At 38.1% G+C, this 57,671-nt stretch carries 48 protein-coding genes and 2 pseudogenes; 37 read left to right on the top strand and 13 right to left on the bottom strand.

Annotation, left to right across the window (positions count from 1 at the left end):
* Positions 1-667 precede the first annotated feature (667 nt).
* From WFN33_RS03670 to WFN33_RS03635, 8 genes are all read left to right on the top strand, one after another.
* Complete coding sequence (locus WFN33_RS03670) at positions 668-1,204, top strand: Csu type fimbrial protein (RefSeq protein WP_336951576.1); 537 nt, start codon at positions 668-670, stop codon at positions 1,202-1,204.
* Between the two features lie 60 nt (positions 1,205-1,264).
* Positions 1,265-1,819: a spore coat protein U domain-containing protein gene (locus WFN33_RS03665; RefSeq protein WP_336951574.1), complete on the top strand. Its 555-nt coding sequence runs from the start codon at positions 1,265-1,267 to the stop codon at positions 1,817-1,819.
* Positions 1,820-1,830: 11 nt separating this feature from the next.
* Entirely contained in the window at positions 1,831-2,337 is a 507-nt protein-coding gene (locus tag WFN33_RS03660; protein WP_336951572.1) for a Csu type fimbrial protein, read from the top strand.
* Positions 2,338-2,356: 19 nt separating this feature from the next.
* Positions 2,357-3,157 carry a fimbrial biogenesis chaperone gene (locus WFN33_RS03655; RefSeq protein WP_336952127.1) on the top strand — a complete coding sequence of 267 codons (801 nt, stop codon included), beginning with the start codon at positions 2,357-2,359 and terminating at the stop codon, positions 3,155-3,157.
* On the top strand, positions 3,158-5,668 hold the full coding sequence (locus tag WFN33_RS03650) for a fimbria/pilus outer membrane usher protein (protein WP_336951570.1): 2,511 nt from the start codon (positions 3,158-3,160) through the stop codon (positions 5,666-5,668).
* Positions 5,665-6,699 carry a Csu type fimbrial protein gene (locus WFN33_RS03645; RefSeq protein ID WP_336951568.1) on the top strand — a complete coding sequence of 345 codons (1,035 nt, stop codon included), beginning with the start codon at positions 5,665-5,667 and terminating at the stop codon, positions 6,697-6,699. Before WFN33_RS03650 ends, WFN33_RS03645 begins: the two co-directional genes overlap by 4 nt.
* A 399-nt stretch (positions 6,700-7,098) precedes the next feature.
* Positions 7,099-7,689 carry a recombinase family protein gene (locus tag WFN33_RS03640; RefSeq protein WP_336951566.1) on the top strand — a complete coding sequence of 197 codons (591 nt, stop codon included), beginning with the start codon at positions 7,099-7,101 and terminating at the stop codon, positions 7,687-7,689.
* Complete coding sequence (locus WFN33_RS03635; protein ID WP_336951564.1) at positions 7,690-7,974, top strand: hypothetical protein; 285 nt, start codon at positions 7,690-7,692, stop codon at positions 7,972-7,974.
* A 527-nt stretch (positions 7,975-8,501) separates the two neighbouring features.
* On the opposite strand, the gene WFN33_RS03630 is transcribed toward WFN33_RS03635, so the two are convergent.
* Together WFN33_RS03630 and WFN33_RS03625 are read right to left on the bottom strand one after the other, a co-directional pair.
* Positions 8,502-9,998, bottom strand: coding sequence for a CoA-acylating methylmalonate-semialdehyde dehydrogenase (locus tag WFN33_RS03630; protein WP_336951563.1), 1,497 nt, complete (start codon positions 9,996-9,998; stop codon positions 8,502-8,504).
* Between the two features lie 31 nt (positions 9,999-10,029).
* Positions 10,030-11,190, bottom strand: a complete 1,161-nt coding sequence (locus WFN33_RS03625) for an iron-containing alcohol dehydrogenase (RefSeq protein ID WP_336951561.1) — start codon at positions 11,188-11,190, stop codon at positions 10,030-10,032.
* A 304-nt stretch (positions 11,191-11,494) separates the two neighbouring features.
* On the opposite strand from WFN33_RS03625, the gene WFN33_RS03620 reads away from it, so the two are divergent.
* A complete protein-coding gene (locus WFN33_RS03620) occupies positions 11,495-12,883 on the top strand; it encodes a GntP family permease (RefSeq protein WP_336951558.1) in 1,389 nt (462 codons plus the stop codon).
* Positions 12,884-13,284: 401 nt separating this feature from the next.
* Here the strand turns inward: WFN33_RS03620 and WFN33_RS03615 are convergent, their stop codons facing one another.
* Both WFN33_RS03615 and WFN33_RS03610 read right to left on the bottom strand, forming a co-directional pair.
* Entirely contained in the window at positions 13,285-14,061 is a 777-nt protein-coding gene (locus tag WFN33_RS03615) for an IclR family transcriptional regulator (RefSeq protein ID WP_336951556.1), read from the bottom strand.
* A 258-nt stretch (positions 14,062-14,319) separates the two neighbouring features.
* Positions 14,320-15,678: an amino acid permease gene (locus WFN33_RS03610; RefSeq protein WP_336951554.1), complete on the bottom strand. Its 1,359-nt coding sequence runs from the start codon at positions 15,676-15,678 to the stop codon at positions 14,320-14,322.
* Between the two features lie 631 nt (positions 15,679-16,309).
* Between WFN33_RS03610 and WFN33_RS03605 the strand changes: the two genes are divergently transcribed.
* The 3 genes from WFN33_RS03605 (at position 16,310) to WFN33_RS03595 (ending at position 20,281) form a co-directional block, all read left to right on the top strand.
* Positions 16,310-17,734 (top strand): APC family permease, encoded by a 1,425-nt coding sequence (locus WFN33_RS03605; RefSeq protein ID WP_336951552.1) that lies wholly within the window; start codon positions 16,310-16,312, stop codon positions 17,732-17,734.
* 27 nt (positions 17,735-17,761) lie between these two features.
* The gene (locus tag WFN33_RS03600) at positions 17,762-19,117 is read left to right on the top strand and encodes an aminotransferase class III-fold pyridoxal phosphate-dependent enzyme (protein ID WP_336951550.1); all 1,356 of its coding nucleotides are present in this window, start codon (positions 17,762-17,764) and stop codon (positions 19,115-19,117) included.
* Between the two features lie 219 nt (positions 19,118-19,336).
* Positions 19,337-20,281, top strand: a complete 945-nt coding sequence (locus WFN33_RS03595; RefSeq protein ID WP_336951548.1) for a helix-turn-helix domain-containing protein — start codon at positions 19,337-19,339, stop codon at positions 20,279-20,281.
* 163 nt (positions 20,282-20,444) lie between these two features.
* Here WFN33_RS03595 and WFN33_RS03590 read toward each other — a convergent pair whose 3' ends face one another.
* Genes WFN33_RS03590 through WFN33_RS03580 form a run of 3 tightly spaced genes read right to left on the bottom strand, consistent with a single transcriptional unit; the run spans position 20,445 to position 22,952 of the window.
* Positions 20,445-21,635 carry an MFS transporter gene (locus tag WFN33_RS03590; protein ID WP_336951546.1) on the bottom strand — a complete coding sequence of 397 codons (1,191 nt, stop codon included), beginning with the start codon at positions 21,633-21,635 and terminating at the stop codon, positions 20,445-20,447.
* Entirely contained in the window at positions 21,632-21,784 is a 153-nt protein-coding gene (locus WFN33_RS03585; RefSeq protein ID WP_336951544.1) for a hypothetical protein, read from the bottom strand. Before WFN33_RS03585 ends, WFN33_RS03590 begins: the two co-directional genes overlap by 4 nt.
* Before the next feature lie 46 nt (positions 21,785-21,830).
* Positions 21,831-22,952: a class II histone deacetylase gene (locus WFN33_RS03580; RefSeq protein ID WP_336951542.1), complete on the bottom strand. Its 1,122-nt coding sequence runs from the start codon at positions 22,950-22,952 to the stop codon at positions 21,831-21,833.
* A 358-nt stretch (positions 22,953-23,310) separates the two neighbouring features.
* On the opposite strand from WFN33_RS03580, the gene WFN33_RS03575 reads away from it, so the two are divergent.
* Positions 23,311-24,078, top strand: a complete 768-nt coding sequence (locus WFN33_RS03575; protein ID WP_336951540.1) for a TorF family putative porin — start codon at positions 23,311-23,313, stop codon at positions 24,076-24,078.
* A gap of 103 nt (positions 24,079-24,181) precedes the next feature.
* Positions 24,182-25,783 (top strand): GMC family oxidoreductase, encoded by a 1,602-nt coding sequence (locus WFN33_RS03570; protein WP_336951538.1) that lies wholly within the window; start codon positions 24,182-24,184, stop codon positions 25,781-25,783.
* 104 nt (positions 25,784-25,887) lie between these two features.
* Here the strand turns inward: WFN33_RS03570 and WFN33_RS03565 are convergent, their stop codons facing one another.
* Positions 25,888-26,706, bottom strand: a complete 819-nt coding sequence (locus tag WFN33_RS03565; protein WP_336951536.1) for an IclR family transcriptional regulator — start codon at positions 26,704-26,706, stop codon at positions 25,888-25,890.
* Between the two features lie 179 nt (positions 26,707-26,885).
* Here WFN33_RS03565 and WFN33_RS03560 point away from each other — a divergent pair, with 179 nt between their 5' ends.
* From WFN33_RS03560 to WFN33_RS03510, 11 genes are all read left to right on the top strand, one after another.
* A complete protein-coding gene (locus tag WFN33_RS03560; RefSeq protein WP_336951534.1) occupies positions 26,886-28,430 on the top strand; it encodes an acetolactate synthase large subunit in 1,545 nt (514 codons plus the stop codon).
* A 10-nt stretch (positions 28,431-28,440) separates the two neighbouring features.
* The gene (locus WFN33_RS03555; RefSeq protein WP_336951532.1) at positions 28,441-29,928 is read left to right on the top strand and encodes an aldehyde dehydrogenase family protein; all 1,488 of its coding nucleotides are present in this window, start codon (positions 28,441-28,443) and stop codon (positions 29,926-29,928) included.
* A 92-nt stretch (positions 29,929-30,020) separates the two neighbouring features.
* Positions 30,021-30,815 carry an SDR family NAD(P)-dependent oxidoreductase gene (locus tag WFN33_RS03550; RefSeq protein ID WP_336951530.1) on the top strand — a complete coding sequence of 265 codons (795 nt, stop codon included), beginning with the start codon at positions 30,021-30,023 and terminating at the stop codon, positions 30,813-30,815.
* Between the two features lie 12 nt (positions 30,816-30,827).
* Positions 30,828-31,865: a WD40/YVTN/BNR-like repeat-containing protein gene (locus tag WFN33_RS03545; RefSeq protein ID WP_336951528.1), complete on the top strand. Its 1,038-nt coding sequence runs from the start codon at positions 30,828-30,830 to the stop codon at positions 31,863-31,865.
* A 13-nt stretch (positions 31,866-31,878) separates the two neighbouring features.
* Positions 31,879-32,331, top strand: coding sequence for a VOC family protein (locus tag WFN33_RS03540; protein WP_336951526.1), 453 nt, complete (start codon positions 31,879-31,881; stop codon positions 32,329-32,331).
* A gap of 11 nt (positions 32,332-32,342) precedes the next feature.
* Positions 32,343-32,945 carry an amino acid synthesis family protein gene (locus WFN33_RS03535; protein ID WP_336951524.1) on the top strand — a complete coding sequence of 201 codons (603 nt, stop codon included), beginning with the start codon at positions 32,343-32,345 and terminating at the stop codon, positions 32,943-32,945.
* Positions 32,946-33,002: 57 nt separating this feature from the next.
* Entirely contained in the window at positions 33,003-33,842 is an 840-nt protein-coding gene (locus WFN33_RS03530) for an alpha/beta fold hydrolase (protein ID WP_336951522.1), read from the top strand.
* A gap of 33 nt (positions 33,843-33,875) precedes the next feature.
* Positions 33,876-35,489: a bifunctional 3-(3-hydroxy-phenyl)propionate/3-hydroxycinnamic acid hydroxylase gene (locus WFN33_RS03525; protein ID WP_336951520.1), complete on the top strand. Its 1,614-nt coding sequence runs from the start codon at positions 33,876-33,878 to the stop codon at positions 35,487-35,489.
* Positions 35,471-36,232, top strand: coding sequence for a 2-keto-4-pentenoate hydratase (locus tag WFN33_RS03520; RefSeq protein WP_336951518.1), 762 nt, complete (start codon positions 35,471-35,473; stop codon positions 36,230-36,232). Before WFN33_RS03525 ends, WFN33_RS03520 begins: the two co-directional genes overlap by 19 nt.
* Before the next feature lie 75 nt (positions 36,233-36,307).
* On the top strand, positions 36,308-37,768 hold the full coding sequence (locus WFN33_RS03515) for an NAD-dependent succinate-semialdehyde dehydrogenase (protein ID WP_336951516.1): 1,461 nt from the start codon (positions 36,308-36,310) through the stop codon (positions 37,766-37,768).
* A 21-nt stretch (positions 37,769-37,789) separates the two neighbouring features.
* Entirely contained in the window at positions 37,790-38,176 is a 387-nt protein-coding gene (locus tag WFN33_RS03510) for a carboxymuconolactone decarboxylase family protein (RefSeq protein ID WP_336951515.1), read from the top strand.
* A gap of 73 nt (positions 38,177-38,249) precedes the next feature.
* Here WFN33_RS03510 and WFN33_RS03505 read toward each other — a convergent pair.
* Positions 38,250-39,161 (bottom strand): annotated as a pseudogene (locus tag WFN33_RS03505) (IS5 family transposase).
* Positions 39,162-39,342: 181 nt separating this feature from the next.
* Between WFN33_RS03505 and WFN33_RS03500 the strand changes: the two are divergent.
* Positions 39,343-39,738, top strand: a complete 396-nt coding sequence (locus WFN33_RS03500) for a hypothetical protein (protein ID WP_336951513.1) — start codon at positions 39,343-39,345, stop codon at positions 39,736-39,738.
* A gap of 92 nt (positions 39,739-39,830) precedes the next feature.
* Here the strand turns inward: WFN33_RS03500 and WFN33_RS03495 are convergent.
* Positions 39,831-40,747, bottom strand: a pseudogene (locus tag WFN33_RS03495) (IS5 family transposase); the annotation flags it as partial.
* Between the two features lie 127 nt (positions 40,748-40,874).
* Here WFN33_RS03495 and WFN33_RS03490 point away from each other — a divergent pair.
* The 4 genes from WFN33_RS03490 (at position 40,875) to WFN33_RS03475 (ending at position 46,038) form a co-directional block, all read left to right on the top strand.
* Positions 40,875-41,327: a hypothetical protein gene (locus WFN33_RS03490; protein WP_336951511.1), complete on the top strand. Its 453-nt coding sequence runs from the start codon at positions 40,875-40,877 to the stop codon at positions 41,325-41,327.
* Positions 41,328-41,841: 514 nt separating this feature from the next.
* The gene (locus tag WFN33_RS03485) at positions 41,842-43,215 is read left to right on the top strand and encodes a hypothetical protein (RefSeq protein ID WP_336951509.1); all 1,374 of its coding nucleotides are present in this window, start codon (positions 41,842-41,844) and stop codon (positions 43,213-43,215) included.
* Between the two features lie 98 nt (positions 43,216-43,313).
* Complete coding sequence (locus WFN33_RS03480) at positions 43,314-43,931, top strand: TetR/AcrR family transcriptional regulator (RefSeq protein WP_336951507.1); 618 nt, start codon at positions 43,314-43,316, stop codon at positions 43,929-43,931.
* Positions 43,932-44,082: 151 nt separating this feature from the next.
* The gene (locus WFN33_RS03475) at positions 44,083-46,038 is read left to right on the top strand and encodes an alkyl/aryl-sulfatase (protein ID WP_336951505.1); all 1,956 of its coding nucleotides are present in this window, start codon (positions 44,083-44,085) and stop codon (positions 46,036-46,038) included.
* Between the two features lie 698 nt (positions 46,039-46,736).
* Here WFN33_RS03475 and WFN33_RS03470 read toward each other — a convergent pair.
* Positions 46,737-46,976 carry a DUF2171 domain-containing protein gene (locus tag WFN33_RS03470; RefSeq protein ID WP_336951503.1) on the bottom strand — a complete coding sequence of 80 codons (240 nt, stop codon included), beginning with the start codon at positions 46,974-46,976 and terminating at the stop codon, positions 46,737-46,739.
* Positions 46,977-47,251: 275 nt separating this feature from the next.
* Here WFN33_RS03470 and WFN33_RS03465 point away from each other — a divergent pair, with 275 nt between their 5' ends.
* The 5 genes from WFN33_RS03465 to WFN33_RS03445 all read left to right on the top strand — a co-directional run bounded on the left by WFN33_RS03465 (position 47,252) and on the right by WFN33_RS03445 (position 51,878).
* On the top strand, positions 47,252-48,268 hold the full coding sequence (locus tag WFN33_RS03465; protein ID WP_336951501.1) for an acyl-CoA dehydrogenase: 1,017 nt from the start codon (positions 47,252-47,254) through the stop codon (positions 48,266-48,268).
* The gene (locus WFN33_RS03460) at positions 48,256-49,032 is read left to right on the top strand and encodes a PIG-L deacetylase family protein (protein ID WP_336951499.1); all 777 of its coding nucleotides are present in this window, start codon (positions 48,256-48,258) and stop codon (positions 49,030-49,032) included. Before WFN33_RS03465 ends, WFN33_RS03460 begins: the two co-directional genes overlap by 13 nt.
* Positions 49,025-49,624, top strand: a complete 600-nt coding sequence (locus WFN33_RS03455; protein WP_336951497.1) for a class I SAM-dependent methyltransferase — start codon at positions 49,025-49,027, stop codon at positions 49,622-49,624. Before WFN33_RS03460 ends, WFN33_RS03455 begins: the two co-directional genes overlap by 8 nt.
* The gene (locus WFN33_RS03450; RefSeq protein WP_336951495.1) at positions 49,621-50,280 is read left to right on the top strand and encodes a glycosyltransferase; all 660 of its coding nucleotides are present in this window, start codon (positions 49,621-49,623) and stop codon (positions 50,278-50,280) included. Before WFN33_RS03455 ends, WFN33_RS03450 begins: the two co-directional genes overlap by 4 nt.
* 398 nt (positions 50,281-50,678) lie before the next feature.
* Complete coding sequence (locus WFN33_RS03445) at positions 50,679-51,878, top strand: MFS transporter (protein WP_336951493.1); 1,200 nt, start codon at positions 50,679-50,681, stop codon at positions 51,876-51,878.
* 86 nt (positions 51,879-51,964) lie between these two features.
* On the opposite strand, the gene WFN33_RS03440 is transcribed toward WFN33_RS03445, so the two are convergent.
* Both WFN33_RS03440 and otsB read right to left on the bottom strand, forming a co-directional pair.
* Positions 51,965-53,401: an alpha,alpha-trehalose-phosphate synthase (UDP-forming) gene (locus tag WFN33_RS03440; RefSeq protein WP_336951491.1), complete on the bottom strand. Its 1,437-nt coding sequence runs from the start codon at positions 53,399-53,401 to the stop codon at positions 51,965-51,967.
* On the bottom strand, positions 53,394-54,254 hold the full coding sequence (gene otsB, locus WFN33_RS03435; RefSeq protein ID WP_336951489.1) for a trehalose-phosphatase: 861 nt from the start codon (positions 54,252-54,254) through the stop codon (positions 53,394-53,396). Before otsB ends, WFN33_RS03440 begins: the two co-directional genes overlap by 8 nt.
* A 767-nt stretch (positions 54,255-55,021) precedes the next feature.
* Between otsB and WFN33_RS03430 the strand changes: the two genes are divergently transcribed.
* Together WFN33_RS03430 and WFN33_RS03425 are read left to right on the top strand one after the other, a co-directional pair.
* Positions 55,022-55,639, top strand: a complete 618-nt coding sequence (locus WFN33_RS03430; RefSeq protein ID WP_336951487.1) for a TetR/AcrR family transcriptional regulator — start codon at positions 55,022-55,024, stop codon at positions 55,637-55,639.
* Positions 55,640-55,852: 213 nt separating this feature from the next.
* Positions 55,853-57,238: an MFS transporter gene (locus tag WFN33_RS03425; protein ID WP_336951485.1), complete on the top strand. Its 1,386-nt coding sequence runs from the start codon at positions 55,853-55,855 to the stop codon at positions 57,236-57,238.
* The last annotated feature ends 433 nt before the right edge of the window (positions 57,239-57,671 follow it).

Below are 57,671 nucleotides of genomic sequence, written 5' to 3'. Positions count from 1 at the left end.
AGCAACGATTGGAAAAGGTTAATATTAGTTGCTTTTCTTTGGATAATATCAGGGTTACTCTGTCCTCATATTTTTAATACATAAAATCAGATGAAAGAATATTTATTTTTTGTAAATGTAAGTGTTGAAAATAAAAGATATTCTAAAATTTTTTAGGTGTAAAACTTAAAAGAAAGATGGGAGTAATAAAGTATCCTAAAAAAGAATATTTAATATTATAGAAAATAAAGAGATGTTTAAGCTTGTAGTTATTGTGCTAAATTAGATTTAATGTATAGATTTTTACTTATTAATATTTTAAGTATATAATTTAATTATGTTTTTTGAAATGTGAACCACATATAATCCGATATGCATAAGCGGAATTTGAGCTCTGAGATCGGCATATTAATCTTTATGTTATTTGAACAATAATTAAATTAATTTTAACTTTTAACTTTTAACTTTATTAATCTATCAAATGAAATGTATTTATTTATGTTTTAAATGTAATAATAATTTAATTCCAATGTCTAAACATAATCTAAAGTAAAAACAATTTGATAGTGTGGTTTTGTGCTGTTAATTAGGGTCATTATTGAACACTTATTCGTCACATGTGATTATGTAAATGCTTTCACACTTCTTGTGTAAAAGTTAATAAATAATGCATATCACTGGACATAATATGAATATTTTAACAAAACTAACGCTAACTGTATTGTTAGGTACAGGATATATCGCGACTGCACAAGCTGCTGTTACTGGTCAAGTTGATGTCAAGCTGAATGTTTCAACAGGTTGTTCTGTTGAAGGTTCTGAAGTTGCTGGAGCTATGAACCAATTTGGTAGTTTGGATTTTGGTAAAACTTCTGGTACTTGGACCAACGTTCTAACTGCTCAGGTTGCTTCAGCAGGTACAGGTAGTCACCTCGCTGTAAAATGTGACAGTACAGATCCTGTTGCGTTTACTGTTGCAATTGATGGTGGTCAGCGTGCTGATCGTAGTCTTAAACATACCACTGCTGCAGACGTGGTTAGCTATAACGTCTATCGTGATGCAGCACGTACCAATCTCTACGCAATCAATACACCTCAAGCTTTCACAGCTGCGAGTGGTGAATCTCAAGAAGTCCCAATCTTTGGTGCAATTGCTGCAAACAGTGGAACTGCAAAAGCACAGGGTGACTATAAAGACACTTTGTTGGTAACAGTTAATTTCTAATCAGTATACGTAACAGTAAACAGGTTTGTTGTTGAACAAGCCTGTTTTAAGGAGGAACGTATGCACCTGTTACTTAAACAAAGCGTTGGATTGCTACTTTGTAGCCTTTTTTCGTCACTCTGTAGTGCTGGGCAGTTAGCCGCTAAGTTAAATATCCAACTTGAATTAGAGCCATCCTGCAAGATTAACAATCAGTCTGTAAATAACGAAACAACTGGCTTGAATTTTGGTCAGTTAGATTTCGGGGAAACTACTGCTGCATTTAATCGTGTGATTGAGACGAGTTTAAGTAATGCTTCTGCATCGGGTTTGACCATTCAATGTCCTGGCAATTCTCCGATAAAAGTTACTTTTGGTGCAGGACAGAATGACAGCAAGGTTCCAGCCCCTTTTAGTGCAAATTATTTCCGTGCTATCAGTAATGGTACCGATTTCCTTGCCTACAACATCTTATATGGCACTGCTCGGGAAGCATTAAAACCGAATCAAACCATCACTTTGACCAACAATGGTCAGCCACAGACGCTTAATATCATAGGTCAAACTGTTAATAATGGTCGGTCAGTCTCGCTTGGACAATATACCGACACTATTCCAATTACCATTGAATTTTAAAGAACAAAATCATGAAAAAAATAGGTTTAAGTGTTCTGCTTATGTTGGCTGGGCCGTGCGTATTTGCTGGAACAACAGCGAATTTTAAAGTGCAGGCAACCATTGAAAATGGCTGCAAACTCAGCAATGTTGAGCAGCGACTTAATTTTGGTCGTCATCCTGTTGTGGGACAGGGAAAGTTAACTGGGTCAGTCGTCAATACTGCACAAAGCTGGAATATCCAGTGCACTGCACGGTTACCAGTAAAGGTCATGTTGAATGGTGGAGATCACTTCTCAAATAATTCTCGACGGATGAAACATGCGCAACAGAATGAATTTGTGTCCTATCAGCTTTATCAGAACAGTAATTTGCAGAATGAATATACCAGTGGGAATAGTTACTCACTGACGTCAACCACTACATCGAATACTCTACTGGGTTTTTCAGTTTATGGTGTTGCAGATTTGAATAATAACAATCAACCACGATCAGCAGGCCTTTATAAAGATACGGTCGCAATTACGATTACATGGTGATTCTATGAGCTTAAATAAAATGAACATATGGTCGGGCAGGACTTTCTTTGCAGCCGCAATATTGATGATGACCTCACCTGTATTCGCACAGGCTACTTTTTTAATCTGGCCAATTTACCCTAAAATTGAAGAAAACGAAAAAGCCACTGCGGTATGGCTACAAAATACTGGTAACTCTGATGCCATGGTACAGATTCGGGTATTTAAATGGGATCAGAATCATCAGCAAGATGCTTTTGAGGAGCAAACTGAGATTATCCCAAGTCCGCCGGTGGCAAAGATCAAAGCCGGTGAAAAGCATATGTTGCGTTTAACTCGGGCAACCTCAGTACCAGATACAAAAGAACTTGCCTATCGAATTATTGTTGATGAACTGCCGATCAAGCTCAATCCAGAAAACGATAAAGAAGCCTCGACAGTCAGTTTTCAGATGCGTTATTCAATTCCCTTGTTTAGCTATGGCAAAGGACTTGGCAGTGGCTTGACTGAGCTTTCACAAAAAACCAATGCGAAAAATCCTTTGGCTAAACCGATATTAAGCTGGTGGGTCAAAAATAATGAACAGGGTAAACCTGAACTTTATATTCAAAATACCGGTTCAAAATTTTCACGACTTTCAGGAATTAAATTGACTCCAACTTCAGAACAAATGGCTTTTGGCAAAACTGCCTTTGGTTATGTGTTGGCAAACAGCACCATGAAGTTTGATCTGGACAGCAAGATACTCAACAGCCTAAGTGGTCAAACAAGCTTGTATGGAATCGACAGTTCAGGGGTACAACAGGAGTTGATTGAGATTAAAAAACAAGGAGGGAGATAAATGGGTTATTTATCTGGTTTAAATTCACCTTCTTTTTTATGCAAAAGCCTGACCTTTATATTGATCTCGAATATCCCAATGTTGAGCTGCAATGTGTATGCAAATGGCTTACCTCCACCACCGAGAGATGTTTCAGAAGTGAATAGCTTATTTAAGCTCTATCTGGACTTGGTGATCAATCAATACTCGACACAACGGGTTGTTCCCATCATAGTCAAAGGAGATCATTATTTTATCCAGCAGTCAAAACTGGATGAATTACAGATCAAGCTGCCTGTGGATGCCCTACAGCAACAGACCGAAAAAAACCTGACTGATCTGGATGTATTTACTCTAGGCTTTTCGGGCAAGGCCTTGGATTGGGTCAGCCTCAATCAGATTCCCGAATTGAAGTATGAATATAATTCAGCACAACAGTATTTTAGTCTAGATCTTCCAGCCAGCTGGATGCCGGTGCAAATACGTGGATTAGACTCCTGGTATCAACCTGAAACAGCACAGTCGGGTATTGGTTTATTAAATAACTATGACTTTTATACCTACCGCCCAGAGAATGGTGGCTATAGCAGTACGCTATTTACAGAACAACGCTTTTTCTCACCTTATGGGGTACTGAGAAACTCTGGGGTCTATAGCAAAACAGATTTTAATTCTGTTGGAAAAGACTCAAATCAAAATAATGATGGCTACCGTCGCTATGACACCACTTGGCAATATGATGACCCAGTCAGGGTATTTTCATTTTTAGCGGGTGATGTAATTACCGGAAGTAAAAACGCATGGGGAAGTTCAGTGCGTTTAGGTGGATTACAACTCCAGCGTAATTTTGGTACTCGCCCAGATTTGATTACTTATCCTTTACCGCAGTTTAAAGGACAAGCGACCTTACCAAGCACCGTAGATTTATTGATCAATGGACAGAAAGCCAATTCAACCGATGTACAGTCAGGCCCCTTTATTCTTAATAATGTTCCGTTTATCAATGGTAAAGGCGAGGCGGTGATTGTCACCACGGACAGCGTGGGTCGTCAGGTGGCCACCTCAGTGCCATTTTATATTTCGAATACTTTGCTTAAACCTGGATTATTGGATTATTCGGTGTCGATGGGGCAAATCCGCGAAGATTATGGAATCAAAAACTTTTCATACGGCAAGTTTGCTGGTTCAGCGGATGCACGTTATGGGATCAATGATTGGCTCACCGCTGAAGGGCGGGTTGAACTTTCAGATTCAATTCAGTTGGCTGGACTGGGTTCAGTACTCAAGCTGAATCAGTTTGGTGTGTTAAGTGGTTCGGCAACTCAAAGCTGGGCAGACCGTGAATTTAATCGGATCAATAGTCAAAACATGAAGGGAAATCAATATACTTTAGGCTATAGCTATAACCAGCAACGCTTTGGATTTAGTCTCAATCATACCCAACGCGATCAGGACTATTATGATCTTTCGCGTTTACAATATAGCAATTTGATTTCAGCCAACAGTCATAAAAGTTCGGTTGCCAATACTTATTTTGCGACGGATAAGTCAGGTACTTTTGGGGTGGCCTATATCCAAACCAAGAACCGCGACATCAAAAATAAACTAATGAACCTGTCTTGGGCACCGGTATTACCCTCCTATCTGCGTGGTGCGACAGTGTCGTTAAGTGCCAATCGGGATTTTATAGAAAAAGACTGGAGTGCTGCATTTCAGTTGTCGGTTCCTTTTTCCAAAAGCAGATCCACAGCCAGTTTAGGCTATAGTCAGCAATCTAACGGCGATTATGGTTATATCAACTATAACCGTAGTGCACCGTTGGACGGAGGGGTTGGTGTAGATTTAACTCGACGCTTTAATGAAAAAAGTGATGATTTTAATCAAGCACGAATAAGCTACCGTAACCAATATTTTAATACCGATATCGGCATGTCGGGTAGCAATGACTATAACTACTGGTTTGGACTTTCTGGTTCAGTAGTGTTGATGTCAGGCAATGTCTTTGCTGCCAATCGATTGGGTGAGTCTTTTGCCTTGATTGATACTAACAAAGTTGCAGATGTTCCTGTGCATTATGAAAACAGCCTTGTGGGGCGGAGTAATGCCAAGGGTTATGTTTTTGTACCGTCAGTGACCCCGTATTACGCAGCCAAATACAGCATCAACCCGATAGATTTACCTTCTAACTTTAATGCAACTCAAGTTGAAAATCGGATTGCGGCAAAACGCGGTTCAGGTGTAGTGATTGGTTTCCCAATTAAACAATCTTATGCGGCAAATGTGTCTTTGGTACAGAGTAATGGGCAAGCGGTTCCAGTGGGTGCGGTGGTACATCGTACAGATCAAGAATCGAGTTATGTAGGGATGGATGGAATTGCTTATCTTGAAGATCTGGCGGCAGAAAATACAATTCGAGTGCAACTGCCAGATCAGCACCTATGTGAAGCAAATTTTTCGTTAGATTTAAAAAAAGCGCAACAACAGATCGCAGTGATTAAATCGGTTGTTTGTCATGAGGTGGTTAAACCATGATTACTTTGAAAAAAATAATACCCACAGGCCTTTTATTCTCTGGGTTGATATTGATTACTGCTCAGAGTTATGCAGATTGTGAAGTTAGCACCAGTGGCAATACTTCGATTGGGAAGATTCCTTCAATTACATTAGCCGAAACGGGGATACAATCTACAAAGTTTAATTCAGGGATGAGTTGTCAGGCATTTTTGACTGTATTAACAACGAATTATTTATATTATCGAATAGATCAAATGCCAGTCAACTATATAAATAATGCGACAGGTGAGCGCATTACAGTAAATTATTTAGATACGAATAACAATGTAATTAAAGTCGGATCTGAAAGAGATTTAGGTGGATTTTCACTTGTGAACTTATTTAGTGGACCCGGTGGTTCCTTACAATTTATTGCAAATGTTAATCCAGGCCAAGCCGTATCACCTGGGATATATCAAGCTGAACAGCCATTCAAACTAAAATGGTGGTATTCAGTAGCAGGTTTTGGGATTGGAGCATTTTCTACCAAATTTGAAAGCCCTGGTTTTAGTCGAGGATATTTAGGATTTGGTCCTGATACTTGGGGAGGTTCTTGGGGGAGTGGTAGAGATTCTGCTTTTGACTTAAGCCTTGAGGTTCTACCTGATTGTCGCATATCAACTAGAGATGTTAATTTTGGAACGGCTGCTTTTGCGACAGCCTTTGAGCCTGTTCAAACTTCAATGGGAGTACGCTGTTCTGTAAAAACGCCTTATAATGTGGGATTAAACAATGGGTTATATCCACAAAGTGGTAATCAACGTGCGATGAAGGCGGTCAATAGCAATAACTTTCTACGTTATGAAATATATAAAAATTCAACTACTGATCGTTGGGGCAGCAACGGAGCTGAGAAATGGTCAAGCAGTAATGCAACCACAAATGCTGGTATTTATGATGCAAAAACTCAACAGGGTTATACCTTCACAACAAAAATCCTTGAAAATAATCCTGACAATTTACCGGCTGATAAATACAGTGATACTGTGACTGTACAGGTTGAATTCTAGTAATACTGATAATGACATCATGATAAAAAATTATGATGTCATAAAAATAAACATATAAATAAATTATAAGACTTAATGTAAATCATAAATTTATCTTTAATATAAATTACCGTTCATCGTTTTTCTTAATTGAAAGTATTATTTTAAATTTTTTGTTTGTAAACATTTTGTTTTTTGAAGTGAGAATATAGAGTGTTTTATAAATTTAAAATTTAAAATGTAAAAGAAAAAATTCAAATTAAGATATTATTTTTTTATACGCTTGTATTTTTATTTATTTTTATGGGTGTGTTATTTGAAACGTTTGTAGTGTTTAAAACATAAATATAATTTTCAACAGGTGTTTTTTTTGTGAATTAAATATTATAATATTTTTTTTAAATGAAAAGGTTATCTGTTGTGCGTGTCTATGCATATTGTAGAGTTGACAATATATCTATAAATAAAAATATTTGTGTTGATTTTATTTCAAATGCGGGTTATGAAATACCAGTTAAGAGAATCATTGTGGAAGAAGTAGAAGTTGGTATATCATTAAAGCACAGAAATAAATTTATTAATTTAGTTAATTATTCTATGGAAAGTGGAGATATATTATTAGTCAATGGAATTGATTCATTAGGTGGGAATTTTAATGAAGTTTTTTCAAGTGCTAATTTAATATTTAAAAAAAAAATTAAATTAATTTGTTTAGAGTTTTCAAAGAACGAAATCTCAGGAGACCTTAAGAAATTTTTTATACACTTTTTGAAGCTATGTGCTGATTTTGAAGGAAAAGCTAATATTTCAAAAAAAAGTGTCCTCAATAAAGCAAAAAAGCGTGTTGGTCGTCCTGAAATTTTAAGCGATAAACAAAAAAAAGAAGCTTTGGAGAATTTTAAAAAAGGTCACAGCATTTATTCAATCGCTAAGCATTATTCAGTTACTCGAACTGTAATCCAACGCTTAATACTAAAATCCTCTGATGTCATTAATAGTGACGACCAATAGATGAGGAATAAAAAACTTGATAAGAATCATATAAGCAGGTTTGCAATTGCTCAAAAAAAAACTGATGTTAAGAAAACAATTATTGTGCAATTGGTTTATGTGTTACGACAAGCAAATCATAAAAAAGCAAAAAATTTGATCAGTCAGTATAGTATTGAAATTAAGTCGCTAAATGGTTTGGTCAACTATAGAGTTCAAGGAATTAAGCATGGAGGAAAAACCATTATATTTTTATATGGATCAAGTCTATATGTTGTGGATTTAACAAAATCATTATTTAAATAGATTTTATAATTTTTTAATGCAGGTATGGGTTTTTGCTATTAACTTTATAAGTTTAATAGTAAGTTAAATGATTGAGTTAAATCAAAAATATACATCTATTTATATTTTTAAGTTATGTTTTTAATTTTTTTAATGTTGGTTATTTGAAAGTATGGCGATGGTAATTAATATATTATGCAAATAAAAATTTTTATAAAAAATAGAATTTTATAGTATTATTTTATGCTAATTTACTCATGTAAATAATATGATTGATTTAAATAGTATAAATAACAAGTATTTAATTTTGTTTTTTAATTAATGTTTTGATCTAAGAGACTATTTTTTTGAATTATGTGATCTTAAAAAACATTCAATTAAAATTATTTATAAAGAGAGAATTTATATGTGATTTTATTAAGAGAAATTATAAATTTATTTTAAGGAAGCCGATATCGAAGAATTTGGGAAATATCAAAAAATGTTAGATACTTCCCAAATCGCAATAGTAAATCGATAAATAAATAAACTGTGTTAATTTAAAAATCTTAATTTAAAGTGGGCATTGAAAATTGTTTATTTTCACGGATGTTCGCAGAAGGCCAGCGTTGAGTAATCGTTTTTCTGCGTGTATAAAAACGGACACCATCTGGACCATATGCATATAAATCACCAAATAGTGAGCGCTTCCACCCCCCAAAACTATGATAAGCGACAGGTACAGGCAAAGGAACATTGATGCCAACCATCCCCACTTTAATATGATCAGAGAAATAACGTGCTGCTTCTCCATCACGAGTATAGATACATGTACCATTACCATATTCGTGATTATCAATCAGATCCATAGCTTCTTGCATAGTCTCTACCCGCATGATTTGTAAGACTGGACCAAAAATTTCCTGCTGATAACTATGCATGTTTGGTGTAACTTGATCAATTAAGGTCGGTCCCACAAAGAAGCCATTTTTATAGTCACCAACGGTTGCTTGTCTACCATCCACGACAATTTTTGCACCTTGTTGCTCAGCACTGTCGATAAAACCAACCACTTTAGCTTTATGGTCTGCTGTGATTACAGGCCCAAAATCATTATTTTTATTGGAAAAATGTCCAAATTTTAATTTACTGATTTCATTTTGAAGTTTTGTAATCACGGTATCCGCAATCTCATCACCGACTGCAACAGCAACAGAAAGTGCCATACAACGTTCACCTGATGAACCAAAAGCTGCACCAAGTAGAGAATTAACCACATTATCTACATCAGCATCTGGCATGATAATCGCGTGATTTTTTGCACCACCTAAAGCTTGACAACGTTTACCCGCAGCTGTTGCCGTTTTATAAATATATTCAGCGATTGGAGTTGAGCCGACAAAGCTTATGGCTTGGATACGTGGATCGTTTAAAAGTGTATCTACAGCAACTTTATCCCCATTGACCAAATTGAAGACACCATCGGGAAGACCTGCTTCTTTTAATAATTGTGCGATATATAATGTTGAGGATGGATCACGCTCGGATGGTTTTAAAATAAAGCAGTTACCACAGACAATTGCCATTGGGAACATCCAAAGCGGCACCATCACTGGGAAGTTAAAAGGGGTAATCCCTGCAACGACACCTAAAGGCTGAAATTCACTCCAAGAGTCAATATTGGGGCCTACATTTTTTGAAAATTCACCTTTTAAAAACTCAGGGGCACCACAAGCATATTCAACATTTTCTATACCGCGCTGTAATTCTCCTGCAGCATCATGACAAATTTTTCCGTGCTCTAAACCAATTAGCTCACAGATTTTATCTGCATTCTTTTCAAGTAACTCTTTAAACTTAAACATGACTCGCGCACGTTTGATGACGGGTGTGTCGCGCCATGCAGGAAATGCATTTTCTGCTGCTACTATTGCTTCAAGTACCGTTTTTTGGCTAGCAATGGCAACTTCGGAATTTGATTCACCTGTTGCTGGGTTAAATACTTTTTGAGTGCGGCTTGCTTCAGTTGAGAGTTGTCCATTAATGAAATGCCCGATGGTATTCATTGATATCTCCTTGTTTATTTTCGTTGAAAAATTAAGACCATAATTGTTGATAAAGTTTTACGATTTCTTCTTTCGTCGGTAGACGAGGGTTATTACTGGGTGAGCCTGAAGCAAGTGCCTGTTCTGCCATAGTATTTACAACTTCATCAAAATATCTTTTATCTGCACCAAAAGCTTCCAAGGTTGGCACTTGCAGTGATGAATTAATGTCTTTTAATGCTTCAATTAACTTAGCATTGGCAGATTCAACAGAATCAGTTTGCTGCGCTGCGCCAATGGCTTTTGCGCAATCAGCATATTTTTCAGGTTCGGCCGGAATTGAATATTCGATGATCATGGGCAATAACATGGCATTCGATAAACCATGTGGGACATGGAAAAATGCGCCAATAGGTCGGCTCATGCCATGAACTAAAGCGACCGAAGCATTATTAAAAGCCACACCTGCCAATGTTGCACCAAGCATTAAAGCTTCTCTGGCACCTTTGTCACTTGGGTCTAGATAGACTTTTTTTAGATTGGGTCCAATTAAGCGCATTGCTTCCAATGCTTGGGTATCACTATATAAATTGGCTTTTTTACTGGTATAGGCTTCAATCGCATGTGTTAAGGCATCAATCCCAGTATCCGCTGTGGTACGAGCAGGCAAGCTTAAAGTAAGTTCATAATCCACAATTGCAGCGATCGGCATAAAACCAGCACCAACACAAAGCATTTTTTCATTGCTTTCATCATCGGTAATGATGGTGAATTTGGTTGCTTCGGAACCTGTCCCTGCAGTTGTTGGAACAGCAATAATCGGTAAGCCTTGTTCATTGACTTGCCGAGGAAATTTGTAATCTCTGATTTTTCCACCATAGCGACCTAAGATACCAATCGCTTTTGCGCTGTCAATTGGACTCCCACCACCAATGGCAATAATTGAATCATATTGTTTTGTTTGAATAAATTTGACTCCAGCCTCAATAGAACTTGATGTTGGTTCTGGAATAGTTTGATCAAAATAGTCTGCTTCAATATGCTCATTTTTGAGAATATTTTGAATATCAGCGATATAGCCCAATTTCACCATCATTTGATCGGTAATGATCAATGGTTTATGGCAGCCTAAGCTTTTTAAAATTTCAGGGATTTTTTTTCTAGCATTTTTTCCAACTTCAATAAATCGGGGCAATAAAATTGTATGTGACATCAGCGAACTCCATTTTAGTTTCATTCCATTTACATGCATTTTTCATTTGAAAATGATGAGTTTGCATGCTGTAGATTAGTTTTATAATACTTGTATATTGATATGTATCGTATCAATATAAATTAATATGTAAATAGGCGTTTTATGATTTTTACTAAAATAAAAATATTTATATATAAATAACAATATCTTGAGTGATTTTTTAAAGTGGAAAATATTTTTATCTAGCTTCATCATTAAAAATTGGATATACATGTATATCGATACAATATGTATCATAATAATTAAATAAATGGAGTTTAAGATGTTAGGACTATTTGGAATAGTAGTTTCTTTGATTTTGCTGATGTATTTAGCTTATAGAGGCTTTAGTGTCATTATTTTGGCGCCTGTACTTGCACTGTTTGCAGTCATTTGGAGTGGAATGACACATGAATTATTAGGATTTTATTCGCAAGTATTTATGAGTGGTTTAGGTGGTTATATTATCAAATATTTTCCACTTTTCCTTTTAGGTGCAGTCTTCGGAAAGCTCATGGACGATAGTGGTTCGGCCCGTACGATTGCAATTTTTTTTGTTGAACGTTTAGGGCATCACCGCGCGATGTTATCGATCGTTATTTCCTGTGCGATATTAACTTATGGTGGTGTTTCACTTTTTGTAGTGGGTTTTGCAGTATTTCCCATTGCTTCGGCATTATTTAAAGAATTGGGTATTCCTAAACGATTCATTCCAGCTGCAATTATGCTTGGTGCATTAACCTTTACCATGACTGCTTTACCTGGAACTCCCGCGATTCAAAACGCAATCCCAATGCCGTATTTTAAAACGGATCTATATGCGGCTCCTGTTCTTGGCATCATTGCATCAATTTTTATGTTAATTACGGGGATGTGGTGGCTAAATAGAAGAGTCAAGCATTCAATAAAACAAGGTGAAGGGTATGGTAATCACATCGAAAATCATAAAGAAATTTTAACCCACTCAGATCCGAGTTTGCTAATTGCAATGATCCCGATTGTATTGGTTATTTTATCTAATTTAATGTTATCTAAAGTAATTTTTCCAAATATGGATACTTCATATTTGGCAACTGCTCAATTTGGTAATACAAGTTTGAATTCAGTGATTGGCCTTTGGTCTATTATTACGGCATTGGTCATCGCATGTATTGCCATTATTGGTCTAAATTGGAAGCGAATTAACGATATTCGAGACAGCATTCAAAATGGTGTTTCTTCTTCTTTTTTACCGATTTTTAATACTGCCTCAGAAGTTGGATATGGGTCAGTTATTGCTTCCTTAGCTGGTTTTGTCATTTTAAAAGATTTTTTAGTCAGTTTAGCACCCAGTAATCCGCTGGTTTCAGAAGCAATTTTGGTCAATGTACTGGCTGGCATCACCGGCTCTGCTTCTGGTGGCTTGAGTATCGCATTAAATACGATGGGCGAAACCTATATGAACCTAGCGCAAGATTTTGGTATTTCACCAGAATTAATGCACAGAGTCGCTTCTATGGCTTCAGGTTCTTTAGACTCACTTCCACATAACGGTGCGGTGATTACTATTATTGCACTTTGCGGTCTTACACATAAACAGTCCTATTATGACATGTTTGTTGTCGCAGTTATTTTCCCCCTGATGGCACTGATCGGAGTGATAACGCTTGGAACATATTTTGGATCATTTTAACGACTGAATTGTTGAGACTAGATGCTTGTGCATGTTGAGTAGTTCTTATGCCTCAGTAAACTTTATAAATTATGCAACTTATATTCTTCCATAGAAATGAATATGTTGGATTTAAAAGCTTGTAATACACTCTTTACAGTTAAAGTTTACATAGGGGATGCCAAACCTTGCGCTGCAAACCAAGCTATGCTTTTTTTGCTCATATTAGTTGAGAGGTACGTCCTGTACCTCCACATGTACACGCGTTTAGGGGCGAATTCTAAGTCGCAACATTATAAACGATTACGTGTAATTCATTAAATTATCAGCAAGCCATTGAATAGACAGTCTAAATTAGGGATCGGTATTCAATGCTCAATTTTTTGACTAATACAACAAGTGTAATCACGAGCTCTCATCTTTTAATGGATAGAGTTTTTGATATAAGTATTTAAATCTGTGGCTGCATCTCTTAATGCATCTTGATAACTGATTAAGTCATCTAAAGATTTTCGAATGCTTGGTGCATGGGTATATAAGCAAGCAATGATTTCACCGTTGGGGTGGAGTATAGGAACTGAGCAAGCCACCATACCTGCTATAAACTCTTCATTGTCTGTACCTAAATTTGTTACGCCAATGCGCTGAATTTCAGATTCAAGCAAATTAGGATCTGTAATGGTGTTTTTTGTGTACTGTGTAATTGGGATATTTTTTAAAATATTTTTCCTTTTTTCTGCGGATAAATGGCTTAGAAAAAGCTTACCACTTGATGTACACCAAACAGGTACTGTTGAACCGACAGGTAAATATACCTGTAATGGCCAGTTCGTCTGTATACGGTCCACGTATAGCATATGATTATCTTGTAGTATGGCAATACCACAGGTTTCGCCAATCTTATTTGACAGCTTTTCTAAAATAGAAAATCGCTCAATTCTAAATTTTTCATTTTCCCAAACATTGAATAATAAGTGTTTGACTCTTCCACCCACCAACAAGCCACCGTGTAAATCTACTTTGACATAACCCTCTTTTTCTAATAATTGAATGAGTCGATGAATACTGGGTTTTGGAATATCAAGTGCTAAAGAGAGATCAAGTGGAGAGGGGGGATGTTTTGCTTCACCAATTGCTTCTAAAATCTCAAGTACTCGTGTGATCGATGAACCTTTATTTCGTTTTGTATCTTGCGTCATAAAATTTTCCAAAAGAACATGCTTCATTCATAGCAACTTGAGTTTATGAATATTATCACTTGAAAGTTGTAGATATGAAATTTTTATCAATGCTTTATCGTTGTAGATTTGGACTTCTCAATGTAAGAAATTCTACGTCAATCATTCGAGCTTTTGTGAAAAAAAGTTTTTAGATACTTTAACCAAATTCTGGTTATGGAACGCTGAGAATATTAGAATCATTAAAGGCCTATTCGGTTCAATAAGCCTTTTTAAATATTAGCGTGACTTGTTCCAGCTTAAAATTTTAAATAATCCAAACATCACCATAATCCAGATAGGAATCAAGATGACAGACTCCTTAAAGTTTTGTTTCCACATGATATATAGAATCATACTAATAAAAACTAAAACAATATAATTACTAATAGGTGAAAAAATTGAAGGGAATTTTACGGTTTTGCCTTCCAATTTCATGGCTTGTTTAAATTTTAAATGAGTAAAGCTAATAATTGCCCAGTTTAAAACCAAAGCAGCAACAGCCAAATACATCAGGTGACTTAATGCTTCTTCAGGCACAAAATAGTTCAGTAACACACAGCCAAAAATTAGAATAGAAGAAAATACCACAGCAGATATTGGAACACCTTGTTTGCTCACTTTTGCAAACATCTTCGGTGCATTGCCTTGTACTGCAAGCCCATACAGCATACGGCTATTGGCATACATACCACTGTTATATACTGAAAGTGCCGCAGTCAAAATAATAAAATTGAGTAAATGTGCTGCCCAGCCTAAGCCCAGTTGGCTGAAAATCATTACAAAGGGACTTTTATCTAAACCACCCAGATCAAGTTGATTCCATGGGATTAATGACATAATAATGGCAAGAGAAGCAATATAAAAAACTAAAATGCGGAAAATCACGCGATTGACTGCTTGTGGTATGCTTTTTTCAGGATTTTCTGCTTCAGCAGCGGTCATCCCAATCAATTCAATGCCGCCAAATGCAAACATTAAAAAGGCCAGCATATAAAACAGCCCTGAAAAACCATGTGGGAAAAATCCACCATGTTGCCATAGGTTTGCCACAGTTGCAGTTGAATCAGCACCAGCTGTGAGCAAAAGATATAAACCAAATACAATCATCGAAATCACAGCAACAACTTTGATAATGGCTAACCAAAATTCTGATTCACCATAAAATTTAACATTGCCCAGATTAAAACCAGTCACGATGACAAAGAAAAATAAAGCAGAGACCCAAGCGGGGATATGCGGCCACCAATAATGCACATATTTAGCTACCGCTGTAAGCTCAGTCATGGCGACTAAAATATACATGACCCAGTAATTCCAGCCAGATAAAAAGCCAGGAAATTTTCCCCAATATTTTTGTGAAAAATAACTGAATGAACCTGCAACAGGTTCTTCTACAATCATTTCACCCATTTGGCGCATGATTAAAAAGGCAATCAAACCGACGATGGCATAGCCTAAAATAATCGAAGGGCCAGCAGATTGGATGACTTGTGCAGAACCTAGAAATAATCCTGTACCCACAGCGCCACCCATAGCGATCAATTGGATATGACGATTTTTAAGTCCACGTTTTAATTGGGAAGATGAGCGATTCAAAATATGCTGTGCTGAATAAAAGAAGCTATTGTAATTGATTGGTTATAGATAACCTAGTTTGAAAACGATATTGCAGCTGGAATTTTAAAAGATATTGAACTCTGGAATATTAGAGCGATTTTATCAATCAATAAAGCTCATGTTGAGTACATCATATCGCTATTGAATGAGGCTTCTCCCAACGGGAGAAGGCTAGCATGAGAGGGATATTAATCTGTACTTTAAAAAAGGCTTATGAAACAAGCCGATTAAGATTGTTTCAAAGTGCATAATGGATGTTTGCCCTCAAACATACCGATGAATGGGGGGAAATGAGTAACCAACCAAGGCTTGAAGTTCAGGAGAAATCGACCTGACCGTATCTTTTTTTTGAGCGGGTATTATAGGCGCGCTTGGTCTACTGCCCTTTATGAGCTCTATAAGAAATTAAGTTAGATTAGAAATGATCAGATCTCACATTTACTCTTACTTATCTTTCTAATCATTAGTTTTATCTACTATGTTTTCAAGAATAGGGCTTATCCCTTCCTAGTATCTCTATCAGGATTGATCGCTAAAATTGCCATATTTTGATAACACTCAATAGTTCTTCCTTTATAGACTCAAGAGATGATCAAGGAAGGAGATCAGCATGTCAAAAGAATATAAATTAAAAAAAGGAAGTTTAGGGCTATGGTACGTTGTATTTTTTGTGGTCGCCGCAGCTTCACCCTTAACTGGTGTGGTTGGAGCATTGCCTGTCGCTTTTATGGCTGGTAATGGAGCTGGGGTAGCAGGTACTTTTATTATTGCAGGTGCGCTATTACTCATTTTTAGTTTCGGTCTTGTAGCAATGAGCCGTCATGTTGTCAATGCAGGCGCATTCTATTCTTATATTGTGCAAGGACTGGGGCTTACCTGTGGTTTAGCGGGATTCAATGTTGCTTTACTTGCTTATGCTGCGATGCAACTTTCATGCAGTGCAATGTTTGGTTTCTTTACTGAACTCTTTGTTACGAGACACTTGGGTAGCAGTTTGCCTTGGTGGGCATATGCAGCATTGATGCAAATGGTGGTCATCGGACTGGGGATTGCCAAAGTTGAAATTGGCGGAAAAGTCCTTGGTGTACTCATGCTACTTGAGATTGCAATTGTTTTGCTGATGGATGCAGTCTTTATGGCTCGACCAGTGACTTGGGAGTTTAGCTCTTTTCAACCCAGTACGGTTTTAAATGGTAATTTTGGGATTGCCATGGTTTTTGCGATTTGTTCTTTTATCGGTTTTGAAGCAACAGCAATTTATGCTGAAGAATGTAAAGAACCCAAAAAAGTTGTGGCTAAAGCAACTTTTACTGCTGTGATTTTAATTACGCTTTTTTATGCCTTAACTGCATGGGTGTTGGTGCAATATACAGGTGCTAGCCAAATAGCTACTGAGGCAGCGAAAGATCCAGGTGTCTATGTTTACAGTGTCGCTGAACAATTGCTAGGGGGGTGGGCTGTTGAAGTCATTTCAATTCTATTGATCACCAGTTTATTTGCAGCAACTCAAGCGTTCCATAATTCGTTGTCACGTTACTTATTTACCATTAGCCGTGATGGTTTGTTATGGTCCAAATTGGCCAAGACACATGCTGTTTATAAAACTCCTTATATTGCCAGTATCGTCCAAGGCATTTTTATGATTGTCGCTTTAGTAACTTTCGGGCTGTTTAAACTTGATCCAATGATTAATATTTTTGCATGGGCATCTGTACTCGGAAGTATGGCAATTTTGGTATTACAGATCGGCGTTTCTTTCGCAGTAATAAAATATTTTCGACAACGCAAAGCGTTACCTGTCTCGATCTGGAGCCGTTTGATTGCACCGATTATTTCAGCACTCGGTATGTTGGTCATACTGTATGTGGTGATTGCAAATCTGGAAATGTTGAGTGGGTCATCTTCTCCAGTCGTGCTGTTTTTACCTTGGCTACTGCTGGCTTGTATGGTCATTGGCATGATCACAGCCCGTGTGTTGAAACATATCAATCCACAAAAATATGAAGATGTCACAAATATTGTTATTCATTCTTAACATCAAAATATACAAGGAGCTTATTCTATGAATAGCCAAATGGTTGCAAAAAAAGATTATCAATTCTGGCATCCTATGACTCATCCCAATAATTGGGTGGATAAGACCCCGTTGCGAATCGTCAAAGGAGATGGGCTTTTTATCTGGGATGATAAAGGTCGTAAAATGCTGGATGGCTTTGCGGGTTTATGGTGTGTCAATGTTGGGCATAATCGTGCAGAAGTTAAACAAGCGATTAATCAACAAATGGACGAGCTGGCTTACTATCAGTTATTTGATGGTGTGAGCCATCCAAAAGCAGAAGCTTTGTCAAACAAACTCATTGAAATGACTGCTCAGGAAAATATGGCACGAGTGCTATATGGGACAGGAGGCTCGGATGGTGTTGAAACAGCTCTAAAAGTAGCACGTCAATATTGGATTTTAAAGGGACAATCTCAACGGACTCGCTTTATTTCATTGAAAAATGCTTATCATGGTGTGCATTTTGGCGGGACTTCAGTGGGTGGTTTGTCTATTTATCGAATGAACTATGGTCCTGTTTTGGAGGGCTGTTCACAAATTGAATCGCCATGGTTGTATCGCAATCCTTGGAACTGTGATGATCCTGAGCAATTAGGACAGTTAGTTGCTGAACAGCTGGAACGAGACATTTTATATTATGGTCCCGACAGTGTGGCCGCATTTATTGCAGAACCCATTCAAGGTGCAGGGGGGGTGATTGTTCCTCCTGCCAATTTCTGGCCTTTAGTCCGTCAGATTTGTGATAAATATGGAATACTCTTGATCGCGGATGAAGTGGTGACCGGTTTTGGTCGTAGTGGTCATATGTTTGGTTCACGAGGCTGGGGGGTAAAACCTGACATTATGGTGTTTGCCAAGGCTTTAACCTCTGGTTATATCCCGCTTTCAGCAACATTGATCAATCATCGAATTGAAGAAGCCTTTTTACAAAACAAAGATCATCGAGGTATTTTGATGCAGGGTTATACCTATGGTGGGCATCCATTAGGCTGTGCAGCAGGGTTAGCCGTCCTTGATATTGTCGAAAAAGAAGACTTGCCTGGCAATGCAGCCAAAATGGGTGATACTTTACTGAACCAATTAAAAACCTTTGAAGAAAGATTTCCATCTGTTGGTAATGTACGTGGTAAAGGTTTGATGTTAGCAATTGATCTGGTTTCAGATAAGAAAACCCGTGAATCGATTATGCCTGATAATAATTTAGCTTGGCGTATTACCGAAGCTTGTCGTGATGCAGGTGCAGTGGTTCGCCCTGTCGGACCAAAAATTGTAATAGCCCCACCGTTGGTGATTGATCAGGCGGGTTGTGAGTTATTGGTCAATGCATTACAGACAGCATTTGAACAGGTCGATGTATAACTCGACAAATTTGTGTTAAAAACAGGATCAAGTGTCTGCGCTATGCGGCACTTTGATCCTGTTTTATTTGTTAAAAAGCTTGTAAAGATAATATTGGAATATTTACACTTAAGGGCTTGTGAAATAAAGGATTAGTTTTACAATAAAAGGTGAGTTTTATTTTTCATTTAAATCTAAGTGTAAGATTTTTTTTGTATTTTTAGGTAAAGCGAGGCACGGATGTTAGTCGTTGAACCAAGTGTAAATACAGGTTTGTTGCATGCCTTTCAAATACGTGAGTCTTTACAACATACCCAAATTTTAAAAGATTGGTCTTTATCCTATGACCAACTTTCTTCAGGTCATTTTGAAAGTCATTTAAATGAACTTTGGCTAGATGATATTCAAATTTATGAAGAACAAATCAGTCCTGCAATTTTTCAAAGTGGAGAAGGAAAGGCGGACTCACTGTGTTTAGGTGTTTTTTCAAATTTATCTAACTCCGCACTGTGGATGGGACAAGTATTACAAGGCGCAGAAATTATCTCATTATGCCAAGGTGGTGAAATTATGATGCGAACCCCAGAGCAATCGTCCTTTTTATCTTTAAGTTTACCCATTTCTTTATTGGGGGAGGCGGGAGAGATTCCACAAGGTGCAAGTATGTTAATTGATCAACACTTAGCACAAGAAATTTATTCTAAGCTCTCAACTTTATTAAATAACCTCTCTAAACTTCCTGACAGCGTAAATTTAGTTAGTATGCAGCAGGCAAAATCTGAGATTTTGGATCTAGGTTTTCAATATATTCAAGCTTTACAGCAACAACGACATGTGATTCGTGTATCAACCATTAAAGCAAGAAAAGTAGTCCAACGCGCATTAGATGCGATGTACTCTTGTCAGAATAATCCTTTGACGATGGACGAGTTGTGCCAGTTAACCTTTACCTCACGCCGTACCCTACAGAACTGTTTTGAGTTGATCACTGGAGAAAGTCCCGCACAGTTTTTAAAACATCTACGTTTAAATGGTGTAAGGCGTAGTTTTATTCAAAATGCTGCATCCACTTCAGTAAGTGAAGTGGCCAGCGATTGGGGCTTTTGGCACTTATCGCAATTTGCGACAGACTATAAGAAACTGTTTGGTGAATCACCATCGCAAACATTGGCAAAGTGCAAATAAATTCTGATGAGTCATGGATGATGAAATTTATCGGATTGTATAATTACGAGTGATTCATTATGAAAAGATGAGGTAATTTTTGCTCAAAACTTTCATTCAAAGGGGTTGCACTAAAACATCAAAGCCAGTCTTTTGACTGGCTTTGATGTTTATGGGGATAAAATCAATGTACTAAAGTTTGCGATTGATCCTTATTTTTGTGTTTATGGTATTTGCTATTTAATAAAGTCACTAAAATTAAAGAAATGATGAACATCGACATGGCATACATTACAAGTGTATTAAAACTTGCTGTATGTTCGATAATTTGACCTGAAACACCAGGGCCCACCCCCATACCAATTGCAATCATCAAGCTGACATACTTCATAATACTGCCTGTGTGATCCATGATCGCTAAACTGGCGAGTATAAATGGGAAAGTAAACATCCATGCAAATTTAAAAACAATAATTGCTGTCATAAAGGTTGAAGCCGCAATTGTGCCTAATAATAAGTAAAGTGAAACAAAGAACAGCCCAAAGCCAATGAACACAACAATCATTCGACTGATCTTATGTCCAATGAGCGTCGCAATAAAGCAGCCAATAATTCCAAATAAAGTGGCGAAGGATAAATAGCCATTTATAGATGCTTCAGGAATTTTTGAGTTGAGACCAATGCTGGTGAGAAAGGTCCAGATACTACTGATGGACATAAAAAAGGATAGAACCGACGCAACTCCGATGATACCCCATATGATGGATTGGTTTGAAGAATTATGGGCATTTGGTTCAATTTGCTGTGATGCTTGAGGTATTTCATTGCTGAGTTTTTTATAAAAAGGTGCTGCAATTAGCATGAGGGCAATTAAAAGCACAAAGAATGCTTTTAAACCAAACTGTGCAAACAAGTGGGGTAAAATCAAGATGGTTAAGGCACCAAAAAGTGTTTGTCCGAGTAACCATAAGGCAAACGTGCGAGCAGGCTTGGAGGTCATACTGCATGACGCCATGGTGACAATCATGATACTGCCTGCGGCAAAGGCTGCGGATGAGCGTGTAAGCACCAGTGTAGTCAGACTATCTGCAAATAAAGATAGAAAATTTCCCAAAATAAACAAGCCAATAAAAAATTTCATCACTTTCTGTGGTGAATAGCGTTTCGCCCAATAAATTGCAGGCAATGCCGCAATGCCCATAAATATTTGCTCATAAAAGAAAAATGTTCCGACCTGTGAGGGCGCAAACTGCCATTCAGTTGAAAGTTGATAAGCGAGCACTGGGGTGGTCATCATCACCAAGGGACCAATAGCTGCAAAGAAACACAGCGCAAAAATATGTCCTTTTGAATCAAAAAAAGCCTGAGTATTCATTCTTGTTCTCCCATGGTTTTTATTTTTTTGTTAAGCCAATTCAGTTTGAATTCTCTGTAATGAACACTCGCTAAAAAATATAGCCATGCAATACCGTATTGAAAATGTTCATCTGAAATCTTCCATCCAGCCCATATCCGATCTAACATAATCTTCTCCTTGAAGTCATTTTCTTCCATGCAATGAATCGTTGAGTTATGAGTTTGAGTTTATTTTTTGAGCGAGTTGATCAATTAATTGCTTCTGAAACTGATTAAAGTGTTCACTGGGTTGTTGTAATTTGAGTAGTTCTATACACGGATCTTGTACCTTAGTTCGAATATCACAAAGTGTTTCAACGACAGCTAAACCACAAAACGGAACATAAGATTCGGCATAACCACCCTCATGAACCATAACTAATTTGCCTTGACATAACCGCTCTGCTGCCTGTTTGGTGAGTTGTGTTAGACGTCGAAAGGTTTCACTATGTAGTAGAAGACGAGCCAATGGATCGAAAGCATTAGCATCATAACCGCAGGCCACAATGATCATGTCTGGTTTAAACTTGTCCAAAGCTGGCAGTACAATGCTTTCAAAGGCATAAAGGTAAGCTTCATCACCACAGCCTGCCAATAGAGGGATATTGATGTTATAACCGTGCCCCTGATTTTCTCCTACATCTTCAGCACCACGATAGCCTGGCGGGAAACAATGCTCCTGATGTAAGGAGATGGTGAGCACATCATTGTGTTGATAGTAGATTTGCTGCGTACCATTACCGTGATGAACATCCCAATCAATCACTGCAACTTTATTTAAGCCCAATTTAGCTTTAGCTCGTTCAATGGCAATGGGAATATTGGCAAGAAAACAAAAGCCCATTGGTTTATCTGGCAAACAATGATGACCTGGTGGACGTGATAGTGCATATGCATTGTTTAATTCACCTAGAAATACTTTTTCGACTGCTTCACAAGCAAGCCCAGCTGAAATTTTGGCAATTTCATAACTACCTGGGCCAATGGGAGCATGCTCATCGAGCAATCCGCCTCCTTGATCACTTAAATTTTTAAATTTATTCAGATAATGTTCGGGATGAATACGGAGTAAGTCTTCCTCTGTGACCGGAGAGGCTGAACGGTTATCTAGGTGTTTGGTTAAACCAGATACATCCAATAAATTTTTAAAACGGCGCTTTGATTCAGGTGATTCAGCATGCGCTGCACTTGCAGGGGGTTGCACCCATCCGCCTACAGGTAATACTGTGGCGTGTAGCCCTGTAGTGTGCCAGAAACACCATTCATCTGAGAAAAAGCCTGTTTGTTTGAGTATCATAATTAAATTCCATTTACAATAAAATCCCTTAATATGGGATATATATTACTTTTTTAAGCGATAAACAAGAGTTAAATTATAAAAAATCTTTTATTTTGATAAAATCTTAAAAAATACATTTCTTAAATTTGATGAAATTATGCAGTATCCTTTTGTATTTTATTTAAAATTAAATAATAAAAAATACCGTAATGTGAAAATATTTTAAAAAATATGTTGTATTTATTCTATTTTGAATATATAAATCCCGTAATAAGGGATAAAAACACTAAATAATGCCTATTTAGGCATCATCTCATCTACATTCAAGCTGAATGTTGTGGTGGGCAAAACAACAAGGACGAAAGGAGAGAACAATATGAAACATTCAGTTTTAGCGACTATGCTGCTGATCGGATGTGGACAGGCAGTACAAGCAGATACATCAACCTCAAAGCCAGCAACATTTATGGATCAATTTTCAGTGCATGGAACCTTAACTTTATCCTCAGATTATCGTAGTCGTGGTTTTTCCAAGTCAGATCAAAAACCATCAGTTCAAGGCGGCTTGATTTTAGCTCATCAGTCGGGTGCTTACTTGATGTTATGGGGAGCAAGTGCTACTACACCGAATGGTGGAAGCATGGAGGCAGACGCAATCTTAGGTTATACATGGCGGATTGATGACAAAAACAGTCTGGATTTCTTTTATGCAGATGTAAATTATCCAGGAGGAAATTTTAGTCCAAATGGAAAATCTGCTGATTTTGGTGAGTATGGTGTGATGTACAAACGCACTGGCACATTGGTTGCTCAGGATAATTTTAATGCCGCCGTTTACTATTCACCGGATTATGTTTTTGGTTCAGGCAATGAGTATTACTTTAGTAGTGAATATAGCTTCCCAGTTATTGAAAATGTACAACTCTTTGGTTCAGCTGGCTATACCAAACAAGACAGTATTGCTGAATTTCAGCTAGGTTCTGTTCCAGATGGTAAAAAAGACAGTTACGTTGATTATAAAGTCGGTGTTCGCGGTGACTATAAAGGGGTAACCACTGAATTTGCGTGGGTTGGTAATAATATTGATAGCCAATTCGATATGTATGATGACCGTTTGTATTTCAGTATAACCAAAAACTTTTAAACGATCGCATTCGTCTTGCTGAAGTGGGTCTTGTGGTGTTCAACTTGACTATTTTAGAAGGTGAAATATGGTTTAAAATTCTTATGTTATCAAAGGAGTGACCATGCAAGTTAAGGAATTTGACTATATTATTTGTGGTGCAGGGTCGGCAGGCTGTGTGGTTGCAACACGTTTGATTGAGGAGAACAAAGGCTCTGTTTTATTGGTTGAGGCAGGTGGTAGTGATCAGGGTTTTAATTATAAGATTCCTGCGGGTATTCCAGTGGTGATCAATGCCATCTGGAGTTATACCACTGAGGCTGATGTAAGAACTAAGCAACGAGAAATGTCTTGTGCACAAGGAAAAGTCTTAGGGGGGAGTAGTTCTGTTAACGGTATGATTTATTTAAGGGGGCAGGCGGAAGATTATGATGAATGGGCTAGCCATTATGGCTGTATAGGTTGGGATTTTCAGTCTATATTGCCTTATTTTAAAAAAGCAGAAAATAATGAAAGTCTGTCAGGTGAATACCATGGAGGTCATGGGCATTTGTCGGTCAGTGATACCCGCCTTAAACATCCTTTAACTCGTGCCTTTATTAAAGCAGGGCAAGAGTTTGGCTTAGCCTATGTAACTGATTTTAATGCGCAGTCTCAACAAGGCGTAGGTTTTTATCAACATACGATCAAGAATGGTGAAAGAGGAAGCACGTCAAGAACTTATCTAGCCTCAGTGCGGCAAAGTCCCCAATTAACAGTGCAATTGAATACTGAGGTAGATCGAGTTTTGATTGAGCATGGAAAAGCAACGGGTATCGAATGTCGGATAAAGGGTGTAAGTACTCGTATTAAAGCAAAAAAAGGAGTGATATTAAGTTCTGGCTCTATTGGGTCAGCAAAAATCCTATTACTTTCTGGTATTGGGCCTAAAACGCATCTTGAAGATATTGGTATCGAAGTACAAAAAGATCTTCCTGTTGGAAGAAACTATCACGATCACTTACATACCTCTATTAATGCCACGATTAAAAACCCGATCTCTTTATATGGCGAAGATAAAGGAATCAGACGTTACAAGCATGGTTTGCAATGGCTGTTATTTCGTGAGGGTGTGGTTGCCTCAAGCGTATTAGAAGGCGGGGCATTTAAGGATACCAACCATGAGGGCCGTCCAGATGTGCAGGCAATGTTTTTACCTGTTTTAGATGTATTTGATGATCCAAGTGGTCAAGGTAAAAATTATATGCATGGTATTACCCTAAAGATGTGTCATTTACGGCCAAAGTCTAGGGGACAATTATATCTTCGGAGTAAAAATCCAGAAGACCAAGTCAGAATTGAAGCCAATTTTTTGGAGCACCCTGATGATCTACAAGGTTTAATTCGAGCAACTCAATTTGGTCTGGACTTACTTCAGCAACCCGCATTGTTCAATGAGATTGATGAAATTTTTGCACCAGATCACGCCGTAAAACGGGATGATGTGGTCGCATTAGAGGCCTTTGTAAGAGAATACTGTAAAACCACCTATCACCCTGTTGGAACTTGTCGGATGGGACTAAATCCAAAAAACTCAGTGGTTGATTTAAATTTAAAGGTGCATGGTATTGATCGGTTAAGTGTTATTGATTGTTCAGTGATGCCATCTATACCCAGTGGTAATACCAACGCACCTACCATTGCTATCGCTGAAAAAGGGGCAGATCTATTGATTCAGTCTCGCTAGATCCTAAATATTTGTGATTCATTTAAAATTTGAATGTACGGTCATTATGCTGTTATAGCGATAATGCCGTATATTAAAATGAATGATTATTTCACATTCTTTGCTTATTCTAGATGTTCAACCTCTTCTCTTTGAATTTGGACTTCATCAATTTCAATTGGTGTATGGATTGATTGTGGGGATGACACAATCGATTGAGTCAAGTTTTTGGCAGTTTCTAATAAAATCTCAATGATGGTTTCTTGTCGTAATAAATTAAATTGTTGATCGGAGCCCACTACACAGACGCTATGTGTCACTTCTTTTGAATCAAAGTCTGAAAAAATTGGGGCTGCGATCCCGATATTGCCTACATTTAATTCATTGTTCGTCGCACAATAGCCATTTTTACGGATATTCTTGGAAATTTTTAATACGTCTTCAAGTGAATAAATATTTTGTGGGTCTTTGGATATTTGATTTTCATAAAGCTGTTTAATTTTTTTTATGCTTCTATAGGAAGTCAACACTTTGGCTTGAGCCCCTCTAAATAGGGGTAAAGGTCTTCCACGTCCAAAACTGAAATGCATTTCGTTGTTTGGACTTAAAATAAAGGTGTTGATAATTTTACTATCATAAAAAGCACTGACAAAAACAGTGAGCCCAGTAATTTGGCTTAAGTTTTCTAGATACGGGCGACCTGTACTTAAAACTGGATCATATTTTCTCATCATCCAGTCCAGCTCAATAACACGAGGACCTAGGGCATAACCACCGGGTCCCCGCTTTACAATGAGTCCAGCATCACATAATTCTTTGATATAGCGATAAGAAGAAGTTCTAGATAAATCAAACTTTTGTGCGATAAGTTCCGCATCAATTTCTAATTGTTCAGGACCAAATAGGTTGAGTACATTGAGTATTCTGGCCAAGCTGCTATTCATATTTTCTCGATTAAAACTGCAAATTACTTTTCATATCTTTCACGAGTTATGCATTCTGGTCAATTGAAATATTAAAAATGTAAAAAATCCCGTATTATGAAAATAACTCTTGAAATAATAAATTTAATGTTCTATAAATCTCTTAATAAGGGAATAATTTAATTTTTCTGGTGAAAAATATGATCGGTGCGGAATATTTTGTAAAAACAGCAGCTCAACTTGGTTTTGAATATTGTTTTGCTAACCCTGGAACAACAGAAATTCCTATGGTTGCAGTGATGGATGCTGAAACAACAATCAAGCCCATACTTTCTCTGTTTGAAGGAGTCTGTTCTGGAGCTGCTGATGGATATGGTCGTGTAGCTGCAAAACCAGCTTTAACCCTGACGCATTTGGGGCCTGGCTTTGCCAATAGTATGGCAAATTTGCACAATGCTCGCCGTGCCAATACGCCAATCGTTAACATTGTTGGTGATCATGCGTCATGGCATGTGAACTATGATCCACCATTGGCCAGTGATATCGAAAGTATGGCGAAAACGGTATCTGGTTGGGTGCGTATGACACGTAATGCCAACAGTATTGGTGATGATTTACAGGATGCAATGAAAGCGGCTTGGCAAGCAAAAGGACAAATTGCCACGCTGATTTTACCCATGGATTTTCAAGCACAACAAATTCAGGATGTAGGGCAGCATTTTCAAGCCACAGCACCACAACGTCACTTTATTGCGAGTAAGGTTGAACGGATTGCTCGCCAGTATCAGCAAGGTAAATCTCTGGTGTTTATTGTGGGAGACACTGGTGTAAATGACGAAGGATTAAAAGCAGCAGGGCGTTTGGCACAACTACCCCATGTACATATGTTTGCTGAGACATTCCCACGGATCAGTCATCGTGGTGGTGGCTTGCCGGATTTGGATCGTTTGCCCTATTTTCCAGAAAAGGCGATTGCGGTGTTGGAGCAATATGATTATGTGGTGTGTGCAGGCGTCATTGATCCGATTAGCTATTTTGGCTATGAAGGGTTGCCATCGCGTTTGGCTGAATCAGATCGTTTGCTTTATCTGGCTGAGGTAGGTGAGGATGTTCCTGCGGCACTCAATGCACTGGCGGATGAACTGAATGCACCAGCCTTTGTGCCTGTTGTAAGCAAAGCGATAGAACTACCACCAGCTCAAGCAGTATTAAGTCCAGCATCTATTGCTAAAGTTCTCTCTGCAAGCCTGACTGAGGACTGTATTGTTTCTATTGAGGGTGGTACTTGTGGTTATCCATTTTTTACCGCTTCGAATGATGGGCTAAAACATCGGGTCATGACCAATACAGGGGGAGCAATCGGGCAAGGGATTCCAGCAGGTTTTGGTGCGGCATTGGCTGAAAAAGGCACACGGGTATTTTGTTTACAGTCTGATGGTAGTGCTCAGTACACCATTCAAACCTTGTGGAGCATTGCGCGTGAAAGTTTACCAATTACGATTTTAATTGCTGCTAATCACCGCTATGCCATTTTACAAAATGAATTAAGGCGTTTTGGTGTAGAGAAGTTTAGTGAAACAGCATTGTCCTTAACCGAAATCAATCAACCCAAAATAGATTGGACTGCTTTGGCAAAGGCATATGGATTAGAGTCTACAGTCACTCGAACCAATCAAGAATTACAAACTGCATTGACCCGAACCAATCAATCAATGCAACCCCATCTAATCATAATGGAAATATGAGGTGTATCACATGGCTTTAAATGCGATTTTTCCAGAAGTACGCAGCTTTTTAGCTCAACCAAAACAATTGTTTATTGGCGGTCAATGGATAGATGCAGTCAGTAAACAGACATTTAATGTTGAAAATCCAGCAACCCAAGAAGTTATTGCCCAAGTAGCAAAAGGTAGTGCTGCAGATGTTGATTTAGCAGTTAATGCTGCCAATTTAGCATTTAAGACATGGCGTTACGAGATTCCTGCAACCCGTGCCAGATTGCTGTATCAATTGGCAGATTTAGTTGAAAAACACACTGAAGAACTGGCGCAAATTCTAACTTTGGATAATGGTAAGCCTTTATTGTATTCACGCCATGAGTGTGGCGGAGCTGCTCATATTTTGCGTTATTTTGCGGGTTTCGCCACAAAAGTTGAAGGTCGTCAGGTGCCTATTTCAGGTGCACCTCATGGCACATTTTTAAACTATACCTTGCGTGATCCTGTGGGTGTTTGTGGCTTGATTGTACCTTGGAATTTTCCGCTTACCATGTGTATCTGGAAACTTGCACCAGCAATGGCAGTAGGATGTACAGCAGTATTAAAGCCTGCTGAACAAACACCTTTAATTGCTGTTCGTTTAATGCAACTTTTTGAACAAGCAGGTTTCCCAGCTGGAGTGGTAAATTTAGTGACAGGTACAGGGCGTGAAGTGGGTGAGCCGCTGAGTGCACATATGCAAGTCAATAAAGTGGCGTTTACGGGTTCAACAGCAGTGGGTAAAGCCATTGCTCAGCAAGCAACATCGAATATGAAGCGTGTCACTTTAGAGTTAGGTGGTAAATCACCCAATATTATTTTACCTGATGCTGATTTGAGCAAAGCTATCCCTGGCGCCGCACAAGCAATTTTTTATAACCAAGGGCAAGTCTGTACAGCGGGTTCCCGTTTGTATGTTCATGAAAAAGTCCTTGATGAAGTGTTAGATAAATTATCTAAAGAAGCACAAGGCATGAAGATTGCAAATGGTTTAGATGAAACGTCTACGATGGGACCATTGGTGTCGGAGCGTCAGTATGCAACGGTCAATCGTTATATTGAGCAGGCATTAGCTGACGGTGCGGAATTGTTGACTGGCGGTAAGCGTCCAGACGGTTTTGATCACGGATATTTTATCGAGCCGACCATTTTCCTTGATCGTGAAGAAAAAGCATGTATTGCCAAAGAGGAAGTTTTTGGGCCTGTATTAACCGTGATGAGTTGGTCAGATACAGATGAGTTGATTGAGCGTGCCAATAACTCAATTTATGGTTTAGCTGCTGGTATCTGGACACAAGATCTATCTCAGGCGCATCAGATTGCAGCCAAGTTAGAAGCCGGATCTGTTTGGGTGAATTGCTATAACGTGGTTGACCCAGTTTCTCCATTTGGTGGCTATAAACAATCAGGTTGGGGCCGTGAAATGAGCCACGATGTGATTGAGGCCTATACTGAAACCAAAAATGTTTGCGTGAATTTATATTAATAAAATTCCTCCGAACTTCTCTTGATGAAACAGAGAGCTTTCCCGCTACAGGCGGGGATGAGGGGGATTTCTAACTCAAAAAGGACTAAAAAATGGATTTGGAATTAAAAGATCGAGTTGCAATCGTTACAGGCGGTGGGATGGGAATAGGTAAAGATGTTGCCCGTCTTTTATCTCAAGAAGGCTGCAAAGTCGTGATCTGCGCGCGTCGTATGAGTTATTTGGAGGAAACAGCCAGAGAGATTTTTGCTGAAACCGGAAATGAGGTTTTGCCATTATTTTGTGATACCACGGATATGAAAGCGGTACAGTTTATGGTTGATCAAGCCATGCAGCATTTTGGACGAATTGATATTTTAGTGAATGGTGCGGCAGCGCCTTCAGGTGTAGTCCGTAATGATATTGAACATGCAGAAGACCACGAGCTATTGGGGGATTTAGATACCAAGGTTATTGGATATTTTCGTTGCATCAAAGCTGTCACCCCCCATATGAAAAAGGCTGGTTTTGGGCGAGTGATTAATATTGGTGGTTTAACAGGTCGTGGCAGTAAGGTTATGTCAGGGATGCGTAATCTTGCGATTGCCCATCTGACCAAGACCTTATCAGACCAACTTGGTCCATCGGGTATTACTGTAAATCTGATTCATCCTGGCGTTGTTGATACACCACATATTCAGGAGCTTTATGAACGTGAAGGCGTGAAGCAGGACAAAACTCCTGAGCAAGTGCGTCAGGGTTATATCGACAGCACACCAATTCGTAGAACACTTGCGCCTATCGAAATGGGTTACTTAATCGGTTTTCTTGCCTCCCCTAAAGCAGGTGCGATTACAGGTGAGTCGATTGGGATTGATGGTGGTTTGACCCGTGGCATCTTTATCTAAGGAGTAAGCATCATGTCAAATGGAACATTATTAGTAGCTACAGTTGGGCAAGCGGTAATTCGTAGTGGTGATGATGGCAAGTTATGGCACCGTTTAGGGGTTGGGCAAGATATAGAGTTTGATGCGATAACCCGTTCTTTATCGCAAGATCCTGAACAACCTAATGTGATCTATGTGGGAACTGATATTGGATTATGTGTCAGCCATGATTGTGGTGGCACGTGGCAACGTTTGGATACACCTTTTAATGGGCAAACGGTTTGGAAAGTTGCTGTTGACCCTCAAAATCGTCAAAGAATTTTTGTTGGAACAGGAGCCCCGTCACGTGCTGTGCTTTGGCGTAGCTTAGATGGTGGTCAGACTTGGGATGCTGCACCTGTTGAAATTCCAGAGTTTTGTGCAGGGGTAAGTCGCCCACGATTGCTGGCTTTTGCTTATGATCCAACGGATGCCAATAAAATTTGGTTTGGTTTAGAAGAAGGTGGACTATTCCACTCACAGGATGGCGGTGAGACTTGGCAGCGACTAGATGATCGCTTGCTTTGGGATTTTAATTCGGATGTTCACGCGATTACCGTCTTGCCAAACCATGGTCAGAAAGTGGTGGTGGTGGTTTGTGTCAATGCCGTTTATCGCAGTTTTGATGACGGGCAGACATGGACAGGAATTATTGCTAAAGAAACATTTGGTTTGTATTACGTGCGTGCGATGTCAGCACATCATCAGACTCAGGATACAGTCTATATCAGTATTTCAGATGGGACACCGGGTACGACCAGCAAGATTCTGGTATCGAAGAATGCTGCTGCAACATGGGAAATCTTGCCTTTACCACAACAACCAAATTCATGCATTTGGGCGATTCAGCAAAACTTCAATAATCCTGATCAGATGATCGCTGGAACTAAGTATGGTCATCTGTTTACCAGTGAGAATGGCGGAAATAGCTGGATTAAACATTGGCGTGAATTTAGTGAAATTGCAGATGTTCTGTGGAGTTCAGCCATTACTGAAATTAAGGCATTACATCAATCTGTGATTGAAAAATAAAGCGAGGAAAAAGATGAAAGTTAAAATATTGCGTACCCATCTTTCACTCTTCGTCAGAGATCCCGAGCTGTCTGCTCAATGGTATACCGATGTTTTGGGGATGGTAGAACATGCACGAGGCCCTGCATGGATCATGATGAGTTTTGGTGTGAAACATCATGATATTGCTCTGATCAAAGCCGCACCTGATGCACAGCAAGGTGGGCTTGGCTTGCAGCACTATGGTTTGGAAATTGAGGGAACATTTGAAACCCTGCAAAAATTGCATGGCATGCTGATTCAAAAAGGCGTAGAAGTGGTCAAAACCACAGATCATACCGTAGGCAATGGCCTATATTTCAATGACCCTGATGGTAATCGTCTAGAATTTTTTTTAGAAACGATTCATGACGATAGCGAGGCAATTAAAGCTTTTCATGATACAGGTGCGCCAAGTAATCCTATTGAAATTAAACCTATTTTTTAAATGGTTCTGATATGAAAAAAGCAAATTTTGAACATTACCATATTCGTAAATGGTACAGCTTTGTAGAGGAAACACTTGCTAATGAAAGCGGTGTGTTGGCAGATGGTGAGCCAATTTATAAATATGCGGTTGCTGTTGCGATCCATAATCCATTTGCTGGTCAGTTTCAGCAAGATCTCAATGCGCTGATTGAAAAATCACCTGAACTGGGGAGTGAGTTTGGTCGCCGTATACAGGCTTTGGCTCAAGGACGTGTTATTGAAAGTTATGGCAAAGCCATTTTGGTAGGAATGAATAGTGAATATGAACATGGCAACGCATTTCTCACCAATCCAGCAGCGAACCCTGTACGTGAAGCGATTGGAGGCGGTAAATCATGGGTACCCTCTACAGGTAAACGTGGCGTTGCCGGGACGATTATTGATGTTCCTCTAGCTCACAAAGATGCGCTTTATGTACGTTCACACTATGACACCTTTTCTTTATCGTTTAATGATGCACCGAATAGTGATGAAATTATCGTGATTTGGGCTTTTGCAACCCGTGGACGCTTACATGCCCGTTTAGGTGGTTTAAAGGCTTCTGAAATTAAAGGTCAGGATGGTTTGAATTAAGTTAGCGATAACGGACTCAATTTTAAGCATCGCAGATAAATACAAGGATAGGACATTATGCGCATAGGGAGCCATTTTTTTAAAAACCGCAGTGGCCTTGGACTACATTATTTAAGTTGGGGCGATCCGGAGCAACCCGTCATAATCATGCTGCATGGACTACGTTCCTATGCTGCAACATGGCACATGCTTGCACCACTGCTTGCAGAGCATTTTTATGTAGTCGCATTAGATCAGCGTGGTCGTGGACAAAGTGAATGGGCGGAATATTCAAGTTATCAAACTGAATATTATGTGCATGATCTTGAAGATCTGATTGCTGAATTAAGGGTAAGTGAAGTTATCTTATTAGGTCACTCTTTAGGCGGAGCCAATGCACTTGAATTTACCCGTTTACATCCTGAACAGGTCCGAGCATTGATTGTTGAGGATATTGGGCCAGGTTCATCAATCCAAGGTGATGGCGCATTGCGTATTCTACATGAAATGCAAACCACACCTTTGTCCTTTGCTTCATGGGATGAGGCCACAGCATTTTGGCAAAAGCTTCGCCCATTGATTGATGAGCAAGGTATTCAATCGCGTTTGAAACATACCTTGGTGGAAAAAAATGGGCAGATTTATTGGCGACATGATCAAGAAGGTATTGCTAAAGCGCGTTTGAGTTTTCCATCGATAGATCTGTGGCCTGCGGTTGAAAGTTTGATTTGTCCTACGCTATTTATAAAAGGTGGTTTGTCAGATTTTTTAACCACTGAAATGCTCAAACACATCAAGATCAAAAAAAATGATGTGAAAACTGTGGAAATTGCGGATGCATCACATTATGTCCATGATGATCAAAGTGAGCAGTTTAATCAGACTGTACAGGATTTTTTAAATCAGTTTGTTGAGTGAGATAAGAAAGTAACAAGGAAGGGAGCAATAGGCATGAAGCAAGAACACACACAAGTTGTGATTGTAGGTGGTGGCCCAAATGGAATTGCATTAGCACACTATATGGGAATGTATGGGGTTCAAGCCATTGTTTTAGAAAAAAATCTTGATATTTTGCCATACCCTCGTGCAGTGGGAATGGATGATGAGGCATTGCGTGTCTTGCAAACCATTGGTGTGGCTGATGAAGTTGTGAAAGACATGATCCACAATGTGCCATTGCGTTATTACAATGCGCGTGGAATTTGTTTTGCTGAAGTAAAACCATCTGTTGCCGACTATGGTTGGCCGATGCGTAATATCTTTATGCAACAACTTTTAGAAAAATCCATGCGGGAAATGTTGCAAAATTATTCGCAGATTGAATTACGTTCTGGGCATGAAATGCTTGATATCACTCAGAGCAATGAGTTGGCAAAGGTTGAAGTCAAAGATCCTGATGGGAAAACGTACCAAATCACAGCCAAATATATCATTGGTGCAGATGGTGGGCGTTCTTGTGTACGTAAGAACGCTGGGATTCAGCTTGAAGGCTTAACTCATCCACATAAATGGATTGTTGTGGATACTGCACATGATTCTCTAGATGCGCCGTATACAGCTTTACATGCTGACCCAAACCGTCCATTTGTTTGTATATATTTACCTTATCAGCAACGCCGTTGGGAGTTTATGTTGTTTGATGGTGAGGATGAAGAAAGCATGTGTAAGGAAGATAGCATTCGCCAACTGATCCGTAACCATATTGGTGATAGCGTTGATGAACTGGAAATCATTCGAATTCGTGCCTATACCCATAATTCACGGGTTGCCAACCGATTTATTGATGGACGGATCATCTTGATTGGAGATGCGGCACATATTACTCCACCTTGGGCGGGGCAAGGTCTAAATTCAGGTATTCGTGATGTTGGGAATGTTGCATGGAAATTGGCTGCAATATTAAAAGGTTATGCTTCAGAAAAAATTATGGACAGCTATGATGATGAGCGTCGTACGCATGCTACAGAATTAGTCGCCTTAGCTGACAATATGGGCATGGTATTGGGTTTGACCAATCCACTGATGGCTGGAGTGCGCGATTGGCTATTTCAAGCTTTTAATAATGTCGATGCCTTACGCAGCCATTTAGTTGAATTTAAATTTAAACCTAAACCCTTTATTCATAAGGGGTTGGTCTATCATCCACGTCCTCACATTAAAGAAAGTGATGTTGTTGGAAAAATATTTATTCAGCCTTACGTCGAAGATCTTCAAGCCAACAAGGTGAAATTTGATGAGATTCTTGGTCAATGGTATGCCGTAATTGCATTCCGAAAAGACCCACTTCAGCATTTATCCGAGCAGACTCGTGAATTTTGGCAAAGTCGGGAAACTCGTTTTATTCAGATCAATCGCGCTAAAAGTGGTCTAAATCGTAAGCAACCTTTAAATGCTTCTGAGCAGGTGATTTGTGTAGAGGATGTGGAGCGTAAACTAGAAGACTGGTTTGATCTTGCCCGTGATGAGGTGGTGATTGTACGTCCTGACCGTTTTATTGCAGCCACATGTGCTTTGGAAAAGCTTGAAGAAACATTGGAGAAATTGGCATGTCAGTTGATCAACTAACCGAATTACAACATCGCTTATTAGATGCTCGTATTGCGCGACATGTACTGGATGCCAATGAGTTTGACTTTATTGAACACGATCAGGCTTATCTCAGTCAGGCTAAAATAATCCAACACTATTGTCAGGAAACAGAAAGCAAACTCTCGGGCTGGAAAGTGGCACTTTCGGGTGCACCTGCTCAAGCAAAATATGCTTTGCAACATCCTGTTTATGGGCATCTTTGTGTAGATATGCAATTGGCAAATGGTAGTTGTATTGAGCTCAGCCAATTGTATCAACCTAAACTGGAAGTTGAATTGGCCTTTACTTTAAAAGAAGCCATTTCGAGCAGGGATTTAACAGATGCTGAATTGTTGGCGAAAGTAGGAAAAATTCGTCCAGCAATTGAAATTGCAGATACACGCTGGCAAAACTGGCATTTTAATCTAGATCAATTTTTGGTCGATAATGCGGCAGCGCAATTTTATCTACTTGGCAATGAGGTGGAGATATCTATAGAGGATTTAGATATCCACCGACTCATTGAGCATAGCAATATAGATGTAACAGTGACCACACAGCCACAAGATCAGCCAATTCGTAATTATCTATGGTTGGTACGGACTGTCATGGAGCAGGCTAAAAGTTTGCAAGCAGATGATGTGATTTTAACAGGTTCAATCATTCGGCCCATGGATTTAAAAGTGGGGGAATATCAATTTAAGGTACTTGGTCAAAACCTTTCACTACAAGTAATTTAAATCGACAAATACATTGCTAAATATGTGAAGCATTTGATGTTTCGCAAAAGATTTTAAAAATAGGAAAACAATAAAATGGCACAGCTTAATGATGTTGGTTTATTAAAGTCTCAAGCATTGATCAATGGGCAGTGGCGAGCTGCTTACTCTCAACAAACCTTCAATGTAACTAATCCTGCCACGGGTGAAATCATTACCAGCGTGCCAAAAATGGCGAAGCAAGAGGCTTTGGATGCAGTTGCAGCAGCTGAGCAAGCATTACCCTTATGGCGTAAGAAGAGTGCCAAAGAACGAAGTCTGATTTTACGCTCATGGTTTGATTTAATCATGCAGCATCAGGATGATCTTGCATATATTTTAACATTAGAGCAAGGGAAACCGTTCAGTGAGGCCAAGGGAGAAATTGCTTATGGTGCAGCTTACATTGAATGGTTTGCAGAAGAAGCCAAACGGATTTATGGCGACATTATTCCGTCAAATGCTACTGATCAAAAAATTTTAGTCAACAAACAACCCATCGGCGTTTGTGCTGCAATTACTCCATGGAATTTTCCCAATGCCATGATTACCCGTAAAGTTGCACCTGCATTGGCGGCAGGTTGTACCATCATTGTCCGTCCAGCCTCACAAACTCCATTATCTGCCTTTGCGATTGCAGAGTTGGCACAACGCGCAGGTATTCCAGCAGGTGTATTCAATGTCATCACAGGGAGTTCTAGCGAAATTGGTCAAGTATTGACTACTGATGAGCGTGTGCAGAAGTTTAGTTTTACGGGTTCAACTGAGGTGGGTAAAAAATTGATTGCACAGTGTGCATCAACAGTGAAAAAGGTATCGATGGAGTTGGGTGGGAATGCGCCTTTTATCGTATTTAATGATGCTGATCTCGATGCTGCTGTGAAAGGTGTGATTGCAAGTAAATTTCGTAATGCCGGACAAACTTGTGTATGTGCCAATCGTATTTATGTGCAATCAGCGATCTATGATTCATTTATTGAAAAATTATCGGTGGCGGTAAAACAGCTTAAAGTCGGCAATGGAATGGATGCTGGCGTAGATTTTGGACCCGTCATTGACAGTATGGCGATCCGTAAAGTGGCAGAACATATCGAAGATGCAGTAAGTAAAGGTGCCCAGATTGTATTGGGTGGAAACCCACATCCATGCGGAGAACTGTTCTTTGAACCAACTATTGTCAAAGATGTTACTGCTGAAATGAAAGTTGCTAAAGAAGAAACTTTTGGCCCTTTAGCACCTATATTCAAGTTTGAAACTGAAGACGAGGTCATTGGCTATGCCAACGATACTGAGTTTGGTTTAGCATCTTATTTTTATACGCGTGATTTAGCTAGAGCAATGCGTGTTTCTGATGCTCTTGCATATGGCATGGTGGCACTAAATACTGGAATATTGTCCAACGAAGTGGCGCCGTTTGGTGGGATAAAGCAATCTGGATTAGGACGTGAAGGATCTAAATATGGAGTAGAAGATTATTTGGAAATTAAATATGTATTGTTGGGTGGGTTAAGCACCTGATTAATGATGAGGATCAAGCAAATGAGTAATGAAATATTTGAAAAAGGACTGGCGATCCGTAAACAAGTACTCGGCGAAGAATATGTTAATCAATCTATGAAAAATGCTGATGATTTTAATTTGCCATTACTAGAATTAGCCACTGAGTATTGTTGGGGTGCAGTTTGGGGACGTGATGGATTGACTAAGCCTGAACGAAGTCTGATTAATCTGGCTATGATTTCAGCACTTAACCGCCCAAATGAGCTGAAACTACATGTGAAAGGTGCTTTACGTAATGGAGTTCCCAAAGAAAAAATCAGAGAAGTCCTGTTACAAGTCACAATTTATTGTGGAGTGCCTGCTGGTGTGGATAGTTTTCGTATTGCGAAAGAAGCGATTGCGGAATATGAAAGAGAAAATGGTTAGTGTTTATTTTGATCTATAAACGGCTTTGTTGCATAAAGAGCTGAGAGATAGAGTTCCCCTAATGGACTTAAATTTAGGATGCAACTTGGGTATGAGGTCGGCCTAATTCTGTAAATTTATTGAGTACGGCTACGCATGCATGAATCTCATTCACCTGACTAGGAAAGTTCCTTGCCGTTAATTTATCGCCTAATAATTTGATGCAATGCATCTTGGCCTTGACTAAACTGCGTCGATGGTACCCAGACCACTTTTTCCAAATTGATCTTCCTAAACGTTTGACTGTTTTCAATAATTCATTTCTTTCTAAAGATCATAGTTTTTTGTCACGCCATAGTTTTGCATTTTTTCTTGGCGGAATCACCGCATGTGCTTGACGATCTGAAATAAACTGTCGGCACCATTTCGTGTCATATGCTCCATCGGTATACACTGACTCTGTGTGTTCATCTTGTGGGATCTGATTCAATAAGTCGCTAAGCACTTGTGAATCACCACGTTATTTGTTGTTATCTGAACTGCGCGTATTTTTAGGCTTTAGCATCCATTGCAATATGTAATTTACGCCATGGTCTACGATATTCAGGCTAATGTTTCTTACATTTCCATTCCTCCTTCGCCTAAAAATTTCAAACCTGTAGAATCAACTAATAGGTGACGTCCATCACTGCTTTTTTGAGAGCCAATGGCAATATTAAGATATTTTGTCGCCTACAAATCGTCGTATAGTCTGGGGCGCAGTCAAACTCAAACCACAAAGTTTAATCAGACTTTGTACGAAGCCAGTGAGCATACGCAGAGATAAACGAAAGAGAGATTTAATCATTAAAGAGCACTGAATCGCTGTATCTGAGTAGATTTGATTTCTCCTTTGTTTGTCTTTTGACTCGGCATACGATTGAATTTTAGGATTAAACCATATCATGATGTTTCCACGATTGATTAAAGCTTGGTTATAAGAAGACCATTTCGTTGTACTATAGATTTTAGTTGCAAGCTATATTACTGAATAAGCCTTTAGAGATAGGTTTGTGCAACAAAGCCGTGGTAATTTAACAGGTTGGAGAGCGATAGATATTCCTATACAGGAAATAAAAGAGGTGCTGGCAGAGTTGTGTACAGAGTAACTGATAATGAAGTGCAAATTAGAGGTTTTGTGAAAGGTCATGATTATAATAACATTATTGAATAAGGTGGTTGATTTTTTGTCGTCTTTTAAAGATAGATTATATAATTGGAAAAGGGGGTATGGATTTATCCCCACATTATACTATGCTGATCCTAAAAGACAAATAGCATTGAAAGTCCTTCCTATATTACAAGCATATAGGAAGTTAATAGCAGATGGTCAAAATTATTCTTTACCAGAATGGGTTGTAAATAATGATAATGTTAAGAATTTTAGCGCAGCACAGTTAAATAAAATTTGGTTGGAATACTTAACAGAAATGATCCATGCATTTGAATTGATCTTAGCCGAAGATTATAAAGCGGAATATGAAGTTGAGATTGATAAGGGCTTAGCTTTATTTGCAACTTATTATCAGCATTTATGGGACTAATCTTTTTATAATTAATCATAGCTCTTATCATAATTGATCAGGGCTTTGTTGCACAAAGATTTAAAATTAAAGTTCACCTAAGTTATCTAAATTTAAGATACAACTCGGGTATCAGGTCTTCCTAAATCCGTGAATTTATTGAGTACAGCTACACGTGCATGAATCTCATTGATCTGGCTTTGAAAATGTCTTGCAGTCAGTTTATCCCCTAATAATTTGACGCAATGCATCTTGCTTTCAACCAAACTCCGGCGATGATAGCCAGACCAGTTTTTCCATTTAGTCCTGCCCAAATGTTTAACAGTTCGAAGCAGTTCATTGCGTTCTAGCGAGCTAGTCTTTGTATCTTTCCAAGGTTTAGCATTTTTCTGGGTGGGATTACTGCATGAGCTTGCCGATCGGAAATCACTTCTCGACATTGTTTCGTGTCATATGCTCCATCGGTATACACTGACTCTGTGTGTTCATCTTGTGGGATCTGATTCAATAAGTCGCTAAGCACTTGTGAATCACCACGTTATTTGTTGTTATCTGAACTGCGCGTATTTTTAGGCTTTAGCATCCATTGCAATATGTAATTTACGCCATGGTCTACGATATTCAGGCTAATGTTTCTTACATTTCCATTCCTCCTTCGCCTAAAAATTTCAAACCTGTAGAATCAACTAATAGGTGACGTCCATCACTGCTTTTTTGAGAGCCAATGGCAATATTAAGATATTTTGTCGCCTACAAATCGTCGTATAGTCTGGGGCGCAGTCAAACTCAAACCACAAAGTTTAATCAGACTTTGTACGAAGCCAGTGAGCATACGCAGAGATAAACGAAAGAGAGATTTAATCATTAAAGAGCACTGAATCGCTGTATCTGAGTAGATTTGATTTCTCCTTTGTTTGTCTTTTGACTCGGCATACGATTGAATTTTAGGATTAAACCATATCATGATGTTTCCACGATTGATTAAAGCTTGGTTATAAGAAGACCATTTCGTTGTACGATAGGTTTTAGGTGCAAGCTATATTACTGAATAAGCCTTTAGAGATAGGTTTGTGCAACAAAGCCTAAAGGAGATAAGTGTATAGATAGTGCACCGGTAATACTATTGTTTCATTTGGGAAAAGAGGATACTAAAACTAATGGCAAAGAAAATCAGAAATATTAACTTTAAAGTAAAAAAAAATGATGGTTTGTGTGGAGGGCTTTGTATGCAAATTATTCCTTCAAGTATTGAAAATAATAGGAGTTATTTAAATTCTATTGTGATTGGCGAAACTGCTTTTTCTTTAATCGAGAGGTTCTTTTTTGAAGACGAAGATAAATGGGCGCATTGGAGAGATATTTATCTTGATTCAAAAAAGGTAGAAGTGATAATTGGGAGATTAGAAGCTTATAGAATGTATTTGGATTCTAAAACAGTAATAAATGAAAATGATGATATTCGTTTAATTTTTAATGAAAGTAAGTTAAATTTTATTGAAAATTTTGAATTATATAAAAATTATGCTATTGAAATGATTGATCAAATTGTTAATTTTTTAAAAAAAATTTTAGAAAACAAAGTAGATGGAATAACTGTGATAGGCGTATGACTTTGTTGACTTCGAATAAAAATAAAGTTTCCCCTTCTTGAAGGCTTTGTTGCAATGGATTTTATATCAAAAAAATTCCGCTTGAACTTGAGGGAATGCTATATCCGGAATCATTACCAAAGCAGCATAATTCAACAGAGTATAATGACTACTCGTTTGTCAAAAACAAGACTGCTGGAAGGAACGATGCTGTAGCAGATATTTGTTAAATACATCTATAAACTTAAAATGTAAAAAATGAGAATTATAGTAATTTTATTAATATAATTCATGTATTTATGTTGGTTATCCTTATTTTTAATAGGTTGAATCCCAGACCATAATAATGACTAAAGGATATGGGGAAGTACTATTTTTTCCCATCAAAAAAAAACGCTTGAAAATTAATCTAAGTGGATTATTATATTTAATCTAAGTGGATTAAAAAACAATCCATTTAAATGATCAATTAAAATTAAAATGAAGTCGCCATCGTTCTAGGATCGAAGTACATGGTGTAAAGGAAAAGTAAGTTATGGAAAAAATGAATAAATTAAAAGTAGGGATACTGCTGACGACGGTTATGGGTTCAATCACTTTAAGTGCTTGTAACGACAATGATGATGAGGAATATCTAACCCAACCGCCTAAAGCAGAACTGACAGATTGTATGTGGCAAAATGCGGTTTCAAGTAAGGATGGAACCGGTGGTGCCAATCCTATGAATTATGCGCTTCCAGACTCCAATGTAAATTATTGGTCGAGTGAATTTACAGTGCCAGAAGGTGCAAAAGTTTTTATCGATGGTGATTATCCTTATGCCCGTCACACTTCTCTGGTTAGCTATACAGCTAAAGGAGAACGCGTTAACTCTTTGGTAGATGTCAATATTAAACCCAATCACGGTGTGACCAATCCCTTTATTGTGGGGAATAACCGCTTAAATAAAGAAAGAGGATTTAAAGCTGAGTTGGTCTTGGGGGATCTACCTGCATTGCCTCAAGAAAATACTTTATATGCACCTAAAACAGACAGTAATGAAGTGGCGTTAATCTATCGTGTTTATGTGCCGAATAAAGGCTTTAATGAGAAAGGAGGGGTTAATTTTCCTCGCTTTAAAGTGCAGTTAGCCAATGGTGAAATCAAAACAGGTGCAGAAGTTTGTACGGTCCTTAAAGTGAAAGAAAAAGCTTTGGATAATGTGCAAACGCCTTTGAACTTAATTTTAAGTTTGTATAATAAACAGCCTTACACGGGTTTCCCTGCGCAATTGACCCCAACATGGTATACCGCCTATAACGGGCCTGCGAATATTAGTTGTATTTATAAATATAACTTAGCTCAGTGTGAGGGATTTAAAACTGAACGTAAGCTGAATCAATGGGCTACACCAGATAATGAATATACCTTTTCTGTGATTAGCCGTAAGCTCGGTAAGGTGGTTGTGGTGAAAGGTAAACTGCCACAAATCGCAGCAACTTCTGGTAACGAAACCACTTTAGGGAAAGGTGATATTCGATATTGGTCAATTTGTAGCAATGAGCTGATCTCGACAGCAACTAACTTTTGTATCTATGATGAGCAAATAAAGCATACAGACAAAAATGGCTTTTATACTCTCGTTGTATCTCTACCAGAAGATCGACCAAAGAATGCAACAGAAGAATGTGGAATTGCGTACTTGCCTTTAAGTCCACGTGGTGATGGGTATACTGGTCCAGATGCGGTGGAAAAAGGGCATAACGATGTTGGTTTCCTGATCATGAGAAATTTATTACCGTATTCAAACTTTAGTCAAGCAATCCAGAACACCAAAGTTTGGGGAGATGAAAAGACAGTCATGGGTGATTATTTACCAGACTTGAACTACAGCTCTAAAGAGGAATTTGAAGCCAAAGGTTGTTCATAGTTCATCTGTCAAAAATAAGCCAGTCGATTGGACTGGTTTATTTTTTATCATTTTTGATATAAAAAGACCTCTCTTTTTATTTTTCTCTATGGAGTGTGATGAGTAATCAAACCAAAGAAAAGCTTATCGAGGCTGCGATTGTTCTCTTTTCACAGAACAATATTGAAACTTTGTCTGTACAGAAAATTAATGAAACTGCAAAAGTAGCAAATAAATCAGCTTTATATTACCACTTCAAATCTAAATGGGGATTGGTAGAAGCTGCGCTTGATCATGTCATGACACCTTATGTTACAGACAGCCTCGCGCTCTTAAATGCGATTCAACCTGAACATGTACAAGTTTCTGATGTTGTAGATGCCTTGATGAAACCGATGGTGAAGATTCTTTTACAGGAAAATGGGATTCATTATATAAAATTCTTTTCTAAGACGATTAGCGCAGGAGACGAAGGGCGGATCATTGTTGTAAAGACATTGGTACCTATTTCAGATAAAGCAGTCTCTTTATTACAACTGGCTTTACCAGATTCTGAACCTGACGCGATTGCATTAAAAGTACTTTTTACCTTCAATACGATACTCAATGTGGTCAGTGATATTGGTCTTGAACACTTTTGGCCGACCAAGGTAAAAGATCACAAACTGTTGGGTAAATACTTAAAAGACTATATTGAAGGTGGCATTCGATTCAAGGTAAATCAAAGTTATGATTGATCAATAAAATCACCAATTGAAAGCGGGGATGAATCAAATTGTAGAAGGAAGAGGATTTTATAGCGGGATATAAGACAGGGTTTAATGCCAGATGAAAATAATGCACAAATCATAAAACCCAAAAATATGGATGTTTTTAAAAGGAAAGACAATGAAAATTAAATTTTTGACGGTCTCATTGATGTTTATTTTACCATTTTCTGTTTTTGCAGCAAATGCAGCGGTAGAAAAAGCAGTCATTGAGTCAAATAATACCTATAAGAATAAATATAATTTAGATGATATGACTGAGTTTAATTATGCGCAAAAAGGCTTTATTGCCAAGCCGACGGGTCAAATTAAAAGTGAGAAAGGCAATGTTATCTGGGATTTTGATGCGTTTAATTTTTTAAACGATCAAGCTCCAAATACTGTTAATCCGAGTCTATGGCGACAAGCAAAGTTAAACAACAATGTCGGTCTTTTTAAAGTTACAGATCGAGTTTGGCAAATTCGTGGTTTCGATTTGGCAAATATGACTATTATACAGGGTGATACTGGCTGGATTATTGTTGATACATTAACTTCTAAAGAAACAGCTGAAGCTGCACTCAAATTTGCTAGACAGCATTTAGGTGAGCAAAAAATTTCAGCCATTATCTTTACCCATAGCCATATCGATCATTTTGGTGGGGCATTAGGTGTTATTTCTACCGAAGAAATTAACGCAAGAAAAACGCCAATTATAGCGCCACAAGGCTTTATGGAAGAAGCGACCAGTGAAAATGTGATGGCAGGTTCAGCCATGCTACGTCGTGCCAGTTACATGTATGGAACTTTTCTACCGAAGAATGCACAAGGGCTGGTAGATACAGGTTTAGGTAAGGCAGTTGCTGTTGGGAAAATGGGAATCCTTGAGCCTACACAACTGATTACTCAGGCGGAACAGAAAATGACCGTTGATGGTCTAGATTTTGTGTTTTATAACGTGCCGGGTTCAGAAGCGCCCGCAGAGTTAACCTTCTCTATCCCATCACTCAAACTTTATAATGGCGCGGAAATTCTTTCGCATACCATGCATAATCTTTATACCCTTCGAGGTGCTAAAGTACGAGATGCCTTAAAATGGGTGGGTTATTTAGATCAGGCAATGCAACATGCCAAAACATCGGATGTGTTGATTGCACAGCATCATTGGCCAGTATGGGGCAATGACAATATTCAAGATTTTATTAAAACGCAGCGAGATGTATATAAGTTTACCCATGACCAGACGGTGAGATATATGAACTCTGGTTTAAATGGCGCTGAAATTGCTGAGAAAATTCAGCTTCCAGCGGCACTTGATCAAAAACTATATGCTCATGGCTATTATGGAACCCTAAAGCATAATGTAAAAGCGGTATACCAATATTATATGGGATGGTTCGATGCCCATCCTTCCAATTTAGATCCATTGCCACCTAAAGCTGTTGCAAAAAAATATATTGAATTAGCAGGTGGGGAGAGCAAAGCGTTGAAAAATGCGCAAGATGCCTATGATCAAGCTGATTATAGATGGGCTGCTGAGATTTTAAAGCATATTGTGTTGAATAACCCTCAAAACCAACAAGCGAAAAACTTATTGGCAAATACTTATCGTCAATTGGGCTATGCTGCTGAGGCTTCAACTTGGCGTAATTTCTTTTTAGTCGGTGCTCAAGAGCTACAAAATAATCTACCTTTGCAAAATACATCTGATCCAAGTGACTTATTGATTCACACGCCAACAGAAAGATTTCTTGAAGCCATGGCAACCAATTTAGATGTAGAAAATTTAAAAAGTGAAAACCAGTGTCTCAATCTGGTTTTATCGGATACCAAAGAGCATTTTTCATTGTGGGTTGAAAACTCAGTCATGCAATTCAAGCGTTATGATGACAGTAGCGCTTTGGCATCGGATTGCCCAACATTAACTTTAACCAAACCTTTATATCTAAAAATGATTACAGGTCAAATAGAAGGGGTAAAAATCCTCCTTTCTAAAGACAGTAAAGTCAAAGGCAATCCACTGAAAATTGGAAAATTCTTTGCAATGTTTAAACGGCCAGATTCAATTTTCCCAATTGTGACTCGACCAAATGGCTAAAGTTACAAGGCTAGGCTCAAATAAATAGAGCCATAAGCTTAAATCAGTAGATCTAAATATAAATGGGGGAACTTATCAACTTAGTTCTCCCACTCTTATCGCAGGCAATAAAAGAAATCATTTCTTGTAACGGTATTCAAAATTAAAAGTAAACTATAATGATTTTAACCCTGTTGCTACTTTGTTAAATATTTTTTGAATTTTATAGCGTATTTTCTAGGGAGGAATTTTAATTGGCAACTTGTTTAAAAAAATGTTTATTTTTATATTAATTTACTCATAAATAATAGCTTTAAGCGATATTTTTAACTAAAAGGTAGATAAAATATTGTGAAATATTTTTTATTAAAAATAACATTTTATTAAAGATGACTTGATTGTGTCATTTTTTTAATATATTGAGTAAATATATAGGTCATGTTGATCGTATCAATATTCGATAGTTTAAGAGCTTAATCTTGATTTTATCAACCTTATATTTTTATATAGTCAGCATAATTAAGAAACTTATTTTGTAATACCTACGGCTTGATTTTCCTTTTTGAGAGCCTATATTTACATAATGCACTTGTTACGCTGTTGTAGGTGTTGGTGAGTTCGATTAGCTTGCACTTTGTAAATATCTAAAAATAGCTTAAAGCGCAGCCAAATAAGTATGACTGCGCTAGGTTTATTTATATAGACTGCGCTAGGTTTATTTATATAGCTTTCCACTGATCACGGACTTCTTCTGAGTTTTTATTCAGGATAACTTGATCACCCTTAACATCACTAATCCAAGACGTTGGAATTAAATGATGTTGACCATTCGGATCATCATCACGAGTTAATTTTAGCTGACTATCGCCTTCGAGATGATCAACTGTTCCAACTTGTGTGCCACAAGATGCAATAACATTCGCGTGCTTTTTAATATCTTGAATATTGAAAGTAGTCATTTCAGCCTCTTCTTTATTAAAAATAAAACGATTTAGAGTATTTAGATTACCGTGTATTTTAGATTTATTCTTTAATTTATAATAATAGTTACAGAACAGTCTTTTAAAATAACTTAACTCACGTTATTCAATAACAACGTCACAAAATGAAATGATATTTTATCTGCTTAATGTGAGTTGTTTGGCAATTTCCTGTTTTTTTACAAAACTTAAATTTAATATATTAATTTTAAACGATAGATTAAATTTTAAAGCTTATGAAAAACTAAATTAAAATGAATCTTCAAATCCAAATAAATAAGTCCATGAAACAGGTATTAGCAGATTTTGATTCGGCAACTTTCGAATATAAAAATCAGCAGCGTATATCTGTATTTCGCCAATTAACCCTTTTATCTGAGAATTTACCCTTTCCCGCACAAGGGCAAACCTATGCACGTTGGCAGTGTTTTGCTGAAATAGCGGGAATTGATCTAAGTTTGGCAAAACTATTTGAATCACATTGTGATGCACTTAGTATCTTGTACGAATTAGGCGATTCGACAAACATACGTTCTTCAGAGATATGGGCTGTATGGGCTGCTGAAGGCGGTCCAGCGCCTCTACAGGTGGCAAATAACCATTGTACTGGAACTAAGTTATGGTGTTCTGGGGCTGCCTTTGTACAACGAGCATTAATGAGTTATAAGAATGAACAAGGTCAATCTCAGTTGTGCATGGTTCAATTAGATCAGCCTAATATTTCTATAGATTTTAGTCAGTGGCAAGCAGTGGGTATGCAACATACCCAAACAGCGAAAGTTCATTTTCACAACTGCTTAATTCGGCTTATCGGGCAACCTGATCAATATTTACAACGTCCAGGTTTCTGGCATGGTGCAGCAGGCATAGCAGCGTGTTGGTATGGAGCTGCTGCACGTTTGATGCATTTTTTACAACAGAGTTGTCAAGATAGTCCAAATTCATTTAAGTCTATGTATATGGGTGAGCTGGCTCAGCAGTTGGCAGTGACAAAAGCATTTTTTCAATATACAGCCAAACTTATAGACACACAGCCTCATGAGAATCATGAACGTGTGATTCGAATTTTGCGTGCGCAAACTGAGCAATGCTGTCAAGCTGTCATGGATTTGGCTGGTAAAGCTTTAGGGGCAAGACCATATTGTGAAGAGTGTGTTTTTGCTCAATTAATGGCTGATCTACCTGTATTTATTCGGCAAAGCCATGCCGCATTTGATGATGTGCAAATTGCTGAACGATGTTTACAGGAGCATATGTCATGGGAACTTTAAGACATCCTCTCGTTGAAGATCGGATGATTCAGGGTGAGGGCACTCAAAAGAGTCAATGGTTACAGGCATTTGAAAAACAGCCGTTGCCACCACTCGATCTTGAGCAATTTCGTTCCAAAAGGGTGGTGATAATATCACCGCATCCTGATGATGAGATACTGGGTTGTGCTGGCTTAATGCAACAGCTTATGCAATTAGATTGCAACATTGTTGTATTGGCAGTTACAAATGGTACCCAGAGCCATCCACAATCGAAAAAATACACACCCGAACAGTTAAATCAATTGCGTCCACTAGAAAGTTTGGCTGCCCTAGAGTGTTTAGCGATTGCTAAACATACCCAACGTATCGGATTGAATTTGACTGATGGACAAGTTCATTTACAAATCAATCAACTTTGGTCTGGATTAGATCAGACCATTCACCCAGAAGATTTTTTAATTTGCACCTATAAATACGATGGTCATCCAGATCATGAAGCAGTAGGTAAGACCGTTCAGTCATTCGCAAAAGTACACCAATTGCCCTGTTTGCAAGTTCTGATCTGGGCTTGGCATTGGGCAATTCCTCAGGATCCCCGAATCCCATGGCATCAAGCCTACGCTTATTGCTTGACTGATGAGCAAATTAGCCAAAAACGTCAAGCCATTTTACAGTTCAATTCTCAAACCCAAGCAGATGAGAGTACGGGACAGAATGCTGTTCTATCGCCAGCAATCATTGAGCGTCTGCTCATGCCTTATGAGGTCTATCTCTGTGAATGACTATATCGATGTATTTGAAGAATTGTATTCAAAAAGTGAGGATCCATGGGGGTATGATCACCGTTGGTATGAATCTAGAAAAAAGCAAATTTGTCTGTCGTTATTGACGCGACCACACTACATAAATCTTTTAGAAATAGGTTGTTCTAATGGCCATCTAAGCGAACATTTGGCACAGCGCGCTGATCGAGTCTTATCAATAGATGCTTCCGAAAATGCTATTCAATTGGCTTCCAAACGTTTGCACGGCTATAAACATGTTAAGGTAGAACAGAGAAGAATACCCAACGCTTATCCTTCTGGACATTTTGATCTCATTGTAATGAGTGAGGTCGCATATTATTTGACCTCACAAGAATTACATCAATTAATTGATCATTTAACGCATAGTTTAACGCCACATGGAGAAATTCTGTGCTGCCATTGGCGCCATGAGATAGAAGGTTTTGAGCTAGATGCGCAACGGGTTCATGAAAGCTTGAGGAATCAATTGCCATTTCATCATTATTTAACGCTGAGTGATCCCGATTTTATCATCGATCTTTGGACAGTTGGCGCTTCTTCACTGGCACAACAGGAGGGAAGTATTTGAAAATAGGTATCGTTATTCCGGCCCATAATGAAGAACAGTACTTATCGGCATGCTTGCAAGCTGTTCAAAAAGCAATTGAACAAATTAAGCACCATCAAGTTGAAGTTTTAGTGGTATTAGATCAGTGTAATGATCAATCCTTAAATATCGTAAAAAACAATCATATACGTTGGCTTACATGTAGCTATCAATGCGTAGGGCAAGCACGTGATTTAGGAATTCGGCATTTAATCGCGCAGGGTGCGACTTGGATTGCATGCACAGATGCGGACAGTTGTGTAGATTTAGATTGGTTATATGCTCAAATACAGCATCAACCCACTGATGTCATTTGCGGCGTGGTGCAGCTTGATGATTTTAGCCATTTGTCCCTAAATGCTCAGCAAAACTATTTGATCCATTACAAAGATCGTATGAACCATCAGCATATTCATGGAGCTAATTTAAGCTTTAGTGCGCAAGTATATCTACAAGTGGGTGGTTTTGAAGCGATTTGCTGCCATGAAGATGTTGGATTGGTACAAAAATTTATTCAACACGGATATCAAATTACTTGGACTAATCAAGTACGCGTGAGTACAAGTAGCCGTTTGGATGCACGTGCGCCAGAGGGCTTATCTTATTTTCTCAGTCGGTTGGAAAATGCTGAGCTATAAATAATCATGGATGAACCTATCTTTCTTAACAGTCATCATAAAGATATAAAACGTAAAGCGTTCAACTCAATATAAGATTTAAAATAGTTTATGCTTTGGCAACTGGAGATAGGATAATTCAACCCCATGTTTGCGAATTACTATAAAGTTAATTAAATCTAAAAATAAAAAAACGATATATATTAGTTATATAGATTTAAGTGGGAACTGCATTGTCTATGTTACAAATTTCTAGAGAAAACTCAAAAATAAACAATGACAGCATTTAAAATCTGAGTATAATTTCGCCAAATACCCCTTGTTCATTTGTCAGTTTTACATGGCAAAAGACAAGGGGTTTTTCTATGGATTGTGGTTTTGTAAGGAAATGCCTAAATTTTTTGTGAGTGGCATCGTAAATGTTCATTTTTAAAACAGCTGTATGGGATCGTACGAACCCCATCCATAGTCAAATTTTAGCAACTCAGCTTAGTTTTTTTAGCTTGGGTTTTGCGACAGCAGCATGGGCGCCATTAATTCCATTTGCCCAGCAACGCTTGTATCTGAATCATGCAGATTTTGGTTTACTTCTGCTTTGCGCAGGTATTGGCTCATTTTTATCTATGCCTGCCACGGGTGCTTTAATCCAAAAGTTGGGGTGTAAGTCAATTATTGGTTTTACGCTATTGGCTATGCTATGTATTTTGCCCTTTCTAAGTATATGCAATACTGCTTTATCTATGGCCATTTTATTGTTTGTGTTTGGCACGATGGTAGGAAGCTTGGGCGTTGCTATTAATATGCAAGCAGTCATTGTTGAGAAAAATAGCCTAAGCAATAGAATGTCCAGTTTTCACGGCATGTGTAGTTTAGGGGGCTTAATGGGTGTGGCATTGGTCAGCATCTTATTGGCTTTAGGTGTTACACCATTACTTGCCGCACTGAGTATCAGTTGTATATTGTTAAGCATTGCATTTTTTGCCATACCGCTATGTTTGACTCGAATAGAGAACATAGAGCAAGGCACAGTAGTAGAAAATAAGCCAGAAAAATTAAAGTTAAAAGAATTGATGCATCCCACTTTACTTCTGATCGGTTTGGTATGTTTTATCAGTTTTTTATCTGAAGGGGCAGCAATGGACTGGAGTGGGATATATCTGGTAAAGCAATACCACTTAGATCCTACTTACGCTGGTTTTGCCTATACTTTTTTTGCAATCGCTATGACAGTAGGGCGGTTTTCAGGCAGTGCTTTGTTACGATGGTTTGGTGCCAAGCAGGTAGTATTGTATGGCGCCATTTTGGCTGCTTTGGGCTTAATGATTATCGTATTTGCTCCTCACTGGTCGGTAGTATTGTTAGGATATTGCTGTTTAGGTTTGGGGAGTTCTAACATTGTACCAGTGATGTTTTCTCGGGTAGGAGAGCAAAATTTAATTCCCAAAGCAGCTGCATTATCATTGGTTTCAACAATTGCTTATAGTGGGGCTTTACTTGGCCCTGCACTGGTAGGCTTTTTAAGTGAAGTGATTGGATTAGGCTCGGTATTTATTATCATTGCACTGCTGTTGGCAATGATTGGCATCGTCAACAGATACACCCAGATACAAGCAAAATAGAATCACACGGGGTTACAGCAATTTGCTGTAACCCTTGCTGGGCAGATTAAAATTGAAAGCAGCACATTCAAGTGAATAGGAGCAAACTAGACCTTAAATATTGAAGCCCGAGATGAAATCCCTGCCTTGTGCATATAAATTGGTTCATCTATGGGTTGCTGTAAGTCATGTAAAAATGCATTACGCCAGTCATTGATATCAAACTGCTCGATGCCCAGCATCAGTTGTTGATAACGTTCAATACGTTCTTCTTTCGACATAAACAAAGCAGTTTCAAGGGATTTAACCATCTGCTTTTCATTATTTGGATCGACCAGCACCGCTTCGGTCATTTGCTCTGCTGCACCTGCATATTTAGAGAGAATCAACACCCCAGGGTTATCAGGATCCTGTGCTGCAATATATTCTTTGGCAACTAAATTCATCCCATCTTTTAACGAACTAACCCAGCAAATGTCGGCATACTGATAAATCTGCATTAATTCATCATGCTCTACCACGTCCTGAGTGCAGTTAATGGGCGTCCAGTCAGCAGTAGCGTAGTCTTGATTGATTTGCTTAATTTTGTCCATGAAAGATAGATAAAAATCTTGATATGTCGTAATGTCCATGCGAGATGGGCCCGCAACCTGTAAATCCACAATATGCTGATGATACTCAGGATGCTGTTGTAAAAAGCATTCAAAAGCTCCAAAACGCTCAAGTAAACCTTTTGAGTAATCAATACGGTCAACACCGATAATAGTTTTATACAAAGGATTATCTTCAAAATCGAATATCGATTTCATGGTTTGATTCTGACGTTGTGCTGCCTGTTGTATCACTTCAGGATTAATACCAATAGGGTAGCATTTAATGCGGGTTTGTTGATCAGGTTGAATCAAAAGATCATCTTGTACGCGGCTAAATTTCAAACTATTTTGGCAAAGCTGCATACATTTTTGTTGGTCTAATTGAGTCTGTAAGCCTAATACATCATATTGAGTTAAATCTTGCAGTAAGGTGCGAGCCTCCGGTAATTTTTCCCATATTGAAGCACTGGCAAATGGGATATGTAAGAAAAAACCGATACGATTACGCATTCCAAGTTTTCGACAATAATGCGCTATACTGAAAAAATGATAGTCATGTACCCAAATTAAATCATCAGGTTGAGCAATCTCATACAGCTTTTCGGCAAAAAATTGGTTAACTTGTTGATATGAAGCATATTCTTCGGATTTAAACTCAATTAAATCGGCACGCTCATGCATAGCAGGCCATAAGGTGTTATTGGCAAAGCCACAGTAATATTGTTGGTATTGACTCTGCTGTAGTGGGCAGGTAATAAATTCAATATTATCTTGCTGTATATGTTCAAACTTTACCGACTTATGATTGTCAATTTGTTGACCATTCCACCCCAACCATATTCCACCAATATCATGTAGTGCATCTTGCACAGCCACTGCTAGACCACCTGCTGAGTTATTCGAGGGATCGGGTAAGCTGACACGATTTGATAAAACAATTAATCTAGACATGAGTATTCTCCAAGCGTTTTACCGAAGATTTAATCTTTTCTTGTTGGATATGTTGAGCAAATAATTCGAGAAAATCGGTCACAGCCATTGTATTTTCTAATCTAAATCTAGCTTGGGTATCGCCTGCACCAACCTTGATACTGATACCACCAACCTGATTAATGACTTCAAAACCTGCTTCATCAGTAAAATCGTCGCCAATAAATAATGCAATACTATTTTCTAGTTTACATTGTTGGATTATTCTGTGAATTGCATTTCCTTTATTGGCCTGTGTAGGAATTAATTCAAATACGTACTTACCCTGAATAATTTTAAAATTTAAATTTTTCGCTTGCACTTGTTCTAAAAAATGCAACGCTTGGTTTTTATATTGAGGGTGTTCTCTATAATGTAGCGCAATAGAATAAGGTTTATGTTCTATTCGAATATGGGGTTGAGATAAGCAAAGTTGATTAATCTCATGTTTAATTTGAATTAAATCTTCTGGATTATAATGAGTATGGGGCATAGAAATATGCGTATCGATATTTTTTAATTGCATTTCCAGACCATGGGTTCCTGCAATATTTAAGGCTAGATTTGGGAAAAAGGTTTTTGCTTGATCTAAAGGTCTACCCGTAACAATACTGATAATTATAGAATTGTTGACAAGTTTTTGAATAATATTAAAATTTCTTTGATTCAAAGTTGTTTGGCTTGGATCTGAAGTGAAATCAGCCAGTGTGCCATCAATATCTAAAAATAAACTGTAGTTCGGATGCGTTAGATCATTTTTCTCATGATGTATATTTTGGATGAGTGCTTTGGGTGAAATAATCCTCGCTTTTTTTAATGCTAAAGAATCATTCATTCTTTTACCTTTAAATAATTTAATTAATTTATTATTACTTTAATTATTGCTTTTAAGGTGATTATTTATGTTATATAGACAAAAAACATACAGAGATTACAAATATATATTTTGTTAAATTATTTCAAGATATTAAAGATATCGTTATTTATAAGTAAAATATGAATAGAATTAATGAGTTTGTCTTTATGTTAGTAAATATTTATTTTAATTTGAGTTGTAATTATTTATTTGTACATTGGATTACTTTAAGCTGAAATTTTCAATGATTTAGATTTTTTATCTCATTTAAATTGGTTTGTCTCATTTAAATAGTTTAAAGATGATGCCAGATTATTTTATGCTTTTGATGCTTATACGGCTAGATTAGCATTTATCAATCTGGTTATTATCCGGAAATAACCAGTTTTTTTAAGGTGAATGAATATTATACTTCTTTTGTAAGTCATTTTTTAAAACGATAGAACAATTTTAAATTCCTCCCTGATCCTAGTCCCCCCAAAGAGAGATGGAACTTTCAGTACCTATATGATTCACTCAACATGATGAGTTATGAAGCAACTCTATGGAGAGATTGAATAAACGCCTCAGGAAGTCAAAAACTGTCTAAGCTGGCTTTGATATTCTGTCGGATATGCTCAATCTAAAATCAATCGTCTGTATATCTTCATGATGTTAAAGTGATTAGAGAAATGAGCTTGGCTTCAATTGTGAATTGGGAAGGGCTCATTTATAATTAAATTCTTATGTGTAGAAAATAGAGAAGTATGTCATCACAATCTCAAGTCGCTTCTACTCAGGTGACAAAAAGGCAAACCAAGCCAGCAGAAGTCCGAATTGATGAGCTGATGAATGCTGCACAAACGCTTTTTTTAGAAAAAGGGGTGGAAGCAACCACGATTAGCGAAATTATCGCCAGCGTGGGTGTGGCTAAAGGCACGTTCTATCATTATTTTGAATCAAAACAGCATATTGTTGAAGCATTAAAAAAACGTTATATCGATTTTTTTATTGAGGCTCTAGATACAGCAGTTGCAAAATGTGATGCAGAAGATTGGGTCAGTCAATTTAAAGTTTGGGTCGCTGCAAATATTCACACCTATCTCAACAGTTATCCTATACATGATATTGTTTTTGGCGCACATCATCATGAGCGTCAAAATAAAGAAAAAAATATGATAGTTGAACAATTACTGCATATCTTAAAGGGTGGTCAGAAAGCAGGCATTTGGCATTTAGAACAGCCAAAATTAACCGCTTTGTTGATTTATTCGGGGGTGCATGGGGTAACGGATGAAGCAATTGCCAATCAACTGCAAGATAGTACAGATTTCTCGCGACAAATTGCGATGCAATATTTAAAAATGCTAGGTCATGATGAGTGATCTTTCTATATTTATTTCAGCTTATATTTTAGATAAAAAATGATTATGTGATCTAAGAGCAAGTCATTTAGTTATATCTCGTTGGTGATCTTCAAAAAGATAGTTGAGTCATGTCTACCAAAATGAGGTGTTTATTTTTCGGTGCTTTTCAATTGACTGACGGTCGGTCAGTATATAGTATAATGATTCTCATTTATCTGTCTTAGGTGATGTATGAACGCATCTCGCCAACCGATTTATCTCATTTTAGCGCTCTATATCAGCACATTTCTTTGTTTGGTGGATTTAAGTAGTGTCAATCTGGCACTTGGAAGCATTCAAAAAGAATTTGATAGCGATATGGCTGATCTACAGTGGGTAATTGATAGTTATGCTTTAAGCCTATCGAGTTTGATGTTAGCAGTGGGGGCATTAAGCCAGCGTTTAGGGCGTAAAAAATTATGGCTGTTGGGTGTCATCATTTTTATAGTGGGTTCAATGATTTGTGCAATGGCAAGCAATTTTAGTTTGTTGATCATTGGCCGTATGATTCAAGGGGTGGCTGGCGCAGTTTTAATCCCTCTGGCTTTGGCGATTTTGGTACATCATTTTCATCAACCACAAGACAAAGCACGTGAAATTGGTCGCTGGAGTTCTTTTAGTGCTTTTTCATTGATTGTTGGCCCGCTAATCGGTGGTTTGATGGTGCATCATTTTGGTTGGCAAAGCATATTCTGGCTTAACCTTCCAGTTGGGGTTGTGACGATTTACTTGGGATATAAGGGAATTGACCCAGACCAGAAATCTCAATCTCTACCGTTTGATTATCTTGGTTTGTTATATAGCGCTGTTGCCATTGTCACATTAACCTATAGTATTATTGCCCTACAACACGACTATTTAAAGCATTGGTTGATGCTGAGTATTGTTTTGTTTGGTGTGGCGAGTATGGCATTTGCATGGCAGCAAAAACATACAGTTCATCCCTTGATCCCCAATCATTTATTTAAGAACAAACATTTTTTAGCTTATAACGCAATTTCATTTATCTTGGGTTTTGCAGGATATAGTTCGTTATTTATATTTGCTTTATTTTATCAAAATCAGATCGAGTTGAGTGCAGCACAGACTGGCTGGTTGATTGCACCACAGTTTTTAACTCAAGCATTTGTTTCAATAGCCTTTGCCAAATTACATCAACGATTTACAGTGGCAAGCTTATTGATACTGGGCTTGGCAATTGCAGGCGTTGCGTTGTTGGCCATGATGAGTTTTCAACTCGATTCATCTTTGCTGCTATTTGTCTTATGTGGTGGACTGATGGGAATCGGGATGGGACTGATCGTGCCAGGTTCAAGTACATTGATTATGGGAAGTGTGCAAGTTCAAGATGCAAATTTTGCGGCAGCAATCTTAAATACCCTACGCCAACTTGGAATGACACTCGGAATTGCAGTATTGGGTACGACGATGACTTTTATGACGGCTTTTTCTCAACAGCAAGGCAATAGCCTAGAATCTGCTGAACTGATGGCTTTTCATGTTACTGTTATGTTGATGGGGGGACTATTTCTATTGTCTATTTTGGTTATGCTGTATAGCCAAAAACAAGCGAAATAGTTGATATAGTTAACCTGTCAAAAAACTCATACACAAGAATATAATTTCTCCTAATTAATATTCTTTAATTCAATCATTTGCTTTATGAAAGATCTATTGTTTACACCAATGAGCTAAAACTTTGCAACCTAGGTTGGGCAGTGTAAGTACCTTTTCTTCATTGAATCCTAGATGGTGTAGCTATCGCATGGCGACATGGATGTCGCTGTTGGGCGGGGGTATATGAGCAAAAATAAAGCACTGCTTTGTTTGCAGCGCAAGAGCCCTGTTAAACGGAAGATTTTTGTCATCTTGTATCTTGTTCTTTGTAGTGATTAGCTATCACTACACGTAAATTGTAGAGTTTGGTTTGTCATCAAAACTTCGAGTTTCCTGAAAAGATTAAACCTACAATTTACACCTAACCACTGACATAAATCTGGACGGTAACTAA

The organism is Acinetobacter sp. AS167, from assembly GCF_037152175.1.
GTDB lineage: Bacteria > Pseudomonadota > Gammaproteobacteria > Pseudomonadales > Moraxellaceae > Acinetobacter.
Note: the sequence above shows the minus strand (reverse complement) of the source record. Positions and strands in the feature narration are given on the sequence as shown.

Coding starts and splice junctions, on each gene's coding strand:
- WFN33_RS03670 (WP_336951576.1), top strand. CDS start 668: ATGAATATTTTAACAAAACTAACGCTAACTGTATTGTTAGGTACAGGA.
- WFN33_RS03665 (WP_336951574.1), top strand. CDS start 1,265: ATGCACCTGTTACTTAAACAAAGCGTTGGATTGCTACTTTGTAGCCTT.
- WFN33_RS03660 (WP_336951572.1), top strand. CDS start 1,831: ATGAAAAAAATAGGTTTAAGTGTTCTGCTTATGTTGGCTGGGCCGTGC.
- WFN33_RS03655 (WP_336952127.1), top strand. CDS start 2,357: ATGAACATATGGTCGGGCAGGACTTTCTTTGCAGCCGCAATATTGATG.
- WFN33_RS03650 (WP_336951570.1), top strand. CDS start 3,158: ATGGGTTATTTATCTGGTTTAAATTCACCTTCTTTTTTATGCAAAAGC.
- WFN33_RS03645 (WP_336951568.1), top strand. CDS start 5,665: ATGATTACTTTGAAAAAAATAATACCCACAGGCCTTTTATTCTCTGGG.
- WFN33_RS03635 (WP_336951564.1), top strand. CDS start 7,690: ATGAGGAATAAAAAACTTGATAAGAATCATATAAGCAGGTTTGCAATT.
- WFN33_RS03630 (WP_336951563.1), bottom strand. CDS start 9,998: ATGAATACCATCGGGCATTTCATTAATGGACAACTCTCAACTGAAGCA.
- WFN33_RS03625 (WP_336951561.1), bottom strand. CDS start 11,190: ATGTCACATACAATTTTATTGCCCCGATTTATTGAAGTTGGAAAAAAT.
- WFN33_RS03620 (WP_336951558.1), top strand. CDS start 11,495: ATGTTAGGACTATTTGGAATAGTAGTTTCTTTGATTTTGCTGATGTAT.
- WFN33_RS03615 (WP_336951556.1), bottom strand. CDS start 14,061: ATGACGCAAGATACAAAACGAAATAAAGGTTCATCGATCACACGAGTA.
- WFN33_RS03605 (WP_336951552.1), top strand. CDS start 16,310: ATGTCAAAAGAATATAAATTAAAAAAAGGAAGTTTAGGGCTATGGTAC.
- WFN33_RS03600 (WP_336951550.1), top strand. CDS start 17,762: ATGAATAGCCAAATGGTTGCAAAAAAAGATTATCAATTCTGGCATCCT.
- WFN33_RS03595 (WP_336951548.1), top strand. CDS start 19,337: ATGTTAGTCGTTGAACCAAGTGTAAATACAGGTTTGTTGCATGCCTTT.
- WFN33_RS03590 (WP_336951546.1), bottom strand. CDS start 21,635: ATGAATACTCAGGCTTTTTTTGATTCAAAAGGACATATTTTTGCGCTG.
- WFN33_RS03585 (WP_336951544.1), bottom strand. CDS start 21,784: ATGTTAGATCGGATATGGGCTGGATGGAAGATTTCAGATGAACATTTT.
- WFN33_RS03580 (WP_336951542.1), bottom strand. CDS start 22,952: ATGATACTCAAACAAACAGGCTTTTTCTCAGATGAATGGTGTTTCTGG.
- WFN33_RS03575 (WP_336951540.1), top strand. CDS start 23,311: ATGAAACATTCAGTTTTAGCGACTATGCTGCTGATCGGATGTGGACAG.
- WFN33_RS03570 (WP_336951538.1), top strand. CDS start 24,182: ATGCAAGTTAAGGAATTTGACTATATTATTTGTGGTGCAGGGTCGGCA.
- WFN33_RS03565 (WP_336951536.1), bottom strand. CDS start 26,706: ATGAATAGCAGCTTGGCCAGAATACTCAATGTACTCAACCTATTTGGT.
- WFN33_RS03560 (WP_336951534.1), top strand. CDS start 26,886: ATGATCGGTGCGGAATATTTTGTAAAAACAGCAGCTCAACTTGGTTTT.
- WFN33_RS03555 (WP_336951532.1), top strand. CDS start 28,441: ATGGCTTTAAATGCGATTTTTCCAGAAGTACGCAGCTTTTTAGCTCAA.
- WFN33_RS03550 (WP_336951530.1), top strand. CDS start 30,021: ATGGATTTGGAATTAAAAGATCGAGTTGCAATCGTTACAGGCGGTGGG.
- WFN33_RS03545 (WP_336951528.1), top strand. CDS start 30,828: ATGTCAAATGGAACATTATTAGTAGCTACAGTTGGGCAAGCGGTAATT.
- WFN33_RS03540 (WP_336951526.1), top strand. CDS start 31,879: ATGAAAGTTAAAATATTGCGTACCCATCTTTCACTCTTCGTCAGAGAT.
- WFN33_RS03535 (WP_336951524.1), top strand. CDS start 32,343: ATGAAAAAAGCAAATTTTGAACATTACCATATTCGTAAATGGTACAGC.
- WFN33_RS03530 (WP_336951522.1), top strand. CDS start 33,003: ATGCGCATAGGGAGCCATTTTTTTAAAAACCGCAGTGGCCTTGGACTA.
- WFN33_RS03525 (WP_336951520.1), top strand. CDS start 33,876: ATGAAGCAAGAACACACACAAGTTGTGATTGTAGGTGGTGGCCCAAAT.
- WFN33_RS03520 (WP_336951518.1), top strand. CDS start 35,471: ATGTCAGTTGATCAACTAACCGAATTACAACATCGCTTATTAGATGCT.
- WFN33_RS03515 (WP_336951516.1), top strand. CDS start 36,308: ATGGCACAGCTTAATGATGTTGGTTTATTAAAGTCTCAAGCATTGATC.
- WFN33_RS03510 (WP_336951515.1), top strand. CDS start 37,790: ATGAGTAATGAAATATTTGAAAAAGGACTGGCGATCCGTAAACAAGTA.
- WFN33_RS03500 (WP_336951513.1), top strand. CDS start 39,343: ATGATTATAATAACATTATTGAATAAGGTGGTTGATTTTTTGTCGTCT.
- WFN33_RS03490 (WP_336951511.1), top strand. CDS start 40,875: ATGGCAAAGAAAATCAGAAATATTAACTTTAAAGTAAAAAAAAATGAT.
- WFN33_RS03485 (WP_336951509.1), top strand. CDS start 41,842: ATGGAAAAAATGAATAAATTAAAAGTAGGGATACTGCTGACGACGGTT.
- WFN33_RS03480 (WP_336951507.1), top strand. CDS start 43,314: ATGAGTAATCAAACCAAAGAAAAGCTTATCGAGGCTGCGATTGTTCTC.
- WFN33_RS03475 (WP_336951505.1), top strand. CDS start 44,083: ATGAAAATTAAATTTTTGACGGTCTCATTGATGTTTATTTTACCATTT.
- WFN33_RS03470 (WP_336951503.1), bottom strand. CDS start 46,976: ATGACTACTTTCAATATTCAAGATATTAAAAAGCACGCGAATGTTATT.
- WFN33_RS03465 (WP_336951501.1), top strand. CDS start 47,252: ATGAATCTTCAAATCCAAATAAATAAGTCCATGAAACAGGTATTAGCA.
- WFN33_RS03460 (WP_336951499.1), top strand. CDS start 48,256: ATGGGAACTTTAAGACATCCTCTCGTTGAAGATCGGATGATTCAGGGT.
- WFN33_RS03445 (WP_336951493.1), top strand. CDS start 50,679: ATGTTCATTTTTAAAACAGCTGTATGGGATCGTACGAACCCCATCCAT.
- WFN33_RS03440 (WP_336951491.1), bottom strand. CDS start 53,401: ATGTCTAGATTAATTGTTTTATCAAATCGTGTCAGCTTACCCGATCCC.
- otsB (WP_336951489.1), bottom strand. CDS start 54,254: ATGAATGATTCTTTAGCATTAAAAAAAGCGAGGATTATTTCACCCAAA.
- WFN33_RS03430 (WP_336951487.1), top strand. CDS start 55,022: ATGTCATCACAATCTCAAGTCGCTTCTACTCAGGTGACAAAAAGGCAA.
- WFN33_RS03425 (WP_336951485.1), top strand. CDS start 55,853: ATGAACGCATCTCGCCAACCGATTTATCTCATTTTAGCGCTCTATATC.